General features: G+C 59.7%; 55 protein-coding genes, 1 tRNA gene and 1 pseudogene (2 of these 57 running past the window's edge). 20 read left to right on the top strand and 37 right to left on the bottom strand.

Going from position 1 to position 57,441, the window contains the following annotated elements:
* From PIB16_RS05790 to PIB16_RS05735, 12 genes are all read right to left on the bottom strand, one after another.
* Nucleotides 1–148, bottom strand: partial view of an amino acid ABC transporter ATP-binding protein gene (locus PIB16_RS05790; RefSeq protein ID WP_142845547.1) — the beginning only. 620 nt of this gene lie to the left of the window's left edge; only the first 148 of its 768 coding nucleotides appear in the window; its start codon is at nt 146–148; the stop codon falls past the left edge of the window.
* Nucleotides 145–906: an amino acid ABC transporter permease gene (locus PIB16_RS05785; protein WP_035225052.1), complete on the bottom strand. Its 762-nt coding sequence runs from the start codon at nt 904–906 to the stop codon at nt 145–147. Before PIB16_RS05785 ends, PIB16_RS05790 begins: the two co-directional genes overlap by 4 nt.
* Entirely contained in the window at nt 903–1,610 is a 708-nt protein-coding gene (locus PIB16_RS05780; RefSeq protein WP_003519671.1) for an amino acid ABC transporter permease, read from the bottom strand. The genes PIB16_RS05785 and PIB16_RS05780 overlap by 4 nt, the downstream gene beginning before the upstream one ends.
* Complete coding sequence (locus PIB16_RS05775) at nt 1,607–2,407, bottom strand: SDR family oxidoreductase (RefSeq protein WP_003519672.1); 801 nt, start codon at nt 2,405–2,407, stop codon at nt 1,607–1,609. The genes PIB16_RS05780 and PIB16_RS05775 overlap by 4 nt, the downstream gene beginning before the upstream one ends.
* 169 nt (nt 2,408–2,576) lie before the next feature.
* A complete protein-coding gene (locus PIB16_RS05770) occupies nt 2,577–3,512 on the bottom strand; it encodes a 2-hydroxyacid dehydrogenase (RefSeq protein WP_271045165.1) in 936 nt (311 codons plus the stop codon).
* Nucleotides 3,513–3,521: 9 nt separating this feature from the next.
* On the bottom strand, nt 3,522–4,277 hold the full coding sequence (locus PIB16_RS05765) for an SDR family oxidoreductase (RefSeq protein ID WP_271045164.1): 756 nt from the start codon (nt 4,275–4,277) through the stop codon (nt 3,522–3,524).
* Nucleotides 4,274–5,260, bottom strand: coding sequence for a D-erythronate dehydrogenase (denD, locus tag PIB16_RS05760; RefSeq protein WP_271045163.1), 987 nt, complete (start codon nt 5,258–5,260; stop codon nt 4,274–4,276). The genes PIB16_RS05765 and denD overlap by 4 nt, the downstream gene beginning before the upstream one ends.
* Before the next feature lie 43 nt (nt 5,261–5,303).
* Nucleotides 5,304–6,815: a tripartite tricarboxylate transporter permease gene (locus tag PIB16_RS05755; protein WP_078052147.1), complete on the bottom strand. Its 1,512-nt coding sequence runs from the start codon at nt 6,813–6,815 to the stop codon at nt 5,304–5,306.
* Nucleotides 6,812–7,264: a tripartite tricarboxylate transporter TctB family protein gene (locus PIB16_RS05750; RefSeq protein ID WP_078052148.1), complete on the bottom strand. Its 453-nt coding sequence runs from the start codon at nt 7,262–7,264 to the stop codon at nt 6,812–6,814. The genes PIB16_RS05755 and PIB16_RS05750 overlap by 4 nt, the downstream gene beginning before the upstream one ends.
* A 71-nt stretch (nt 7,265–7,335) precedes the next feature.
* Nucleotides 7,336–8,004: a 4-carboxy-4-hydroxy-2-oxoadipate aldolase/oxaloacetate decarboxylase gene (locus PIB16_RS05745; protein WP_035225065.1), complete on the bottom strand. Its 669-nt coding sequence runs from the start codon at nt 8,002–8,004 to the stop codon at nt 7,336–7,338.
* Nucleotides 8,005–8,101: 97 nt separating this feature from the next.
* Nucleotides 8,102–9,055 (bottom strand): tripartite tricarboxylate transporter substrate binding protein, encoded by a 954-nt coding sequence (locus PIB16_RS05740; RefSeq protein WP_271045162.1) that lies wholly within the window; start codon nt 9,053–9,055, stop codon nt 8,102–8,104.
* A gap of 94 nt (nt 9,056–9,149) precedes the next feature.
* Complete coding sequence (locus tag PIB16_RS05735) at nt 9,150–10,037, bottom strand: LysR family transcriptional regulator (RefSeq protein ID WP_271045161.1); 888 nt, start codon at nt 10,035–10,037, stop codon at nt 9,150–9,152.
* 198 nt (nt 10,038–10,235) lie between these two features.
* Here PIB16_RS05735 and PIB16_RS05730 point away from each other — a divergent pair, with 198 nt between their 5' ends.
* Nucleotides 10,236–11,165, top strand: a complete 930-nt coding sequence (locus tag PIB16_RS05730) for a DMT family transporter (protein WP_271045160.1) — start codon at nt 10,236–10,238, stop codon at nt 11,163–11,165.
* Here the strand turns inward: PIB16_RS05730 and PIB16_RS05725 are convergent.
* Nucleotides 11,134–12,060 carry a DMT family transporter gene (locus tag PIB16_RS05725; RefSeq protein ID WP_271045159.1) on the bottom strand — a complete coding sequence of 309 codons (927 nt, stop codon included), beginning with the start codon at nt 12,058–12,060 and terminating at the stop codon, nt 11,134–11,136. The two genes, PIB16_RS05730 and PIB16_RS05725, sit on opposite strands and share 32 nt — an antisense overlap.
* A 193-nt stretch (nt 12,061–12,253) precedes the next feature.
* On the opposite strand from PIB16_RS05725, the gene accB reads away from it, so the two are divergent.
* The 6 genes from accB to PIB16_RS05695 are packed head-to-tail and all read left to right on the top strand — an operon-like array spanning nt 12,254 to nt 17,041.
* Nucleotides 12,254–12,718: an acetyl-CoA carboxylase biotin carboxyl carrier protein gene (gene accB, locus PIB16_RS05720; RefSeq protein WP_220317627.1), complete on the top strand. Its 465-nt coding sequence runs from the start codon at nt 12,254–12,256 to the stop codon at nt 12,716–12,718.
* Nucleotides 12,715–14,106: an acetyl-CoA carboxylase biotin carboxylase subunit gene (gene accC / locus PIB16_RS05715; RefSeq protein ID WP_271045158.1), complete on the top strand. Its 1,392-nt coding sequence runs from the start codon at nt 12,715–12,717 to the stop codon at nt 14,104–14,106. The genes accB and accC overlap by 4 nt, the downstream gene beginning before the upstream one ends.
* A complete protein-coding gene (locus PIB16_RS05710; protein WP_271045157.1) occupies nt 14,103–14,543 on the top strand; it encodes an acetyl-CoA carboxylase biotin carboxyl carrier protein in 441 nt (146 codons plus the stop codon). The genes accC and PIB16_RS05710 overlap by 4 nt, the downstream gene beginning before the upstream one ends.
* Nucleotides 14,540–15,253 (top strand): 5-oxoprolinase subunit PxpB, encoded by a 714-nt coding sequence (gene pxpB, locus PIB16_RS05705; RefSeq protein ID WP_142845560.1) that lies wholly within the window; start codon nt 14,540–14,542, stop codon nt 15,251–15,253. Before PIB16_RS05710 ends, pxpB begins: the two co-directional genes overlap by 4 nt.
* The gene (locus PIB16_RS05700; protein ID WP_125145049.1) at nt 15,250–16,248 is read left to right on the top strand and encodes a biotin-dependent carboxyltransferase family protein; all 999 of its coding nucleotides are present in this window, start codon (nt 15,250–15,252) and stop codon (nt 16,246–16,248) included. Before pxpB ends, PIB16_RS05700 begins: the two co-directional genes overlap by 4 nt.
* A gap of 25 nt (nt 16,249–16,273) precedes the next feature.
* Entirely contained in the window at nt 16,274–17,041 is a 768-nt protein-coding gene (locus tag PIB16_RS05695; protein WP_080819634.1) for a 5-oxoprolinase subunit PxpA, read from the top strand.
* Nucleotides 17,042–17,190: 149 nt separating this feature from the next.
* Here PIB16_RS05695 and PIB16_RS05690 read toward each other — a convergent pair whose 3' ends face one another.
* Genes PIB16_RS05690 through PIB16_RS05675 form a run of 4 tightly spaced genes read right to left on the bottom strand, consistent with a single transcriptional unit; the run spans nt 17,191 to nt 21,120 of the window.
* Entirely contained in the window at nt 17,191–18,294 is a 1,104-nt protein-coding gene (locus PIB16_RS05690) for an ABC transporter ATP-binding protein (RefSeq protein WP_271045156.1), read from the bottom strand.
* Nucleotides 18,295–18,303: 9 nt separating this feature from the next.
* Nucleotides 18,304–19,380, bottom strand: coding sequence for an ABC transporter substrate-binding protein (locus PIB16_RS05685; protein ID WP_271045155.1), 1,077 nt, complete (start codon nt 19,378–19,380; stop codon nt 18,304–18,306).
* A gap of 25 nt (nt 19,381–19,405) precedes the next feature.
* Entirely contained in the window at nt 19,406–20,209 is an 804-nt protein-coding gene (locus tag PIB16_RS05680; protein WP_078052160.1) for an ABC transporter permease, read from the bottom strand.
* Nucleotides 20,206–21,120, bottom strand: a complete 915-nt coding sequence (locus tag PIB16_RS05675) for an ABC transporter permease (RefSeq protein ID WP_271045154.1) — start codon at nt 21,118–21,120, stop codon at nt 20,206–20,208. Before PIB16_RS05675 ends, PIB16_RS05680 begins: the two co-directional genes overlap by 4 nt.
* A 449-nt stretch (nt 21,121–21,569) precedes the next feature.
* Between PIB16_RS05675 and PIB16_RS05670 the strand changes: the two genes are divergently transcribed.
* Both PIB16_RS05670 and PIB16_RS05665 read left to right on the top strand, forming a co-directional pair.
* A complete protein-coding gene (locus PIB16_RS05670) occupies nt 21,570–22,772 on the top strand; it encodes a pyridoxal phosphate-dependent aminotransferase (protein WP_104679766.1) in 1,203 nt (400 codons plus the stop codon).
* 10 nt (nt 22,773–22,782) lie between these two features.
* Entirely contained in the window at nt 22,783–23,475 is a 693-nt protein-coding gene (locus PIB16_RS05665; protein WP_125145055.1) for an SDR family NAD(P)-dependent oxidoreductase, read from the top strand.
* Between the two features lie 63 nt (nt 23,476–23,538).
* Here the strand turns inward: PIB16_RS05665 and PIB16_RS05660 are convergent, their stop codons facing one another.
* From PIB16_RS05660 to acpP, 11 genes and pseudogenes are all read right to left on the bottom strand, one after another.
* Nucleotides 23,539–24,444, bottom strand: a complete 906-nt coding sequence (locus tag PIB16_RS05660) for a LysR substrate-binding domain-containing protein (protein ID WP_078052164.1) — start codon at nt 24,442–24,444, stop codon at nt 23,539–23,541.
* Nucleotides 24,445–24,569: 125 nt separating this feature from the next.
* Nucleotides 24,570–26,774: a methyl-accepting chemotaxis protein gene (locus PIB16_RS05655; protein ID WP_271045153.1), complete on the bottom strand. Its 2,205-nt coding sequence runs from the start codon at nt 26,772–26,774 to the stop codon at nt 24,570–24,572.
* 284 nt (nt 26,775–27,058) lie between these two features.
* The gene (locus PIB16_RS05650; RefSeq protein ID WP_271045152.1) at nt 27,059–28,558 is read right to left on the bottom strand and encodes an FGGY-family carbohydrate kinase; all 1,500 of its coding nucleotides are present in this window, start codon (nt 28,556–28,558) and stop codon (nt 27,059–27,061) included.
* Nucleotides 28,551–29,393 (bottom strand): class I fructose-bisphosphate aldolase, encoded by an 843-nt coding sequence (locus tag PIB16_RS05645; protein WP_065656704.1) that lies wholly within the window; start codon nt 29,391–29,393, stop codon nt 28,551–28,553. The genes PIB16_RS05650 and PIB16_RS05645 overlap by 8 nt, the downstream gene beginning before the upstream one ends.
* 2 nt (nt 29,394–29,395) lie before the next feature.
* On the bottom strand, nt 29,396–31,120 hold the full coding sequence (locus PIB16_RS05640) for a glycerol-3-phosphate dehydrogenase/oxidase (RefSeq protein WP_271045151.1): 1,725 nt from the start codon (nt 31,118–31,120) through the stop codon (nt 29,396–29,398).
* A gap of 120 nt (nt 31,121–31,240) precedes the next feature.
* Nucleotides 31,241–32,239: an aldo/keto reductase gene (locus PIB16_RS05635; RefSeq protein WP_271045150.1), complete on the bottom strand. Its 999-nt coding sequence runs from the start codon at nt 32,237–32,239 to the stop codon at nt 31,241–31,243.
* Nucleotides 32,236–33,210: a sugar-binding transcriptional regulator gene (locus PIB16_RS05630; protein WP_059757988.1), complete on the bottom strand. Its 975-nt coding sequence runs from the start codon at nt 33,208–33,210 to the stop codon at nt 32,236–32,238. The genes PIB16_RS05635 and PIB16_RS05630 overlap by 4 nt, the downstream gene beginning before the upstream one ends.
* Before the next feature lie 41 nt (nt 33,211–33,251).
* Complete coding sequence (locus PIB16_RS05625) at nt 33,252–34,253, bottom strand: ABC transporter permease (RefSeq protein WP_271045149.1); 1,002 nt, start codon at nt 34,251–34,253, stop codon at nt 33,252–33,254.
* 12 nt (nt 34,254–34,265) lie between these two features.
* Nucleotides 34,266–35,786: a sugar ABC transporter ATP-binding protein gene (locus PIB16_RS05620; RefSeq protein WP_271045148.1), complete on the bottom strand. Its 1,521-nt coding sequence runs from the start codon at nt 35,784–35,786 to the stop codon at nt 34,266–34,268.
* Between the two features lie 70 nt (nt 35,787–35,856).
* Complete coding sequence (locus PIB16_RS05615) at nt 35,857–36,870, bottom strand: substrate-binding domain-containing protein (protein ID WP_174040127.1); 1,014 nt, start codon at nt 36,868–36,870, stop codon at nt 35,857–35,859.
* 295 nt (nt 36,871–37,165) lie between these two features.
* A pseudogene (gene acpP / locus PIB16_RS05610) lies at nt 37,166–37,434 on the bottom strand (acyl carrier protein).
* 484 nt (nt 37,435–37,918) lie between these two features.
* Here acpP and PIB16_RS05605 point away from each other — a divergent pair.
* The 8 genes from PIB16_RS05605 (at nt 37,919) to PIB16_RS05570 (ending at nt 46,415) form a co-directional block, all read left to right on the top strand.
* A complete protein-coding gene (locus PIB16_RS05605) occupies nt 37,919–38,962 on the top strand; it encodes a LacI family DNA-binding transcriptional regulator (protein ID WP_269828843.1) in 1,044 nt (347 codons plus the stop codon).
* Nucleotides 38,963–38,978: 16 nt separating this feature from the next.
* Nucleotides 38,979–40,589 (top strand): FAD-dependent oxidoreductase, encoded by a 1,611-nt coding sequence (locus PIB16_RS05600; RefSeq protein WP_271045147.1) that lies wholly within the window; start codon nt 38,979–38,981, stop codon nt 40,587–40,589.
* Between the two features lie 29 nt (nt 40,590–40,618).
* Nucleotides 40,619–41,878, top strand: coding sequence for an ABC transporter substrate-binding protein (locus PIB16_RS05595; protein WP_271045146.1), 1,260 nt, complete (start codon nt 40,619–40,621; stop codon nt 41,876–41,878).
* A 48-nt stretch (nt 41,879–41,926) separates the two neighbouring features.
* Entirely contained in the window at nt 41,927–42,853 is a 927-nt protein-coding gene (locus PIB16_RS05590; RefSeq protein ID WP_271045145.1) for a carbohydrate ABC transporter permease, read from the top strand.
* A complete protein-coding gene (locus tag PIB16_RS05585; RefSeq protein ID WP_078052174.1) occupies nt 42,843–43,685 on the top strand; it encodes a carbohydrate ABC transporter permease in 843 nt (280 codons plus the stop codon). Before PIB16_RS05590 ends, PIB16_RS05585 begins: the two co-directional genes overlap by 11 nt.
* Before the next feature lie 15 nt (nt 43,686–43,700).
* Complete coding sequence (locus PIB16_RS05580; protein ID WP_271045144.1) at nt 43,701–44,744, top strand: ABC transporter ATP-binding protein; 1,044 nt, start codon at nt 43,701–43,703, stop codon at nt 44,742–44,744.
* Nucleotides 44,745–44,912: 168 nt separating this feature from the next.
* Nucleotides 44,913–45,317, top strand: coding sequence for a hypothetical protein (locus PIB16_RS05575; protein WP_271045143.1), 405 nt, complete (start codon nt 44,913–44,915; stop codon nt 45,315–45,317).
* A 120-nt stretch (nt 45,318–45,437) separates the two neighbouring features.
* Entirely contained in the window at nt 45,438–46,415 is a 978-nt protein-coding gene (locus PIB16_RS05570; RefSeq protein WP_271045142.1) for a SecDF P1 head subdomain-containing protein, read from the top strand.
* A gap of 88 nt (nt 46,416–46,503) precedes the next feature.
* On the opposite strand, the gene PIB16_RS05565 is transcribed toward PIB16_RS05570, so the two are convergent.
* The 7 genes from PIB16_RS05565 to cpdR all read right to left on the bottom strand — a co-directional run bounded on the left by PIB16_RS05565 (nt 46,504) and on the right by cpdR (nt 53,152).
* Nucleotides 46,504–46,812, bottom strand: a complete 309-nt coding sequence (locus PIB16_RS05565) for a LysR substrate-binding domain-containing protein (protein ID WP_271045141.1) — start codon at nt 46,810–46,812, stop codon at nt 46,504–46,506.
* Nucleotides 46,813–47,006: 194 nt separating this feature from the next.
* On the bottom strand, nt 47,007–48,617 hold the full coding sequence (locus PIB16_RS05560; protein ID WP_271045140.1) for an ABC transporter ATP-binding protein: 1,611 nt from the start codon (nt 48,615–48,617) through the stop codon (nt 47,007–47,009).
* Between the two features lies 1 nt (nt 48,618).
* The gene (locus PIB16_RS05555; RefSeq protein WP_271045139.1) at nt 48,619–49,749 is read right to left on the bottom strand and encodes an ABC transporter permease; all 1,131 of its coding nucleotides are present in this window, start codon (nt 49,747–49,749) and stop codon (nt 48,619–48,621) included.
* On the bottom strand, nt 49,742–50,665 hold the full coding sequence (gene oppB, locus PIB16_RS05550; RefSeq protein ID WP_035265000.1) for an oligopeptide ABC transporter permease OppB: 924 nt from the start codon (nt 50,663–50,665) through the stop codon (nt 49,742–49,744). The genes PIB16_RS05555 and oppB overlap by 8 nt, the downstream gene beginning before the upstream one ends.
* Before the next feature lie 54 nt (nt 50,666–50,719).
* Nucleotides 50,720–52,315: a peptide ABC transporter substrate-binding protein gene (locus PIB16_RS05545; protein ID WP_271045138.1), complete on the bottom strand. Its 1,596-nt coding sequence runs from the start codon at nt 52,313–52,315 to the stop codon at nt 50,720–50,722.
* A 318-nt stretch (nt 52,316–52,633) separates the two neighbouring features.
* Nucleotides 52,634–52,708, bottom strand: a tRNA-Val gene (locus tag PIB16_RS05540).
* A gap of 81 nt (nt 52,709–52,789) precedes the next feature.
* Nucleotides 52,790–53,152: a cell cycle two-component system response regulator CpdR gene (gene cpdR, locus PIB16_RS05535; protein ID WP_003497910.1), complete on the bottom strand. Its 363-nt coding sequence runs from the start codon at nt 53,150–53,152 to the stop codon at nt 52,790–52,792.
* Nucleotides 53,153–53,333: 181 nt separating this feature from the next.
* Between cpdR and PIB16_RS05530 the strand changes: the two genes are divergently transcribed.
* Nucleotides 53,334–54,218, top strand: a complete 885-nt coding sequence (locus tag PIB16_RS05530) for an N-formylglutamate amidohydrolase (protein ID WP_271045137.1) — start codon at nt 53,334–53,336, stop codon at nt 54,216–54,218.
* Between the two features lie 320 nt (nt 54,219–54,538).
* Complete coding sequence (hisN, locus tag PIB16_RS05525) at nt 54,539–55,315, top strand: histidinol-phosphatase (RefSeq protein ID WP_174037119.1); 777 nt, start codon at nt 54,539–54,541, stop codon at nt 55,313–55,315.
* Nucleotides 55,316–55,336: 21 nt separating this feature from the next.
* Here hisN and PIB16_RS05520 read toward each other — a convergent pair whose 3' ends face one another.
* Nucleotides 55,337–56,278: an alpha/beta fold hydrolase gene (locus PIB16_RS05520; protein ID WP_271045136.1), complete on the bottom strand. Its 942-nt coding sequence runs from the start codon at nt 56,276–56,278 to the stop codon at nt 55,337–55,339.
* Between the two features lie 380 nt (nt 56,279–56,658).
* On the opposite strand from PIB16_RS05520, the gene hspL reads away from it, so the two are divergent.
* Nucleotides 56,659–57,141 (top strand): heat shock protein HspL, encoded by a 483-nt coding sequence (hspL, locus tag PIB16_RS05515; RefSeq protein ID WP_065656653.1) that lies wholly within the window; start codon nt 56,659–56,661, stop codon nt 57,139–57,141.
* Between the two features lie 66 nt (nt 57,142–57,207).
* Here hspL and PIB16_RS05510 read toward each other — a convergent pair whose 3' ends face one another.
* On the bottom strand, nt 57,208–57,441 hold the end of the coding sequence (locus PIB16_RS05510; RefSeq protein WP_078052179.1) for a bile acid:sodium symporter family protein. Its footprint extends 786 nt past the window's final position; 234 of the gene's 1,020 nt are visible here — the last part of the coding sequence; its start codon lies off the right edge, out of view; the stop codon is at nt 57,208–57,210.

Raw genomic sequence — 57,441 nt, 5'->3', positions numbered from 1 at the left:
AGCCCGACGGCCCGCAGATGACCACGACCTCGCCACGGGTGACGTTTTCGTTGACATCCTTTAGCACCTGATAATCGCCATAGCTTTTGCAGACCTGCGAAAGCGTGATGGTGTAGGCGTCCTGAGTGGCGGAAACTGGCGCGGTCATAGCTGCTCCGTAGCGATATTGGCGGGGGCCGGTGCCGTGTCTGCGGCAAGCTTGCCGCGCGGGCCGGCCCGGCGGCGGGCGATGCGCCGCTCGAGAAGGTTGGCGACATGGGTGAGCGACCAGCAGATGATGTAATAGACCAGCGCCAGAATGAGGAAGACCTGGAAGGGCTGGGTCAGAAGCTGATTGTTCACCTGGTTCGCCGCAAAGGTCAGGTCCGGCACATTGATGACGTAACCGAGCGTCGTATCCTTGATGGTGGATACGAAGGTCGAGATCAGGCTCGGGATCATGTTGTAGAGCGCCTGCGGCAGGATGACATAGCGCATCGCGCCGAAATAACCGTGGCCGAGCGCCCGTGCCGCATCCATCTGCCCCGTGCCCAGCGATACGATTCCGGCACGGACGACTTCGCTCATGAAAGCGCCCTGATAGATGACGAGCGTGGTCAGCATGGTGACGAAGCTCGGCACGTCTGCCCCGGTCCAGAGCGGAACGAGAAAATAGCTCCAGAGAATGAGCATCAGCAGCGGCACTCCACGGGTGAAATAAACCACTGCGGTCACCGGCCAGCGCAGGGCCCGCCATTTCGACAGCCGCGCCAGCGCCATCAGAATGCTGACGGGGAAGGCAAGCGCAATGCTAAGCGCCGACAGGATGAGCGTGTTGGCAAGGCCGCCGAGCGGGCCGTTGGGATATTGGCCGATCAGGAGCAGCAGCCAGTAATCCTGGATGATTGCGATCATGTCGTGGATCATGCCCGCGCCCTCCGCAGAGGATCGGCACGCATGGAGATATAGGCTCCAAGACCCATGATCAGCAGCGAGAAGAACAGATAAAGCACGGTGGCGACCAGATAGACCTCAAACGTTCGGAAACTCAGATTTTCGACTTCCTTGACCGCATGGGTGAGTTCCGGTGCGCCGATCAGAACGCCGAGACTGCTGTTCTTGAAAAGCGAGGTACTGTGGTTGATGAGCGGCGGCAGCGCGTTGCGAACGCCCTGCGGCATGATGACGAAGCGCATGGCCGAGACATAGCTGTGGCCAAGAGCGCGCGCCGCCTCCATCTGGCCGGGATTGATGGAACGCACGCCCGAACGCAGATCCTCGCTGAAATAGGCGGCCTGACAGAGACCAAGGCCGATAATGGCGAAGATCGCTTCCGCATTATGACTGGAAAGCCAGCTGGCCAGCCCGCTCGGCAGCAGCGTGAAGACGCCGAAATACCAGAGCATCAGCTGCACGAGCGTCGGCACGTTGCGGTGATAGGACACATAGGCCGCCACCAGCGGATCGCCGAAGCGGAAGGGCGAGAGGCGGATGGCGAGAAGCACGATGGCGAGCGACATGGCGAGCAGCCACGAGCCGGCATAGATGATGAACGTCATCTGGATGCCATGCAAAAGCATCGAGACGTAGTCCGCATTGTTCAAAATTGCGCCGAGGTCAAAACCGCTCACGCGACTTTTCCTCCGGCTCCGCCCGCCGCGACCTTTTCAGCCGGCCGATTTTCAACCGTTTGGGGCTTGGCCGTCTGCAGCCCGCCCATGACCTGAAGCGTCGGGGTAATTTCCATGTGGCCGATATTCATGGCCACGGGTGCGGCGATGGCAAAGGCAATCGCATCGGCGATATCTGACGCCTGCGGCAGCTCGAAACCATCGATGAAACGTTCGCGAATGCTCGGATCATTTCCGTGCACATGGTTGAAAATATCAGTCGCGACGCGGCCGGGGCAGATTTCCGTCACCCGCACGCGTTTGCCGAAAGCATCGATACGCAGCTGGTTGGACAGCATCGCCACGCCGGCCTTGCTGGCATGATAGGTGGAATTGCCGCCGAAATTGTAATTGCCGGCAATGGAGGAGATGTTGATGACATGACCGCGATCGCGCGCCACCATGCCCGGCACCACCATGCGGCACAGATGCAGCACGGCGCGCAGGTTGACGTCGATCAGGAGATCGATATCGCTCTCATCCGCTTCCAGAAACTTCTTCGGGCGGTCGACGCCGGCATTGTTCACGAGGACATCGAACGCAACTTCGCTGGTGAGCTTTGCAAGCGCCGGCCGGTCCGTCACATCGATGGCATGTGCGAAGCAGCCCGTGCGCTTCGCCAGCTTGTTGAGAGCGTCCGCGCTTCTGGCAACCGCATGCACTTCCAGCCCTTCGCGGCAAAGGCGCTCAACGACGGCGGCGCCAATTCCGGAAGATGCGCCGGTTACGAGTGCGGTCTTGTAGTCTGAGAATGGCATGTTTGTCCCCTATCGTTGAGCAAACATTAGTGAAGCTTTCATCGCTTGCCTAAGACCGATTTTTTTTGGAGTAATAAGCAACTTGTATGGATGGCGATTGCACCACTTTAAGCGATGCGGCAATCCGGCCGGCAGGGCATATGTTCCCGGTGCCGGCCACAGGTATATTCTAGACCACCGCCGTCGGCAGGTCCTGTCCTGCGAAATGCGCATCCAGATTGGCGAGAACCAGAGCGCCCATCTGAAGCCGCGTCTCATGGGTCGCAGCGCCGATATGCGGAGCGAGAACGACATTGCGCATGCCGATCAGCACCTCAGGAACATGCGGCTCGGTCTCGAAAACATCCAGTGCCGCCCCCTTCAGCCCGCCTGCCACAAGAATATCGACCAGCGACTTTTCATCCACCAGCGATCCTCTGGCGACATTGACGAGCACGCCATCCGGCCCCAGCGCCTCCAGCACCTCGCGGTTGATCGCGTGCCTGGTCTCCGGCGTCGCCGCCGCCGCGACGATCAGGACATTGCAGGCGCTTGCGAGCGACACTGCCGTTGAATGATAATCATAGGCCACGTCCTGTTTCCGCCGGCTGAAATAGGAAATCTCCGCGTCGAAGGCTTCCAGCCGCGCCGCGATAGCGCGGCCTATGCGGCCAAGCCCGTAAATCCCGTAACGCCGCCGCGAGGCCTTGTTGCCAAGCGGCATCTCGGCTTTTTCCCACTCCCCCGAGCGGACATGGTGATCCGCGCTGACGAGCTGGCGCAGCAGCATGATGGAAAGGCCGATGGCGAGATCGGCGACATCCTCGGTCAGCACGTCCGGCGTGTTCGTGACCCTGAAGCCGCGCGCGCGGGCCTGATCGAGGTCGACCTTGTCGAAACCGACGCCGTTGATGGCGACGATTTCGAGAGCGGGCAGGCAGGCGGCGAGATCAGGGGCAAGGCCGATATGACCGCCGGTGACGACAGCCCTTATCGAAGCCGCCTCCGCCTGCAGAAACGCCTGTTTGTCGGATATTTCGTGCCAGCGATGGACCCGGAAGCGCTTTTGCAGTTCGGCTTCTATCTGTGGCTGAAGCGGGTAGGTTTGCAGAAGATCGGGCTTCATGCGCGCTCCTTAGCCGCGACCGACGAAAGGCATGCCGCTCGCCATAACCGTCATGGTCAGCACATTCGCTTCCAGCGGCAGCGAGGCCATATGCACCACGGCTTTGGCGACGATGCTGGCATCGATGGTCGGTTCGACGGCGGTGCTGCCATCCGCCTGCAACACACCGGTTGCCATGGCGCGCGTCATTTCCGTGCTGGCATTGCCGATATCGATCTGCCCGCAGGCGATGTTGAATGCCCGGCCATCCAGCGCGGCCGACTTGGTAAGGCCGGTGATCGCGTGTTTGGTCGCGGTATAGGGCGCCGAACGCGGCCGCGGCGTGGTGGCCGAAATCGAGCCATTATTGATGATGCGCCCGCCCTGCGGCGATTGCGCCTTCATCTGGCGAAATGCCGCCTGGGTGCAGAGAAAGGCGCCCGTGAGATTGGCCCCGACCACCGCGTTCCAGGTTTCGAACGGCACATCTTCGATATGGACAGCCGGCGCCGACATGCCGGCATTGTTGACCAGAACATCGAGACGGCCAAAACGTCCGGTGACCTCCGCAAACAGCCGTTCGACATCGGCCGGTACGGAAATATCGGCCGCGACGGCAAGAATACGGTCTCCATATTCGCGCCATTCGCCAACGGCGGCATCCAGAACCTCACGCCGCCGCCCGGTGATCGCGACGCTGTAACCCTCTTCCAGAAGCGCTTTGGCAATCGCCTTGCCGACTCCTGTTCCTCCGCCCGTAACGAGCGCGATCTTTCCATCACTCATGCTGCTTTCCCCTCCAGCTCATCTTCCACATGCGCCTGAATGATCTCGGCAAAGGATGTTTCCGCCCTGAAGCCAAGCGACAGCGCCAGTTGCGGATCGTAATCCTCGGCCCAGCCGTCGACGATCCGGATGATACGCTCGTCGGGAACACGCTTGATAAGCGCCACGGCCTTTTCCCCGGCAAAGGCGCGCAGGGCCTCGATTTCATCGGCCACCGTCGCCGAAAGTCCCGGCATGATGAGATTGCGGCGAACGCCGAGCCCGGAGAGATCGACGCTCGCGGCGCGCAGCAGGAAGGCGACGGCCGAGCGCGGGCTGGCGAACCAGTGGCGCACGGTATCGGCAACGGGCAACACCGCTTCCTGGCCCACCAGCGGTTCGCGCAGAATATTGGAGAAGAAGCCGGAGGCGGCCGCATTCGGCTTGCCGGGGCGGATACAGATGGTGGGCAGGCGGATGCTGACGCCATCGAAGAAACCGCGACGGCTATAATCCGCAAGCAACAGCTCCACGATCGCCTTCTGCGTGCCATAGCTGGTCAACGGCGCCGGCAGGAACTCGTCGCCAATTACCTTGGGGAAAGGCGACCCGAAAACCGCGAGCGACGAGCAGAAGACCACACGCGGGCGGTAGCCATCCTTCTGATGCTCCAGACGAATGGCTTCGAACAGCGAACGTCCGCCATCGAGATTGATGCGATAGCCCTTCTCGAAATCGGCCTCCGCCTCGCCCGAAACCACGGCGGCGAGGTTGAAGATCACATCCGGTCGCTTGGCAATCAGCTTTTCGGCGACGCCGGCATTCGACAGATCGCTGCGCTCGATGGTCAGCTTGCCGCCAAAGCCCTTCGGCGCGGCCGCCTCGAAAACATCCGTCAGCGTCATTTCCGTGATCTTCTCACCGCCAAGCGTTCCGTCAGAAGCGAGACGTTGCGTCAATTTGCGGCCGATCATTCCCGCCGCGCCGATTATCAGAATATGCATTGTTTCACCTTTGTTTGGCCGGCCGTGCCGGCTCGATTGATCGTCAGTCGTCATCACCCTGAAACACCACCTCGCGACGGCGCATGATCGCCGGCATCGCCATCATGATGACGACCATGCCGGACAAGGCGAGCAGGGTGGCGCTGATCGGATGGGTGACGAATGTCGAGAAACTGCCCTGCGAAATCAGCAGCCCAAGGCGCATGTTCTGCTCCAGAAGCGGACCGAGAACGAAGCCCAGCACCAGCGGTGCTGGCTCGCAGCCGATCTTGCGCAGGAAGAAGCCGACAATGCCGAAAACCGCGCAGAACAGAACGTCGACGACGCTGTAGGAAAGCCCGTAAGCCCCGATGGCGCAGAACATCAAAATGGCGGGGCACAAGAAGCGGTAGGGAATGCCGAGAAGGCGAACCCAGATGCCGATGAGCGGCAGGTTCAGCACCAGGAGCAGAAGATTGCCCACCCACATGCTGGCGATAAGCCCCCAGAAGAGATCGGGCCGCGACTGCATGACTTCAGGTCCCGGTGTAATGCCCTGTATCATCATCGCCCCGACCATCAGCGCCATCAGGCCGTTGGCGGGAATACCGAGCGTCAGAAGCGGGATGAAGGAGGTCTGCGCGCCGGCATTGTTGGCGCTTTCCGGCCCCGCCAGCCCTTCGATTGCGCCCTTGCCGAAACGGGATGGATCCTTGGCGATCTTGCGCTCCAGCGCGTAGCTCGCGAAAGAACTCATAATCGCACCGCCGCCGGGCAGCACGCCGAGGAAAGAGCCGAGCGCCGTGCCGCGCAGCACGGCCGGAAAGGCTTGCTTGAAATCCTGCCGGGTCGGCATCAGCGATCCGGTTTTTACCGTGTCCGCATCGCGCTCCACGCCCTGCTGCAGGTTGAAGAGGATTTCGCTGACGCCGAGAAGCCCGATGGCGAGAACGACGAAATCGATACCGTCGAACAGTTCCGCCATGCCGAAGGTGAAGCGCTGCTCACCCGATGTCGGATCGATGCCGACGAGGCTGAGTGCAATGCCGAAGGCGACCATGCCGACCGCCTTGACCGGTGATCCGCTCGACAGGAACACGGCAAACAGCAACCCGAAGATCACCAGACTGAAATAATCGGCCGGCCCGAAGGCCAGTGCCACGGCAGAAAGCGGCTTTGCGACAACGACGATCAGGATGGTCGCCACCGTGCCGGCAAAAAACGACCCGAGCGCCGCCGTGGCCAGCGCCACACCCGCCCTGCCCTGCCGGGCCATGGCATAACCATCGATGCAGGTGACGACGGACGAGGATTCGCCCGGCAGATTGACGAGGATCGCCGTTGTCGAGCCGCCATATTGCGCGCCATAAAAAATGCCCGCCAGCATGATCAGTGCGGCCGTATCCGGCATCGTATAGGTGATGGGCAGAAGCAGCGCGACGGTGGCGGAAGGGCCGATGCCCGGCAGGATGCCGATCATCGTGCCGAGCGTGACGCCAAGCAGGCAGTAGAAAAGGTTTACTGGCGTGACGGCCACACCGAACCCGAGGATGATATTAGAAAAAAGATCAGTCATGGCAGCAGCGGTATCCTCTGTCCGAGGCCGACAACAAAAATGAGGATGCAGGCAAGGATGAGCACCGCCGAAAGCAGCAGAACTTCAACCGGCCGGATCCTGCCATAGGCGATGCAGGCGAGCACGATCAGCACGAAAGCGGCGGCGATGAAGCCCAATGGCTCGATCAGCAGCGCAAAACCGACAATGCCGGCGACCGCCAGAAACGGACGCATTTTCGGCGCCACCCAGGCTTCGGACGGTGTCTTTCCCAGCAAATCCTGCAAAAGCAGCGCGATGCCGAGTGCGAACATCAAAGCCGCGATGACCGTCGGCATATAGCCGGGTCCGGGCTGGAAATTGGTGCCCATGCTCAGCGGCCGCGCGCCATAATAAAGCCCTGCGGCGGCGGCCAGAAAGAAGGCCCCGGACAGAATATTCGCGGTCAGTTTCGAGCCGTTTTCGGCCATGATTATCTCCCCTCCTCATCGGAAATACGCCGCGCCTCCCGACACGGCGTATCCGACGTTTAATCACTGGCTTAATCGGCCCAGACACATCCCTTCGAGCGCATCATGTCGTAGCGATCTTCGATATCCATCTTGCCCTGACGGTGCAGTTCCATCATGTGGTTCTCGTGATCGTCGCGCTCCCGGCAGGCCTTGACGAGTTTCGGGATATCGCTCTCGCGAACGACGACAACGCCGTCATCATCACCGCAGACGATATCGCCGGGGCTGATCAATTCGCCGCCCACCACGACCGGATGGTTGATGGTGCCAAGCGTGTCCTTGGAGGTTCCCTTCATGCAAAGGCCGAGCGAGAACACCGGGAAACCGATCTCGCGCAACCCCTTGCCATCACGCACGGCGGCGCTGACCACGAAGCCGACAATGCCCTTGCCGATACAGGCGGCAGCCAGCACATCGCCGAAGCCGCCCTGATTGGGGTTGTCGCCGCCATCGATGACCAGCACATCGCCGGGCTTTGCCAGATTGATGGCCTCGAAGATCATCAGATTATCGCCGATATGGCATTTCGCGGTGATTGCCGGGCCGCAGATTTTCAGGCCGGGCTTGATCGGCTTGATGCGATAATCGAGAGCACCGAGCTTGCCCTGCGCCTCGTGAATGGTGGCGGGGCTGAATTTGCTGATCGCCTCGATATCGGCTCTGGAAGGGCGCTGGAAATTGCGGATGACATGGGCCATGGGCCGGATTCCTTTCAACAGTGGGTCATGCCTGGGCCAAGCGCGGCCCAAGCGTCAATTTTCATTGGGGATGAGAGAAGCGGTCGGTGCCGGTCGCTTATTTTGTCCAGGGCTTGCTTTTCCAGAGCTCGGCCAGATTGGCGTTGCCCTTCTTGAGCGCCTCGGCAAATTCGGCCTGTGTCAGCGGCAGCATCGTCAGCTCGCGCTTTTTGGCATCGGCAAGATAATCCGGGTCCTTCAGCGCCTTCTGGAAAGCATCGACCAGCCTGGCCTCCACATCCGCCGGCAAGCCCTTCGGCGCGCCGAAGCCCGCCAGCAGGCTGAACTGAACATTGTAGCCGGCTTCCTTGAAGGTCGGCACATCAGGAGAAAGCGGCGAACGCTCGGCACCGGAGGTCGCGAGCACACGCAGCGCGCCGGAACGATTGTCGGCGAAGACCTCATTGAGATTCATGAAACCGAGCGTGACGTGGTTGCCGAGCATGGCAAGCCGTGCCGGCCCGCCGCCATTGAAGGGCACGAAATTGAGCTTCACGCCCGCCGCCTCTTCAAACAGCAAAGCGGTGATCTGGCTCGGATGACCGATGCCCGTCACGCCGACGACGACCGGGTTCCCCTTGGCCGCCTCCACAAATTCCTTCGCGGTCTTGATCGGCGACACCTTGTTTACCGTCAGCGCCAGATCGCCGCCGATCTGGTTTGCAAGCGGCGTGAAGGCGTCTTCCTTGTAGCTGGCATTGCCCTGCACGATCGGCGAATACATGGACGGGAAATTCAGCGCCCCGATGGTGTAACCGTCAGGCTTCGCATTGGCGATATAGGTCGCGCCGATCAACCCGCCAGCACCTTCGCGGTTTTCCACCACGACCGACGTGCCGAGATATTTTTCAAGATAGGGCACCAGCGCCCGCGACTGGATATCGGTGCCGCCGCCGGCCGGATAACCGATGACGAGCGTCACCGGCCGCTCCGGATATTCCGCCGCCGCCCCTCCCGCAGCCAGCATTCCCGCCGCCACCAGCATGCCGAACAGAGATGTCTTCAAACGCATATCTTTTCCTCCCCGATACGCTTTCACCGGGGAGGCTAGGAAGAAGCCATCAACAATACAAATACCGAGTTTTCAATTTACCCATACAGATCGTTTATGGGTTGAATGCCGGCTCACGTCTTGCGACAGCCCGCAAAAGGTCGCGGAACAGCCTGAACGTTCGCTCATCCACCTCCCTGCCCTTCAGCAGATGGATGGAGCGATAAATGACGGGCTCGGTAATGTGAGCGGCCTGAAGCTGGCCGGCATCCTGCTCCTGCTGCACCGAATTCCATGACAGGATCGTCGCACCGATACCGGCGCTGACGGCGCGTTTGATCGTATCCTGCCCGTCGATCTCCATGGTCACGTTCAGTGTTATTCCGGCACGGGCAGCGGCCTCGTCGATCGATATGCGCAGTGGATTGTCCTTCGGCGGCAGGATCAGGTTGAGCCCTGCCGCAGCCTCAAGCGGCATCGACCGGCCGATAGGCCTTGAAGAAACGGCAAACAGGCTCTCCTTGACGATAAGATCGTCGGCCTTGTCCTCCGCACCGACCAGCGCAACGGCCATATCCACCTTGCCGAGACGGATGAGCCGCAGGGATTCGTCATTGCGCGCCTCTATCAGCCGCAATGAGACCTTGGGCATCGAAGCGGCAACCTCGCTGATAATGCTCGGCGCAAAGGCGGTCGCCCAGGAGGGAATGAGGCTCAGCCGGATCACCCGCTCATCCAGATAGGCCATGGCCCGGATTTCCGCCTCCGCCTGCCGCACCTTCTCGGTAATCTCCCGCGCATGGGAAAGCAGGACTTCACCCTTTTCCGTCGCCTTCACCCCGCGCGCCAGCCGGTGCAGCACGGGAAAACCCACCAGCCGTTCCAGTTCCGTGATGTGATGGCTGAGCGCCGGCTGGGCGATCCCCAATTGCCGCGCCGCCGCCGACATGGAGCCGCAATCGGCAATCGCGACCAGATATCGCAGCCTGCGCAAATCCAACATGCCCGCTTAAACCTCCCGCCGGTTCGAGATGCGATCATGACACCAAATCACCGCAGGGGCCTAGGGGAAAAGCGCCGTCCGGTGGTCCTGCCTGTCTTCAAGAGAGTGATGGGGTAAGACAAGATTCTTATGACAGCCGGCTAAGGCTTTTCTCCGCTTCTTCCCCATGACACGGTTTGGGCTGCGATGGGGAGCGGGATGAATCCTAAGACCGGAATTTTGCTCAAGCTGACGGCCATGCTGGCATTCACAGTCATGTCCGCCTGCGTGAAGGGCCTGAACGGGGCGATCCCCGTCGGCGAAGTCGTCTTCTGCCGGGGATTTTTTGCCCTCATTCCCCTCTGTCTCTGGTTCATCGCCTCCTCGGAGCGGATAACCGTGCCGGCCAAAAAGAACATCGGCAGCCTGCTCGCGGGCAGCTCGGCCGGGCTTGGCGGCATGTTCTTCGGCTTTCTGGCGCTCGCCTATCTACCGCTGGTGAATGTGACGGTGCTGAGCTACACGACACCGCTTTTCACCATCATGCTGGCGGCGCTGCTGCTTGGCGAAAAAGTGCGGATATATCGCTGGTCCGCCGTGCTGACCGGCTTCATCGGCGTCTTCATCACGCTCTCGCCGAAACTGATCTTCGATGCCGCCTCAGGCCCCGCTCAAATCGACAGCGTCGCGATGATCGGAACCGCACTGGCGCTGACCGGTGCGCTTTGCGCCGCCTTTTCCTCCATCGCTGTCCGCCATCTGAACAGTATCGAAAAGCCGTCGCGCATCGTTCTCATCTATACGCTGACGGGTGTGGTGGCCGGCCTCGCCACGCTCGGATTTGGATGGAAGATGCCGGATTTTCACCAGTTCCTGCTGCTCGCCGGCGGCGGCCTTGCCGGCGGCATCGGCCAGATCGCCATGACGCTCAGCCTGCGCCACGCCCAGGCCTCGCTGCTGGCGCCGTTCGATTACACCACCATGATATGGGCGATCGCCCTCGGTTATCTCTTCATGGCCGAAGTGCCGACGGGTGCGACCATCATTGGCGCCTTGACTGTCATCGCCGCCGGGCTTTTTGCGATGTGGCGCGAAAACCGGTTGGCGAAACAGACTGTCAGGGAGCCGACAGCGTCAGCTGTTCCGTGACCCGCCTTTTGTGCAGCCGCCTTTCCCGCCACAGCGTGAACAAACCGGCGGCAACGACGATAGAAGCCCCCAGAATGGTCGTCAGGGCCGGGACCTGATCCATGAAGGCATAACCGATTAACAGCGCCCAGATCATTGTGGTGTAATCGAACGGCGCCAGCAGCGAGGCCTCGGCATAACGCAGGCTGAGCGTCACCAATATCTGCGCGATACCGCCAATAAGACCGGTGCCGATCAGCAGGGTCCATTGCCACGCGGTCGGCATTTTCCAGCCCATGCCGATGCTGACAAAGCCGATGACGGTGGTGAGCAGGGTGAAATAGAAGATGATCGCGCCGGTATTTTCCGTCTGCGTCAGATGCCTGATCTGGATCATCGATATGGCGGAGAAAAAAGCGGCTGCCAGACCGAACAGACCGCCGAGCATGGCGACGCCGGAACCGGAAGCGACATCCGAAACATCGAAGGAAAAATGCGGCGACAGTATCAGTACGATGCCGCACAGCCCGACGACCACCGCCGTCCAGCGGTAAATCCTGACGACTTCCTTCAAAAGCAACACCGCCAGAATGACGGTAAAGAGCGGTGTTGCGTAGCTGATGGCCGTCGCGTCGGCCAGCGGAATATAGGCGAGCGCCAGATAGCTGAAGACCATGCCGCCGGTGCCGGAAAAACTCCGCACCAGATGGCCGCCAATATGGCTGGTTGCCACCTGCCTTCGAAAACCGCCCTGCGCCGCCATCCACAGACAGAGCGGCAACATGGCCACAGCCGACCTGAAAAAGACCACCTGCCCGATGGGTATTTCGCCCCTCAGGCTGCTGATGCAGGCGCCCATCAGCACCAGAGCGAGCGCTGCGGAGATTTTGAGGAGAATGCCTTTGCGGGAATCCATGGTTCGTTCCTTCGGAGTCTTCGAACCGTTTCACCACGCGGCGGCGGGATATCAAACCGGAAAGCAATGTCCATAGGAACTTCGTCTGACCCCATCAATCCCGCCCCCATGGTAGCTATTGCTGATGGACAGGGTGCGGATTCCGCTCCGCCCGCCTGCCGCCGTGGGGACAAAAAAGACGTTGGAAACCAATATGGATCTGGAAAAGATCAAGAAACTGATCGAGTTCGTTGGCTCTTCGCGAGTATCCGAATTGACCGTGAGCCAGGAGGGAACCACGGTCCGGATCATCCGCGAAAACAATGCCGTTTCGCCGCCGGCGCCATCATCGCAGCCCCGGCCCGTTGCGGTAGCCGAAACGGCATCCGCGACACCCCGTGCCGAAGAACATGCGCCGGCATCCGCCGCAGCCGCACCGGCGTCATCCGGCATCGTCGCAGCACCCTCATTCGGCCTTTTCCATCGCGCCCCGAGCCCGGGCGCGGCGCCTTTCGCCGAAGCCGGCGACGAGGTCAGGCAAGGACAGGAACTCTTCATCATAGAGGCGATGAAAGTGTTCAACACCGTGAGGGCCGAACGAAGCGGCAGGATCGCCAGATTTATCGCCAATGACGGCGAAGACGTCGAACTTGGACAGCCGGTGCTGGAGTTCGAATGATGGACGCGACACTCCCAAAAGTGGCTGAGCCAAGAGCATTCGATAGCGTCCTGATCGCCAATCGCGGCGAGATTGCCTTGCGGGTACAGCGCGCCTGCCGTGAACTCGGCCTGAAGACCGTCATGATCTATTCGGAAGCCGATAAGGATGCCGACTATCTGAAGGCAGCCGACACCGCCATCTGCATCGGCCCGGCCTCTCCCGCCCAGAGCTACCTCAACGTGCCGGCCATATTGCTTGCGATGGAGCTGACCGGCGCTGGCGCGGTTCACCCCGGCTATGGTTTCCTGTCCGAAAGAGCATCTTTTTCGGAAGCCGTGGAGGCGGCGGGGGCGGTCTTCATCGGCCCCCGCGCCGACGCCATCCGCACCATGGGTGACAAGATCGCGGCGAAGCGGGCGATGATGGAGGCCGGCGTGCCCTGCGTTCCCGGTCCCGATTCCGCCCTGCCGGATGACATGGCCGAAGTCTCGAAAATCGCCGCCGAAATCGGCTATCCCGTCATCGTCAAGGCGGCCGGCGGCGGCGGCGGGCGCGGCATGCGTGTCGTGCACGAGGCCTCTGCTCTTCAGGATGCCGTTCTCGTCACGCGTGAGGAGGCAAGCCGGGCCTTCGGAACGCCGGAACTTTATATCGAAAAATTCCTCGAACATCCGCGCCATGTCGAAATTCAGGTTCTCTGCGATGGTCAGGGCAACGGGGTCTGGGTGGGGCTGCGCGATTGTTCCATGCAGCGCCGCCACCAGAAGGTCGTCGAAGAAGGTCCGGCCATCGGCATCCCGCCCGATGTCGCGGCTTTCGTCGGCAATCGCTGCGTCGAAGCCTGCCGCCAGATCGGTTATCGCGGCGTCGGCACCTTCGAGTTTCTTTACGAGAATGGCGAATTTTATTTCATCGAAATGAATACCCGCCTGCAGGTCGAACATCCGGTCACGGAAATGACCTCGGGCGTGGATCTGGTGCGCCAGCAGCTTCTCGTCGCTCTTGGCCATCCGCTTGAGATTTCGCAGGAGGATATCGTCTGCGAAGGCCACTCCATCGAGTGCCGCATCAATGCTGAAGACCCCTATAGCTTCATTCCCTGCCCCGGCCTTATCACGGCGCTTCACCTGCCGGGCGGTCCCGGCGTCAGGGTCGATACCCATGTGAGGGCGGGTTACAGCGTTTCGGCTCATTACGATTCCCTGATCGCCAAGCTCATCGTCCATGCGCCGACCCGCGAGCAGGCAATCCTGCGCATGCGGCGCGCACTTGGCGAAATGCGCATCGAAGGCGTTTCCACCAACCTGCCGCTGCATCGGGAAATATTACAGGACCCGGCCTTTTCCGAAGGCGGTACGGATATTCATTACCTCGAACATTGGCTTGCAGCGCGGAGTGCAAAGTGAAGCGACAGCCTGTTTCCATATCCCGCTACAGCGAGCCCGGCACGATTGCCGATCTTGCCGCTCACCTCGAGCGCAACAATGTCTCCGCCATTGAAATAGAGACGCCGGATGGATCATTGAAGATCGTTGCCATGGCAGGCGCTCAGCCCCCCGCAGCGCAGCGGCCCATCGAATCGGCCAAAGCGCCGGTAAAGGCCGGGGACATTCTTGCCCGTGCACCGATGGCCGGCATCTTCACGCTCGCGCATCCGCAGCGCCCCGACCGGGCGGTTCGGGCAGGACAATCCGTAGCGAAAGGCGAGATCGTCGCATTCGTCGCAGCCGGACCGGTGCTTGTTCCGGTCATCGCCGAAAAAGCCGGCACCGTCAGCGAAATCGTGACGGAAACGAGTGCGCTTGTCGGCTATGGCTCCACACTTCTCAAGACCGAAACATGATGGTGACGTCGATGAGCAACCTCCCGCTGAAAACGCCCCACCTCACCCCCGCCCATCTGGGCCTGCCGAAAATCTCGATGATCGGCAACAAGACGTTTCTGATCGAAGCGCCCGGCGAGCTGGACTTGCCCGCCCAGCGGCGTATCTGGGCGCTGACGCGCGCATTGAAGGACCGCCCCGAGGTGCTGGAGCTGATACCCGGCATGACCAACCTGCTGATCGTGCTACGCAGCACGCCTGAAGATGCCGGGCATCTGCAGGATGAGCTTCTCGACATCTGGCAAAGGACGGCGGAACTCGATCTTCTGGGCAAGACCATCGAAGTGCCCACGACCTATGGCGGCGAGCACGCCATAGACCTTGCGGCGATCTGCGATTATTCCGGCCTGCCGGACAGTGAAGTCGTGCGGCTGCATTTCGAGCCAACCTATACGGTTTTCGCCGTCGGCAGCGCACCGGGCTTCGGTTATCTCGGCGGCCTCGATCCGCGCATTTTCATGCCTCGCAAGAAAGTCCCGTCGCTTCGCATGTTGAAGGGCATGGTGACGATCGGCGGCATGCAGTCCGGCATCTCGGTTCTGACCGGACCGAATGGCTGGAATTCGCTGGGCTTCACCGAAATCACCATGTTCGACGCCACCGCCGAACAGCCGGCGGTGCTGGCGCCCGGCGACCGCGTTCGTTTCCTTCCCGAAAGGATCGAACTATGATCCATATTCTTGCCTGCGGGCCGCTGAACACCGTGCAGGATCTCGGCCGCGCGGGTTACCGCAATATCGGCATCACCGCCACGGGCGCGATGGACCCCATCGCGCTCAGGGTCGGCAATATTCTTGTCGGCAACGGCGAGGATGCCGCGGCGATTGAAATCCAGACCTTTCCGTTCCGCATCGAATTCGAAGAGGCGCTGACCTTCGCCGTAACCGGTGCGGATTGCGCCGCCCGGCTCAATGGTGCTGATCTGCCGCCCTACTGGTGCGCGCGGGCAGAAAAGGGTCAGATTCTCGAATTTTCGACGCCGCTGAAGAATGCGCGCGCCTATCTCTGCCTTCAGGGCGGCATAGACGTTCCCGTGGTGATGGGATCACGAAGCACCTCACTTCGCGGCTCCTTCGGCGGCCATGAGGGACGCCACCTCACCACCGGCGACAGGCTGTCCGTTCTGCCATCCGAACCAACGGCGCTGCCGGCAAGCGGCCTCGGCGTCATGCCGCTTGCCGAGGCGATGCCGGACATGTTTCCGGTATCCGAAAATGGCGAATTGCTGCTGAGAGCCATTCCCGCCGCCGAACACGATCTTTTCGGCGAAGGTGCGGAACGTTTCTGGTCCGAAGCCTGGAAAATCACCTCGCAGAGCGACCGCACCGGCTACCGGCTTGCCGGCACGCCACTTATGCTTTCGGCTCCCGTCGAGTTGCGCTCCTATGGCGTCATTCCGGGCGTGGTTCAGGTGCCGCCGGGCGGCGAGCCGATCATCCAGATGAGCGACGCCAACACGGCCGGCGGTTATCCGAAGATGGCTGGTATCATCGACAGCGATCTTTGGCGGCTCGGCCAGGCGCGCATCGGCAGTCGCATCCGTTTCGTGCAGGCAACGGTGCGCGAGGCGCTGGAGGTCGAACAGGCAATCGACGCCTATTTCGCCGATATCCGCAAGACCCTGCCGCTGGTCACCGCCGCACTCGGCACGCTCGCAAAACGATAATCCTGAAGAACACGGAGAGGGAACCATGAAGATCGATGTTAATTCCGATATGGGCGAAGGTTTCGGCGTCTATAAGGTCTGCGACGACGAGAAGCTTATGGAAGTCGTCTCTTCGGCAAATATCGCCTGCGGCTTCCATGCCGGCGATCCGGAAATGATGGCGCGCATGGTGCGTCTCGCCAAACAGAACGGCGTCGGTGTCGGCGCCCATCCAGGCCTCGCCGACCGTCTCGGCTTCGGCCGCCGCGAAATTCCCGTCGATGCGGAAGAAATGGAACAGCAGGTTCTCTACCAGCTGGGCGCGCTTTCGGCGATTGCCAGGGCACAGGAGGTCGCGCTCTCCCATATCAGCTTCCATGCCGCCATGGGCAACATGATCAACCGCGATGCCGCGCTTGCCGAACGGATCATGAAAAAAATCAAAGCGGTCGATCCCGATCTCATCGTCTTTTCAATGCCGGACATGCTGATCGAAAAGGCGGCGCTGGATTGCGGGCTGAAAGTGCTCAACCTCTTTCTTGCCGACCGCGCCTATGATGTGAAGGGCCAGCTCGTGCCGCGCAAGCTGCCCAATTCCGTCATCAAGGAAGAGGGAAAAGTGCGCGCACGCGTCCGCCAGTTTCTGGAAAAAGGCACGGTCACGACCATCGAGGGCGAGACCATTCCCGTTCGTGCCAGATCGATCCTCGTCCACAGCGATACGCCCGGCTCGCTGGAGCTTGCGCGCACGGTGCGCAGCGAAGTGGAAGCCTGCGGCGGCAGCGTCGTGCCGGCTCGCGAAGTGGTTGCCTGAAGCGGCATACGCCTCATATCCAGCACAAAAAGCACGGCACCGCATTCCATGTCAGGAGCGCGGTGCCGTAATTTCGTCGGCTATGGAATACGGCCCGGATTTCGATCCACCGCCAGCCGGGTGGCGTGAGGTGCCCGGCCGCGAAATCATCAATTCAGCTGGATCACGTGATTGCTGTCGCTCGTCCAGCTCAGTCTCACCCGGTCGCCAGCGGCGCTGACGGCATTGGTGAAACCTTCGGTCTGGGTCTGCCGGTAGGCGATCATCGGCTCGCCATTGTCCAGACGCAGGTAATAATGCAGCATGAAACCGCGATAGACGACCTGCTCCACCCGCGCCGTGGTGGAATTGCTGGCGTTTTCACCTGCGTCCACCGCAAGCGGTGACACCGAAATCGCTTCGGGGCGAACGGTGACGACGACCTTGTCGCCCTGAACCGCCCCCATATCCTTGACATCGAGCCGCACGCCGGAACCGGTGACCAGCCTTGCGGAACGACCATTGCGCTCCGCCACGCTCGCCTCGAAGAAGTTCGAGGCGCCGATGAAACCCGCGACGAAGCGGGTCAGCGGCTTCTGGTAGATTTCGCCGGCCGGTGCGATCTGCTCGAGATTGCCATCCCGCATCACGGCGATCTGGTCCGCCATGGTCAGTGCCTCGTCCTGATCGTGGGTCACCATGATCGTGGTGAGGCCAAGCCGCTGCTGCAGGCTGCGGATTTCGACCTGCATGCTTTCCCTCAGGCCCTTGTCGAGCGCGCCGAGCGGCTCGTCCAGGAGGAGCATCGAAGGCTCGATCACCAGCGCGCGCGCCAGCGCCACACGCTGCTGCTGGCCGCCGGAAAGCTGCACCGGCAGTCGGTCGCCGAAGGCGTGCAGCTGAACGAGATCGAGCGCCTGCTTCACGCGCCCCTCCCGGTCAGCCTTCGAGATGCCCCGCATCTCCAGACCGAAGGCGACGTTTTCGGCAACGGTCATATGGGGAAACAGGGCGTAGTTCTGGAAAAGCATGCCAACATTGCGGCGGTGAACCGGGGTGCGCGTGGTCGGCTTGCCGCCGACCACGATTTCACCCGAGGTGGGATCGACAAGCCCAGCAATCATGCGCAGGCAGGTCGTTTTCCCGCAGCCGCTCGGGCCGAGAAGCGCCAGGATTTCCCCTGCCTTGACGGTAAGCGAAACATCATCGACGGCAACGACCTGACCGCTGTAATGTTTGGTCAGTCTCTCCAGGCGGACTTCTACGGATTTCATCAGCGTTCCTCAGCCGTTAAAGGTCTGGTTGTATTTTTCGAGCCATTGGGCGCGGCGCGGAATGATGTATTTCCAGTCCGGCGTGAAGAGGTTGAGCGATTCCATCTTCGTTTCCGGGTAGGCAAGGAACTTCGCCGTATCTGCGCCGAACTCGATGCCCTTGACGGAGGGCGCGCTCAGCGTCACTTCCGAAAGCATCTTCTGCACACCGGGATCGAGGATGCGGTTGATATAGGCAAGCGCGAGATCGCGGTGCGGCCCGCCCTTTACCAGGGCAATGGAATTGATGCCGGTGAATGCGCCTTCCTTCGGGAAGGTCATGTCCAGCGGCACGCCCTTCTTGGTGTGCGGATAAACCGCCTTGGAATATTCGATGCCGCCGAAATCTGCCTGGCCCTGCGCCACCATCATCGTCTGCGCTTCCGCATCGTATATCGAGAGCACGTTCGGCTTCAGCTCGGCGAGTTTCGCCCAGCCGGCATCGGTATCATATTGCGCTTCCTTCAGCGGCTTGCCGGTCGCAAGGGCGGCCGCCACCATCAGCATCAGAACGCTCTGGGTGTTCTTCGGTGTGTTGAGAAGCATGCGGCGGGCATATTTCTTGTCGAACATCTGTTCGTAGCTTTCGAACGGCTTGCCCGTCGTCGGATTATAGAACAGGCCGGCAATCGAGATTGCAAAACCGACGCCGAAATTGTCTTCGAAAAGATAGCGAGAATAGACGTTCTTGAGGTTGGGGATTTCGTCCGCCGGCAATTGCTCGATCAGGCCTTCCTCCTTGGCCTGCGGCACGCCGACATCGTCCATCGACATCACGCTATATTGCGGATTTTCGCGGGTGGCGCGCAGCGTGGCGATATTGGCGAGCGTCGCGCCTTCGGTCGTCAGGACCCGGCACTTATATTCCTTTTCGAAAGCCGGGATCACTTCCTTCTTGATCAGCCCGCCCTGCGCCGAATTATAGACGCCGACATACATGGTGCGGTCCTGTGCGGAAGCCGCGGTGTAGAAATAGGGTGTGGCGAGCGCGCCTGCGGTGACTGTCAGGAAACTGCGCCGTTTCATGATGATGGTCTTGTCTGTCATTTCCGGTACCCCTCTTGTTGTTGATTTACATAGCCATTGCCCGGCGCAGACCCACCAGCCTGTCGAGGACGAGCACGACGGTCACCGCCAGAAGAATGATGATGGTGGACATGGTCGCGACCGAAGGATCGAAGACCGTGCCGATCTGGCGATAGAGAACGATGGGCACGGGCAGGTTCGCGGAATCCGCCAGCCACATCGAAACGGGATAATTGTCGAAAGAAACCATGAAGCAGAAGATCGAGCCGGAGGCGACGCCGGGCGCGATCTGCGGAAAGATCACCCGCGTGAAGGTTTTCCAGCGGGTGGCGCCAAGCGTGCGCGCCGCTTCCTCAAGGCTGACATTGACGAGCTGAAGGCTGGTCAGCACCGTGCGGATCACATAGGGCGACGTTACGACGGTGTGGGCGATGAGAAGCTTCAGCTTGGTATCCATCCAGCCGTAGCCGGAGAAAAGCTGCAGCAATGCCAGGCCGGTCACCAGCACGGGAAAGATCAGCGGCGAAAGCAGCAGTCCCTTCATCAACGAGCGGCCGATGAATTTTCCGCGGGAGAGTGCGAAGGCTGCCGGAACGCCGAGCGCCAGTGAAAGGATGGTGGTCGCCACCGCCAGCGCCGCACTGAAGGTGAGACCAGCGGTGAATTCCTCGTTCTGCATTACCGCTGCATACCAGCGGAAGGTGAAACCCTGTGGCGGGAAGGTGACGAAATAACTGTCGGAGAACGAGATGGCGACGACGAGAATGATCGGTGCCAGGATGAAGACCATCATGGCGGCGGTGATCGCGTAAAAGACGATGGCGGAAGTGCCAGTCAGCTTGTTGTTCATGACGCGCTTGCCTTGATACGACGCCCGCCGAGCAGCCGCATCGAGACGGCGTTGATCAGAATGACGATGAAAACGAGGATGGTGGCGATGGTGGCGCCGAACGGCCAGTCATAGACCGCGAGAACCTGCTGTTCGACCATGTTGCCAAGCATCTGCGAGCCGGGACCGCCGATCAGAGCGGGAATGACGTAGGATGCGGAAGCGAGCGAAAACACCAACGTGAAACCCGCTAGCAGACCGGGAAGGCTGAGCGGGAAGGTGATCCGCAGGAAAACTTTCCATGCCGGCGCGCCGAGCGTGCGGGCGGCCTGCTGCAGGTTCGGATCGATCTTGCCAAGCGCGGAGGACAGCGGCAGCACCATCATCGGGAAGAAAATGTGCAGGGAGCCGATAATGACGGCGGCATCCGAAAACAGCAGCGTCATCGGACTGTCTATGATGCCAAGATTCATCAATACGTAGTTCAGAAGGCCGGTCGGACCGTTGCCGAGAATGAGCTGCCAGCCGTAGGCGCGCACCACGACGCTGACGGCCAGCGGCGCAATCACGATTAGTGTGATGATACGGGTCGTGACGATATTGCCGCGCACGAGAACGGTCGCGACCGGATAGGCCAGTATCGCCGCAAGAATTGAGGTGATCAGGCTGATGCGGATCGTCGCCCAGAGCACCTTCTGGTAAAGATCGACCTCAAAAAACCTGACATAATGGGCAAGCGTGAAGGGGGAGCCGATCAGCCCCTGCGAATTCTGGGTCATGACGCTGAAACTCATCAGCCGAACCGCCGGCCAGAAGAAAAAGATCAGCAGAAAGATCAGCAGCGGCAGGATGAGGATGCCGGGCGAAAACAGCCGACGCTCGAGGGCCTTCCAGCCGGAAACTCCGCGGCGTGGCGGGGCATGTGGTTCCATGATCGCAATATCCGACATCTATACTCCCGTCGCGTTGAATACGGCACGAGGCATCGCTTTGAGCCGAACGAGATCGTCCAGACCCTATGACTAGAATTTGCTGGGTGTGCTCCCTGTCGAGGCATACGGTCTTTTGCCGGCGCCTGTCGCATATTTCTGCATTTTCGCGCCGGTTACCTCTCTGGGTAACATTGCCCGACGCGTCGTTCCCTTGTTGTTAAGCCGAGCTTAGGGGCTAAGCCGACGGGCTGCATAATATTTTATTCCTCTGAGGTCATCGCATACGCATATGGACTGCCCACCCCGTTTTGGCGGGCTATGCATCAAAATCCCGTATGACGTCACATCGAAGTCGTATTGGGGAAATAGCGGAAAATTCCCGTAACCTCTTTGTCATGCACTGGCGTCGCGACGATGCCTGCCTTCACCGTTACAATCGGAAATAATCCATGCCCACTATCGCCCAACGCCTTAACAACGTCACCGTGTCAGCTTCGCTCGCCATGACCCAGAAAGCGCGCGATCTCGCCGCTCAGGGCATCAAGGTCATCAGCCTGTCGTCCGGCGAGCCGGATTTCCCGACGCCTGCCCACGCGGTCGAGGCGGCGCATGCGGCGGCCCTTGCCGGCGACACGAAATATCCGCCAGCCGACGGAACCCCGGCGCTGCGGGCCGCGATCCAGCGGAAGTTCAAACGCGACAATAATCTCGACTACGATCCGAGCCAGATTCTGGTGGCGGGCGGCGGTAAGCAGATCATCTTCAACGCCATCATGGCTACCTGCGACCCGGGCGATGAAGTCGTCATTCCCGCGCCGTCCTGGATCAGCTATGCCGATATCGTGAAGTTCGCGGGCGGCGTGCCCGTGCCGGTGGTTTGCCCGGAGAATAACGGTTTCCGCCTGCGCGCCGAAGATCTCGAAGCCGCGATTACCCCGAAGACCAAGTGGCTGCTTTTCAACTTCCCCAACAACCCGACGGGCGCCGCCTGCTCCCGCGCGGAAATGACGGAAATCGCCGAGGTCATGCTGCGGCATCCGCATGTCTGGATCATGACCGACGATATGTATGAGCACCTGATCTATGACGACTTCGAATTCTGCACCATCGCCGAAGTCGAACCCCGCCTCTATGACCGGGTCCTGACCGTCAACGGCGCATCGAAAGCCTATGCCATGACCGGCTGGCGTCTCGGTTTCTGCGGCGGCCCGAAGGATCTCATCAAGGCCATCAGCAACGTCAATACCCAGAACAGCGGCGGTGTCGCGACCATCGTGCAGGCTGCCGCCGTCGCGGTTCTCGACGGCCCGCAGGATCTGCTGAAGGAGCGCGCCGATATCTACAAGACGCGCCGAGACTTCGTGCTCGGCAAGCTTTCGGAAATCGAGGGGCTTCGCTGCCACAAGCCGGAAGGCGCCTTCTATATCTTCCCGAATATTGCCGCGCTGATCGGCAAGACGACGAAGGGCGGCACGAAGATCGAGAACGATACCGATTTCGTCATGGCGCTTCTCGCCGAACATCACGTTGCGACAGTGCAGGGCGCGGCCTATGGCCTCAGCCCCTTCTTCCGGCTTTCCTATGCCACCAGCATGGAAAACCTTGCCGAAGGCTGCGCCCGCATCGCCGAATTCTGCAATGGAATGAAATAGGGAGAACAGCATGTTGGGAGGAAGTGGCCGTGTCATCATGGTTTCCGGCGCATCGCGGGGTCTCGGCCTTGCGATCGCCAAAAGGCTTCACGAAGCGGGTTTCACGGTGGCGGCGGGAGCGCGAAATCCGGCCGCCGTTGCGGTGAAGGACCGGCTTTCGGCCGATCGCTACGATGCGGAAGAGGCTGGTTCGGCGGAGGCCTGGGTTGACGCCGTTGCCGCCAGATATGGCCGGATCGACGGGCTGGTGAATTGCGCCGGCATCAACCCCAAGGTCCGGGTCATGGATGCGGGCGAAGAAAGCCTCGACCAGATGTGGCGTATCAACGTCAAGGGTCCGCTGAGGGTAACCCGCGCCGCCATTCCCCATCTCGTAAAAACCGGACAGGGCAGGGTCATCAATGTCGCTTCGCTGGCGGGACGCCGCGTGGGGTCAAATGTGGGTTATGCCATGACGAAATTCGCTGTCGTCGCCCTCACCCACGGCATCCGGCAGGAATTGTGGGACAGCGGCGTGCGCGCCACCGCGCTTTGCCCTGGCTATATCGCAACCGATATGACGGTCGGCGAAACGGAAGTCAGCCGCGAGGATATGACCCAGCCGGACGATCTCGCCGAAATGGTCGAAACCCTGCTTCGCCTGCCGAACAATCTTTCGGTGGCAGAATTGCTGGTGAACTGCCGCAAGGAAGCAATGCTTTGATCTTTTCCATGCGCGGCACCGGGAAACGTTGCTGCGCATGGCTTTAGAACCGGCCGGACCCTTTTATTTCAGGGTCTCCGCCAGTTGCAGCAATATCTCCTTCACGGCAAGCGCGGGCTCGGAGAGCGGCGTATTGTCCGATACGCAGAAGGACAGCGTTTCCTCGATCATCGGGCTGGCGATCTGCCTCACGACGATGTCCTCATTGGATTCTGCGACGATGCGGTCGGCAATGGCCTTGGGCGTTATGGTCGCGCCAAGCCCGGCATCCACGCCGCGCGCGATGGTCCGGACCGATTCCAGCTCCGCCATCACGATCAGATCCTTGCGGCTGCGGGTGAAGGCGAGATTGATGGCGCGGCGCACGAAATTATAGGTCGGCGGCAGAAGAAAGGGCAAAAACGCCAGATCGGCGACCGTGATCGGCGCATCGCCCGGTTCCACGCCGAAGCTGCGATGCACGACGAGGACGAATTCCTCACGGAACAGCGGCGTGAACTTGACACCCCGGATCGGCCCGACGCCGTGGATCAAACCCATTTCCAGACGGCCGTTCATGATCATCTGGCTATAGGGCTGGCTGACGCTTTCCGTGATGTGCAGCAGAATGCCGGGATGAAGCCGCTTGGTTTCCTCCATCAGACGCAGCGAAAGCGTGGCGGCGCTGCTGAAGGGCGCAAGGCCCACCGACACCTTGCCGGAAAGCACAGCCCCCGCTTCCAGCGCCTCCGCCTGCGCCTGCTCCATCTGCCGCAAAATGACCTGCGCATGCCTGTAGACGACCTTGCCGGCATCGGTCATCACCACGCCCTGCTGGCTTCGGGTCAGCAGTTTCTGGCGGAAATGCTCCTCGATGCTTGCCAGCTGCTGGCTGAGCGCCGGCTGGGCAATATGCAGCACATCGGCCGCTCTTGTAATGCTACCCATGTCGACAATCGTGATAAACGATTTCAGGCGCCTGATATCCATCTGCTGTTGATCATCCCATTACTTGCTTGCAGGAAATAAGATGCTCAATTTGCAGACAAAGTCCATCTTCCATTTCCTCGCCGTGTCCATCGGAGCCGATGGACACGGCCGCTCAGGGCGTCCATTCAGGCGGCCTTGAGAGACCCCCGATAAGCGTCCGCTCCCTGACCGAGTTCGAACTGGCCGAGCAGCCGGTTCAGCGCATCGACCTCCGTTGCCAGCGTGTGGCTTGCGGCGGTCATCTCCTCGACCATCGCGGCATTTTTCTGCGTCTCCTGGTCCATCTGGTTGACGGCGACGTTGATCTGCTGGAGGCCGGATGACTGCTCCTGCGCGGATTCCACGATCGCGGCGACGTGCTGGTTGATTTCCTGCACTTCGGCAACGATGACATCGAGCGCCTTGCCGGTATCGCCGACAAGATGTACGCCCTCTTCGACCTGCTGGTTCGACTTGGTGATCAGCGACTTGATTTCCTTCGCCGCAGCGGCGGAGCGTTGGGCAAGCTCCCGCACTTCCTGCGCCACCACCGCAAAACCCTTGCCCGCCTCACCGGCACGCGCCGCTTCCACCCCGGCATTCAGCGCCAGCAAATTCGTCTGGAAGGCGATCTCATCGATCACGCCGATGATGCTGGAAATTTCGTTCGACGATTTCTCGATCCGCTCCATCGCCATCACGGCCTGACGCACGACTTCACCAGACCGTTCCGCGCCGATGCGCGTGCGGGAAACCAGCCGGCCCGCCTCATGCGCACGTTTGGCGGCGTCTTTTACCGTTGTCGTAATCTCTTCAAGGGCCGCAGCGGTCTCTTCAACGGCCGCCGCCTGCTGCTCCGTTCGCCGCGCCAGATCATCGGACGCTGCCTTGATTTCATTGGCGCCGGCGTCGATGCCGGAGGCATTTTCCGATACCCGCAGAAGCGCGTCCTGCAATTTCCCGGCCGAGCCGTTGAAATCGCCACGCACCGCGTCGAGCTGCTCGACAAAGGGATTGTCGATACGGCAGGCTAGGTCGCCGTCAGCGAGCTTCGCCAGCGCATAAGCCAGGCTGTCGACGGCAAAACGGATGCTGCCCGCCTCATCGGCAGCCCTGCGTTCCCGCGCCGCACGCTCTTCTTCGCCAAGCGTGCGGTTGCTCTCGGCCTGCTGTTCCAGTGAGGCCTTCTGCCGATTGTTTTCGCGCAGAACATCGAGAGAGCGGGCAAGATCGCCGATTTCGTCCCTTGTCCCGATATCCTTCAGTGTCAGATGAAGATTTCCCTGTGCAATCTGGGCGGTCTCATCGATGATGTTTGCGATGCGCCCGATGAACCGCCGCGCGATGAACCATCCCGCCAGCGCCAGCAGGACGGTGGCCGTCACTATGGTCAAAGCGGCGTCACGCATCATGGCATGCAGCTGCGCAAACACCGTTTCTTCCGGCACCGAGATGATTGCGTACCATTTCATGTCCTGGGTAAGCATGACCGGCAAGGCGATGGCGAAGGACGCCGTTCCATCCTGTGCGGTGATCTCGCGCTCCGCACCGGGATTTGCAATCAACTGGTCCCAACCGGCGGTCTTCGCACCGCCGTCCGCGAGGCTTTTTCCCATGATCGCCGCATCCGGATGACTGATGACCTTGCCGCCGCCGCTGACCAAACTGACGAAACCCGTTCCCATGGGCCGCACCGCCGAAAGCGCCTTGCTCGTTTCATCGAGCGACAGGTCGAGGCCGGCGACCCCCTGAGGTTTGCCATCGACCATAACCGGCTTGGCGATCGAGGTAATCAGGACCTCCTTGCCGTCGATTGCATAGGAATAGGGTTCGACGACGACCGTTTTCTTCAGGGTGAAGGGCAATTGATAATAATCGCCCGGGCCTGCGGTGGCATAGTCCGTCAAAGCGGTATTGCCTATTTTGCCGCCGCTGCGCACCCAATAGGGTATGTACCGGCCGGTCGCGTCATGCCCCTCCCTGTTGGCGAATTCCGCATCCTTGCCGTCAAACGCATTTGGCTCCCATCCGGTCCAGAGGCCAAGGATGTCGGGGTTATTGGCCAGCATCTGGTGAATGATCTGATCGGCCTTACCCCGGTCGGCATCGCTTGACTGTTTCATCGATTCCAGAACCGAGACGAGGCTGTTGACGATATGGATCGTGCCGCCGATATTCTTTTCGGTCGCCAGGGCTTCGCTATGGGCGATCTGCCGCATACGCTCAAGATTGTTGGCCCTGGTATCCTCAATGGACCGATAAAACAGCACGGCCGAGGCCGCGATCGTCGCAAAGACCCCGCATGCGGCGACCGCAAAAATATTCCGACCCGTTGTCGATTTAAAAAGCATGTCCCATCCCCCAAAACTATGCTGCAACGGTGGCGAGAGTTACGGGTGCGTGCGCAACTGTTGGCGACCGGGCTGGAGGGTGAGCTTAAGAAGTTATGTTTAAAATTTACTTTCAATTCTATTTTTCAAGCGCCATATCAAAACATCAATACTTTATAAAGTTGCAATATTGAAGTATATACAAACTATTGCACGATATCTTCACCCCCTGCACAGATACTTTTGCTCTGCGCAGGGGCTCTGCTCGATGCGGACGCGCGATTGCGCTCTGCTAAAGCCGGAGACTATTGCGGTAACCGCAAAGCGCTCCAGAAGCCACGCAACTGCGCGGTCAATTCTGCATAGAGACCGTAGCGCCGCAGATAATGCGAGACTTGCGCAGCATCGGGCCGGTAAGCATTCGCAACCCGTGTCATCGCCGCAACCGCCTCCTCATAATCAGGATAAAGCCCAATCGCCACGGCCGCACCAATGGCCGCGCCGAGCGCGCCCGTCTCGCGGGCTTCCGCGACACGTAGCGGAATTTCCAGAACATCCGCCATGATCTGCGGCCAATGCTGGCTGCGGGAACCGCCGCCGGACATCACGGCGCTTTCCACCGGCAGTCCCGCTTCGCGCAGAACGCCGATATGGCGGCGATGCTCGAAACACACCCCTTCGAACAGGGCCCGCAACATATGGCCTTCGCCGTGCCATCCCGCGAGGCCGTAAAAGCCACCGCGAAATTCCGCACCCAGCCGCGAGCCGAAAATGAACGGATGGAAGAACGGATCGTCGGCGCGGGGTGAGACGGAGCCGACCAATTCGTTGCATCGCTCGAAGGCGTGGTCGCCATGATCGCCGCGAACGCGGTGCACGTACCATTCGAGGTTGGCGGCGGAGGTGGCGCTGGATTCGATATTGACATAGCGGTCACGGCCGAAGGTGGTGACCATGAAGACATCGGGACTGATGACCGGCCTGTCCGCGAAAACCTGGTTGATGCTCCAGGTGCCGGCGATGATGGAAGCTTCCCCGGCATTGATGACCCCCGACCCCATGGCGCTGGAGACCACATCGAAGAAACCGCCGATCACAGGTGTGCCTTCGGAAAGCCCCGTCACAGCCGCAGCCTCGCCCGTCACCTGGCCGACGATGTCAGCCGATTCCACGCGACGGGGGAAGAACGCGAACGCGTCCTCAAGATCGTAAAGCGACAGAAGCTCGCGGTCGAGCCGCGCTTCCGGCAAGGCAAGCAGCCCAGCGCCGCTGAGATCGGAAATATCATTGGCAAGGAACCCCGTCAGGCGGAAATTGACGAAATCCTTGCAGAACAGGACCGTGCCGGTCCGGGCATAAAGATCGGGGGCATGTCGCTTCACCCAGGCCAGAAGGCTGGGTGTTTGCGCAGGCCATGGCCGCTGCAGGCAACGGGCCTGCAATTGCGTTCCGCTTTTCCGGTCAAGCTCGGCCGCCACATCGGCAGCACGGCTGTCGAGCGACTGGATGCCGATCAGGGGCTGCCGGTCCTTGTCCAGAAGATAGAGGCCATTGCCGTGGCCGGCGCAGCCCACTGCCAGGATGCTGCGGGGATCGACGGACGATTTCACCAGAAGCTGGCGGATCGCCTCGCAGCCGTTCCGCCACAATTCCTCGAGATCGCGCTCGACATAGCCGGGCTCAGGAAATGTCGACTGTCCGTCGATGGCGTGTTGCGCAACCTGCCGGCCTTCCGTGTCGAACAGCACGGCCTTGATGACCGTGTTGCCGACATCGAGACCCAATATGTAATTTTTGTCAACCACGATTATAGATATCCCATGCTTCCTCACCGCCCGCACCCTGATGGATGATGGCCATCAAAGCCGCAACGACGGCCTTGGGATTGTCGTGCTGGTAAATATTGCGCCCATAGACCATCCCGTTCGCACCTTCGGCCACAAGAGCCGCCGATTTCGTAAGCACGTTACGCAAGTCCTCACGCCCCCCGCCCCGCACCAGCACCGGGCACCGCGCGGCTTCGATCACCTTGTGAAAATCGCGCGGATCGCTAGTCGGATCGGCCTTGATGATATCGGCTCCCATTTCCGAGGCAAGGCGCACCAGCGTGACGATCTTTTCGGCGTCGCCATCCACCTGATAACCGCCGCGCACATCATTGGGCAGCATCACCAGCGGCTCGATCATCAGCGGCATGCCGAAACGATGGCAATCTGCCCGCACACGGCTGATGTTTTCGACGCATTGACGAAACAGCTCCGGCTCATCCGGCAGCATGAACAGGTTCACGACGACGCAGGCGGCGTCCATTTCCAGCGCACCGATGATCGGATCGTGATGGTTCTGGAGCTGCGACCACATGGTTCTGTGGCGCGTGGAATTGTAAGGGTTGCCCATGTCGATACGCATGACGAGGGCCGGCTTGTCGCGCTCCGGCCTCTGCTGCAGCAGATCCGCCTGCCCATAGGCCATCTGGATGGCATCGGGACCGGCCTCGGCCAGCCTGTCCACGGTCTGCGCCATATCCTCCAGCCCAACGAGGAAGCTCGGTTCGTTGCAAACCCCGTGATCGATGGCCACATCCAGGCAACCGCCATTGCGGAACAGCCGGTTCATGCGCGCCTTTTTCGAAATCCGCATCATCATGCATTCTCCTTGCATCTGTGTTGAAGCATTGCCGGCGTGACTCCATAAAAAGTCTCCAGCTCATGGATAAGCCGCTGCCGTTCCGCCGCCGCCTGGGTGGCCGGCCAGCCAAGCTCGCGGGCCGTAACGGCGAGGATCTCGTCGATCAGATCGGCATCGATGACGCCGGTGATGGCGAGCGTCGTGCGCCGCAGGGCGAGATCGGTCAGGTGGCGCACGTGTTCGAAGCGGATCAGCCAGACCACCTCCGCGGCCGTGATCGGCGATTTTTCCGAAAGCCGCACATCATCCGCACGGCCCCGGCAAAAGCCCATCAGATCGAAGGCACGGGAGCCGTAAGCCAGAGCCAGATGCTCCGCCCGCTCTCCGGCAATCGAAAATTCCTCCGACAGCAAGGCGGGCAGGCTGCTGGCACCGGTTGGAAAATTCCTGCCGCCGCCGATCGGGCGGTCCAGGGTGCCGGTCAGCCGCCGGCGTCCAAAAAAGGCCAGAACCTCGTCGGTCACCTGTTCGCCAAAAGCCCTGAAAGTGGTCCACTTGCCGCCGATCATGCAGAGCTGCGGCGGATCGCCCGCAACGCGATGGATGAAATGGCTGCGGGAAATTCTTCCGGTAAAGGCGGCATCGCTGCGCGGCAGCGGACGTATGCCGCTGAAACTGAAAACGATGTCGGAATGGGTAATGGCAATCTGCGGAAAGACCTGCCGGATCGCGTCCAGAATATAATCCCGTTCCTCGGGCTCGCAGCGCACCCGCTCGGGGCGATCCACCTTGATATCGGTTGAGCCCGCGAGAACCCGGCCGAGATAGGGAAAGAGGATACAGACGCGATTATCGTCATTCTCGAAGAAGATCATATGGCCGTTCAGGGCCTTCAAAAGCGCCTCATTCGCAATGATCAGATGCGATCCCTTGGTTCCGGAGACGGTCGGTTTTGCTATTTCCGCCGCCGCGGGTGTAGCCAGCGTGCCAATCGTCTCGTCGATCCAGGCGCCGGTCGCATTAACAATGATCTTTGGGCGGATAGGCAGGGCTTCATCCATGCCCTCCAGCCGAAGACGATACGCGTCGCCGAGACGGACAAGCTCCGCATAGTTGAGCGCAATGCTTTGCGGCGCATCGGCATGGGTGTCGATCAGAAGCTCCAGTGCAAGCCGTTCGGGCTGGCTTATCCACGCATCGTAATAGGTAGCCGAATATCTGATTTCCGGCGTCAAATCCGGCCAATCCTGCAAAGTCCCGGACGCACCGCGAAAGGCGTGACGGGGCAGGATACGGTTTTTGCGGGTGACGAAATCATAGAGCATCAGACCCGCCTTGATGGCGAGAGCGCCACGGCTTGCGGGTTTTCCGCCGGAACCGGCAAAGGTTGCCGCCGCGTTGAACAGGCCGCTGAAAGTTGAAAAGATCGGGATTGTGGTCGGCAGCGGATGAACCATATGCGGCGCGAGCCTGAGAAGCGCATCCCGCTCCCGCAACGATTCTGCCACGAGGCCGAATTCACCGTTTTCGAGATAACGCAGGCCACCATGGATCATGCGCGACGGCGCGGCGCTGCAACCGGAGGAGAAATCGTTGCGCTCCACCAGCAGCACCCGCAGCCCCTGCAAGGCGAGATCGCGATAGGCGGCAATTCCGTTGATGCCGCCGCCGATCACGACGGCATCGAAATCACCATCGAGCCGGATGCGGCGCAGAGCGTCCTCGCGAAAATTGGGCATAGAAATACCGTTCGCTGGCGGATGACCAGCGTCCCAATGTTGTTGACCGTTTAAAGCGACGTGAGAGACGGGACGAAAATGATGCGCTGTTCGCCTGAAGTCCCGTCTCAGCCTACATAATCAGGTATCGAGCCCCACAAGATGCTCCGCGACACCGGCATTGATGAGCGCCAGCTCACTCTCCGTGAGGCGAAGATGTGCAGCCGCGGCGTTTTCAACCGCCTGGGCCGGATCGCGCGCGCCGCAGAGCGAGAATGTTATGCCCGGCTGTGCAATCGTCCAGGCGATCACCACCTGCGCGACCGAAGCCCTGTGGGCGGCCGCCACCGGTTCCAGCACGCCCATCAGCCGAGCAATCTTCTGACGGTTCGCCTGGCTGAAGCGCGGGTTGCCGTGGCGCTGGTCGTCGTCCGCAAAGACCCGTTCAGGCCCGACCTTGCCCGAGAGGAGACCGAGCGCCAGCGACGAATAGCTGAGAACCGAGACATCGTTCTTTTGGCAAAGCGGCAGCAGCGTCGTCTCGATATCGCGCTTCACCATGGAATATTCTTCCTGAATGGCATCCAGCGCGCCGGTGGCGATATAAGCCTCAAGATCGCCGGGCGAGACGTTGCTTGCGCCGATGGAGCGGATCTTCCCCTCCTCTTTCAGCCGCACCAAAGCCCCGACCGTTTCGGCAATAGGCGTCGTGGCGTCCTGCCAATGGGTCACGTAGTGATCGATATAATCGGTTCCGAGCCGTTTCAGACTTTCTTCGACCTCGAAACGGATAGAGGCAGGACCGAGATAACGATGAACGGGCTTGCCATCCTGATGGAAGAAATAAGCACCCTCATTCACATGCCAGACCAGCCCGCATTTGGTAACCAGCACCACCTCCTCGCGCCTGCCGGCAATTGCCTTGCCAACGATGGTTTCCGCAAGCCCCATGCCATAGGCCGGTGCGGTGTCGATCAGGGAAATACCCGCATCGATGGAGGCCTGGATGGCGGCGATGGATTGCCGCTCGTCGGTGCCGCCCCACATCCAGCCGCCGATGGCCCAGGTGCCGAGCCCCACGGCGGATGCGCCGATGCCGCTTCTGCCGATCGTCCGGGTCAATATTGCATTGTCCGTCACGCGGTTTCCCCTCCTTCGTGATCCAGTAAATAGCCGGCTATCGCCTCGTCCACGACGAGCGAGGTTAGATAGCGGCCGGCAAGCGTGGCCGCCACCGGTCCGGCCTTGATGGCGCCTGCCGCCACACCGATGATATTCGGGCACCGGGCAAGCTGCCCGGGGTCCAGCGCCACCACGCGCGAGTTGAGATCGATGCGCGCCAGCTGCCCGTCCGCCATGGTAAGATGGGCGAGAAACTCGCCGGCAATGCCCGCATCCACCAGCGCCTGCCCGCCACGGGCCGCATCCGGCAGAAGATCGTAATAGCCGGAGCCAGGAGCCTCCACGGAGCCGATGCCGACCAGCGCCACCTGCGCCTGCCGGGCCAGATCGAAGACCTCACGGATCGATGCGACATTCATCAGCAGATCGCGCTGTTCCTCATCCTCGGCAAACAGCGGCGCATGAACGAGCGATGCGCTGCCGCCGAGCTTCTCCGCCAGTTGCGTGGCGAGATGATTGACATCCGTATAGTGCTTGCCCTGCACGCCGCCGGTCAGCGGCACCACCCGCACATCGAAACGACGCTCCGCCTCAAGATTGTCGACAACGGCACTCACCGCCTTGCCGCCGGTAATCGCGATCACATCGCCGTCACGAATGGTCTCCAGCAAATGGTTGGCGGCCACCCGACCCACCATCTGCAAGGCGGTTTCCGGATTATCGGAGACCGTCGGCGTCACCACCGACTGCCTGAGGCCGAAACGGCGGGTAATCTCGTTTTCGAGGTCCACCAGCCTCTGATAGGGGCTGGCGATGGTGATCTTCACCATGCCCGCCTTGCGGCCGGCCGCAATCATGCGGTTCACCTTGGTGTGGGAAAGATTGAGCCGCTCGGCGATTTCCGACTGCTTCACACCCTCGATGAAATGCAGCACCAGGACGGAATACATCTGCCTCTGTTGATCGAAATCGTCCTTGATATCCAGCATGGTCGTCTTTCTCCAGTTACCCTCGGGCGAGCGAAGGGCGCTCAACGGCGGCGCCTGACCAGATAGTGGTCGAACAGGACCGCAGTGAGCAATATGCTGCCCCTGATGATGTCCTGCCAGTAGACAGACACATTGAGCAAGGCAAGCGAACTGGAAACCACCGAAAGAAGGATTGCCCCAAGGATCGCGCCGAGAATGGTGCCAGAGCCGCCCGAAAGGCTCGCGCCGCCGATGACCGCAGCCGCAATCACGTTAAGTTCCATGCCGACGCCGAAGCTTGGCTGGGCAGAGCCGAAACGGGCCATATAGATAACGCCTGCAACGCCGCACAACATCGAACAAAGCGTGGTTGTGGCAAACACTACCCGGCCGACGCGGATACCGGAATAGGCCGCCGCTTTCGGATTGCTGCCGGTATAGAACACCTTGCGGAAGGCGCTCGTGCGTCGCAGCAGCAGATCGAAAACGACAACCACCACCGCGAAGATAATCAGCACCAGCGGAATGCCGCCAAGCGCGCCCTGACCGATGAACTTGAATTCCGGCGGCAGGGAATAGAGCCCAAGCGGCCGCCCGCCCGTCGCCAGCAGGCACACACCGCGCGCAATCACCATGACACCCAGCGACACGATGAAATGATGCAGCCCGATCACCGTCGTCAGGAATCCCATGGCCATGCCGATCAAGGTCGTAAGGCAGATCGCCAGCCCCGCCGCCACCCATGGGTCGACGCCATTGAGGAAGAGCCAGCCAGCCGCCACCATCGCAAGTGCGGTGACGGAGCCGACCGAAAGGTCGATACCGCCAGAGATCAGCAGGATCGTCATGCCCACCACGACGATGCTTTCGATGGCGAAGACCATGGCCATGGCCCGCAGATTGTCCACGGTCAGGAAATACGGAGATATGAAGGACATCACCGCAAAAAGCGCGAGGATGATGACGATCAGCCCGGTTTCCCGCGCCTTGAGCGCCGGCTCCCACCAGGTGGTGCGGCGAACCGCCGTCTCAGCTATGCCCGAAGGTGTTTCCGATGTTGCCATTTTCCCGCTCCCTCAGGCCCTTTCCGGGCTATGCACAATATTGATCGATGCGAGCTGCATGATCTTTGCCTCCGTCATGTCGTCGCCCTCGACCTCACCCGTAATCCGACCCTCGCGCACGACCAGCACGCGGTCGCTGACGCCGATAAGTTCCGGCAGTTCCGAAGAGATGACGACCACACCGACCCCCTCACGCGCCAGTTCCCGGATCTGGCGATGGATTTCCGCCTTCGCGCCCACATCCACCCCGCGTGTCGGCTCATCCAGAAAGATGACCTCCGGCTCCACCGAGAGCATCTTCGCCAGCGCCACCTTCTGCTGGTTGCCGCCGCTCAGGGTCGATACCGCATCGCCGATGCTGTTCGCCCGCAATTTCAGCCGGCGTCCCAGCTCATCGGCACGCTTCATTTCCTTGCGCCGTTCGATGAAGCCCATGCCGTTCGATACCCTGCCGATATCGAGCGCAGAGACATTTGAGGCGATGGACATGTTGAGGAAAAGCCCGTCCCCCTTGCGATCCTCGGACAGATAGACCAGCCCCTCGCGGATGCTGTCACGATAATCCTTGAGCCTCAGCGGCCGGCCGCGCAGCACAACCTCGCCTCTCGGCTTCCCCTCCAGCCGGCAGACCGCCCGGGCGATCTCGCTTCTCCCCGCGCCGATCAGCCCGGCAAGCCCCAGGATTTCGCCGCGGCGCAGATCGAAATCGACATCGAAAACCCGCTTTCCTTCGTTCAGGCCCCGCACAGAGAGAATGACGTCATCCGATTTTTCATCCTCCGAAAGCTTTGGCGGGTAGAGCTTGTCGAGCACCCGTCCCACCATGCTGTTGACGACTTCCTCGGGGGAAATATCGGCAATATTCTCCGTCCTGATATGGCAGCCGTCGCGCATCACGGTGATGCGGTCGCAATGTTCGAAAATCTCCGCCATACGATGCGAGATATAAACGATGGCAATGCCCCGTTCCGCCAGCCGGTGCATGATCCTGAAAAGCGTCTGGGCTTCGGTTTCGGTCAGCGCCGCCGTCGGCTCGTCGAGGATCAGGATGCGGCAATCGAGTGTCAGCGCCTTGGCGATTTCGACGATCTGCTGTTGCGAAATCGACAGGTCTCCGGCCCGGCGGGCGGGATCGATATCACCGATTTCCCGCAGCACAATTGCCGCCCGCTTTTCGAGATCGCGATAGTTCATGAACCAGGAGCGGCTCTGCCCCGTCTGCGACATAAACATGTTCTCGGCGACGGAAATCTCCGGGCAGAGCGCGATCTCCTGATGCACGAAACCGATGCCAAGCCGGTTCGCCGCATTGGGCGAGGATATCTTGACCGGTTTGCCATCCAGCACGATTTCCCCGCCATCCGGCTGCAGAATGCCGTCGATGATATGCATCAGCGTCGACTTGCCGGCGCCGTTTTCACCGGCCAGCGCATGGATTTCGCCGCGCCGCAACTCGAGTGCCGCATTGCGCAGCGCCCGCACGGGGCCGAACGCCTTGTGAATATTCGTCATGCTGAGGATGACCTCACCCATAACGCCCTCCCGAACCTGCTTCCCCTTGTGGCCGGCGAGGTGCAAACCCCGCCGGGTCCAGAGCGACGCGTCAGCGGCCCTTCATATAGTCGTTGAGATCGAAGGAAGCGGCATTCGCCTTGGTGATGACAGCGAAACCATTGTCCATCGAAGGAACCTGCATCGGGTTGAAGCCGGAAACCTTGTAGTCGTTGAAGGGGTCGATCAGGTCCGAATGGGCGCCCAGAAACGTGTTCATGAAACCCATGAAGCCCTGCACACCCTGATTGGGATTGATGGACATGTAGATATTGCCCTGCTTGATATGTTCCAGCGTGGCCGGGGTGATATCCGCATGCAGGATCAGGACCTTCTTCTTCGCCTCAAGGACCGCAGCAGTCGCGCCTTCGGCCGAACCGGCTTCGGGAATCCACAGGGCACCCAGATTGGGATTGGCCTGCAACAATGCGCCAACGGCCTGGTAGGCAAGGTTCGAATCCTGATTGGTCGCCTGGCGACCGACCAGCTTCATCTGCGGATAGGTGCGCCCCATATAGTCGATGAGAGCGGTGACGCGCAGATCGTGATTGCTCTGTCCCGGATTTTCCAGAACGGCATATTCGCCTTTCTCACCAAGTTTCTTGACGATTTCATCGGCCGCGAATTTCGCCTCGGCAACATTGTCCGAAGTGATATAGGCGGTGCGCTTCGACTTCGGAGAATCCGCCGCAAAAGTCGTCACTGAAACGCCGGAGCCGATCGCCTTGTTGATCGGTTCGATAAAGGGATCGGCCTGCATCGGATGCAGCAGAATGCCCTTCGGCTTCTTCACCAGTTCCTGCTCGAAAGATGCGATCTGCTTGGTGATGTCATATTCCGGGGTGCCGGTGAAAACGGCCTCGCAGCCGAGCGCCTTTGCGGCCTGCTTGAACCCCTCGAAGACCGGCACCCAATAGGGGTGGCTGGAAACCATCACGTTCATCACATAGGTTTCACCCGGCTCGCAGGCAAATTTGCCCGCGGCGGCGGCCTGCGAACCGGCCCCACCGGCAATCGCCACGGCTAAAACACCCGCGGCAGCGGTCGATTTCAGAAAAGCCAACATATTCCCCTCCCAAGGACAATGACTTAGTCCGCAATAAATTTTATTCGATGTAATTTATTGCATGGGAATTGGGATAGCCGGAAACCGAGCGGCCGTCAATGCCGTTTGAATTTTATTTTATGAAGTGAAATTTATTTCAGTTCAGCCGCAAGGCACGGAAGCGATGGCCGGCGCCTAATCGGCGCCGAGCAAATAGAGGATGAATTTGTAGAGGACATAGGCGCCGACAACGGCGGGAAGAAAGTGCATGAATGGATTGATTATCGCCATATCAAACGCGCTCTTTCCAGATCAACTAAGTGGTTGCCAACTGAATGAAGCGAATGGCATCACCGACAGTGGAAAGACTGTCTGCGGCAGCATCGGGAATTTCGATGCCAAATTCCTCTTGATCTCCATGACGATCTGAACGACCTCAAGCGAATCGGCATTCAGATCTTCGGAAAAATCAGCTGTATCGACGATTTTATCATCAGCTATTCCGAGCTGCTCGCCGATGATTTTCGCCACCCGGTTTCTTATCTCGGATACTGCGGTATCTGTGGGGACCCAAAAACTCACCATCTCGATTCCGACTTCCTGTTCTCCGTGCCGATGTCATCCGACATCCATCGATAGAAGGCGAAAATGCTTATCGCGAAGACAAAAAGGGATATGAGGCTACCCAGGTTCGACATTGCTCTCTCATTTCTCCCCCCGATAAAATCTAAGCTTCGGAATGAGTGACCTGCAATGAAGATTTTGTAATTTATTGTTGCCCGTAACCGGCTTTTAGACCGCTCTCTGTCTCTGAACTTTTCCGGCTTTCATGAATTGCATCCGGCTCGCAGGCGCACTCCGGTGACATGGATAGTCATGTTTCAGGTGGCCCTAAGCGAAATATCCCGGAAAGACTGTCTAATGGTGACGGGCCGCGCGGAAGCTGGAGTGAATGTGCCGGAACCACCACATCCTCCGGAGTACCTCACTATTGACATCCCCTCGCAAACACTGTTTATACGCATAAGCAGCTAATACGAATTAGCAGCCAGAAGGAAACGAGGTTTCGATGGTTAGGCGCTTGACGCAACGGGACATTGCGATCTTCGCGGGGGTCAGCCAGGCGACGGTTTCGCTTGTGCTCAACGAGGCGAAATCCGCTGAGGGCCGTATCCCGCCTGAAACGCGGGAGCGTGTGCTGAAGGCCATTCGGGACACGGGTTATGTGGCGGACCCCATCGCGCGCAGCATGGTCAAGGGCGCCAATCGGATTCTGGGTGTTTTTACCTATCAGCCGGCTTTCCCGATTGCGCAGGCGGATTTCTACACGCCTTTTCTGATGGGGATAGAGGAGGAAGCGGAGAGGTTGGGCTACGACCTTCTGCTGATGACGGCTGCGGCGCGCGACGACAACGGGCGCAAGCGTATCTTCGGGGAAACGGGGCGGCTTCGACTTGCAGACGGATGCCTGATTCTGGGCAGTCAGTTCGACCGCGATGAACTGGCCCAGCTGGTTGCCGGTGACTACCCCTATGTTGCAGTCGGTCGTCGTGACGATGCCGGCGGGCCGGTGCGTTATGTTGGCGCGGACTATGTGACAGCCACGCATGCTCTTGTCCGAGAGGCGCTTGTCGCCGGGCATCGCCGCTTCGCCTTTATCGGTGCGACGGGCCCGGCGGAATCCATCAGCGACCGCTGGCGTGGTTTTCTCGCCGCAATCGAGGGCGCGGCGGAGTTGGTCTATTCCCACGAAAGCGAAAATGGCGATCCGGCCGAGCAACTGGCTGCCGTTCGCGCCAGCGGAGCGAGCGTCGTTTTTTTTGCCGAAGTGGCCGAAGCGGTGGTCTTCGACAATCAGGCCCGCGCCCAGGGGGTGAGCGTCCCCGGCGATCTTTCCATCGTGGTGCTGGGCAGCGGCACACGCACGTATACGCTCCGGTCGCAACGCGTCTTCACCTCCTATGCCATCCCCCGCGAAGAGATGGGCAGGCAGGCGACCTCCATGCTGGTCGAAACCCTTACCAGCCCCCCCGGCCCTGTACGACAGATACTGCTGGGCTGCGACATCGTGGCGGGCGAAACGCTCGGCTCCCCAAATCAAGGCCCAACTTAAGGAAAGAGAACCTGACGTGAGAGAATACAATGCAGATATTCTTGTGGTTGGCGGCGGGCTTGGCGGCGTGGCCGCGGCGCTTGGGGCCCTGCGCAACGGCCGCAGCGTTATCCTGACAGAAGCATTCGACTGGATTGGCGGCCAGCTGACCAGTCAGGCCGTGCCGCCCGACGAGCACAGCTGGGTCGAGCAGTTCGGGATCACAGCCAGCTATCGCGCCTTGCGCACGGGCGTGCGGCAATATTACCGCGACCACTATCCGCTGACGGACACCGCCCGGGCGGATCTGACACTCAACCCCGGTGACGGCAACGTATCTCGCCTGTGCCACGAACCACGCGTTTCGCTGGCGGTGATGGAGGCAATGCTTGCCCCTTACGCGGCCGGCGGCAAGCTGACCATCCTCAAGCCCTATGAGCCGATCGCCGCAGACGTCGACGGCGACACCGTGCGGGCCGTGACGCTGCGCCATTGCAATACGGGCGATCTCATTTCCTGCTCGGCCCGCTACATTATCGACGCGACCGAATTGGGCGATCTGCTGCCGCTGACCGCAACCGACTATGTCACGGGTTTCGAAGCCCAATCCGAAACCGGCGAGCCGAGCGCACCGGCGGAGGCGCAACCCCACAATCAGCAGGCCGTCTCGATCTGCTTTGCCGTCGATCAGGTTGACGGCAATCATGTCATCGACAAACCTGCCCGGTACGAGCACTGGCGTCAGGTTGCCCCCGAATTTTGGGGCGGCCCGCTATTGAGCTGGCACTCGCCCAATCCGCGCACACTGGAGCGCAGTCGCCGGTTCTTCGATCCCAACCCAGCCGACAACGCAACACGCGACGTTGCAGACCAGCGTCACAGCGCCGGCGATATGAGCCTTTGGATATTCCGCCGTATTGCCGCCCGCCATACATTTCGACCCGGTGCCTATGCCAGCGATATCTGCCTCGTGAACTGGCCGATGATCGATTATTTCGAGGCACCGATCATTGATGTTACCCCAGAACAATATGCCGAGCGGCTGGCCGATGCGGCTAGTCTGTCCTATTCCATGTTCTACTGGATGCAGACCGAGGCGCCTCGCCCGGATGGCGGTCAGGGCTTTCCGGGCCTGCGTCTGCGCGGCGACATTACCGGCACGGAACATGGCCTGGCCATGGCGCCCTATATCCGTGAAAGCCGTCGCATTCGTGCCCTGACCACGGTGGTCGAGCAGGATCTGTCGCTTGCGGTGCGCGGCGATCGCGGCGCGGTGCATTATCCGGACAGCATCGGTATCGGCATGTACCGCATCGACCTGCACCCCTCGACGGGCGGCGATAACTATATCGATGTCGGCGCCTGCCCATTCGAGATTCCGCTGGGTGCCCTTATTCCCCGCCACAAAACGAACCTGCTGGCGGCATCCAAGAATATCGGCACGACGCATATCACCAATGGCTGCTACAGGCTGCATCCAGTCGAGTGGAACATCGGCGAAGTGGCCGGCATGCTGGCGGCCTATTGCCTCGACAAGGGCGAGACCCCGCATGGCGTGCATGCCGATGAAAAGCGGCTGGCGGAGTTTCATACCCACATTGAACGCCAAGGGGTGGAGCGCCATTGGCCCGATATTCGCGGCTACTAGCTAATACGTATAATTTGGGAGGATTGTTCATGCGCAGGAGTATAGTGAAAATTGCAGTGGCCGGTTTTCTGGTCACATCCGGGCTGGTTTCGCCAGCTTTGTCGCAGGAATTGCGGATGGCCATCTGGAGCGCCAACGAAGCCCATCTGGCCCTGTTCAACGAGATCGCCGATGAGTTCGAGGCGAGCCATCCCGGCGTCAAGATCACCTACGATTCGCTTGCCTACGAAGGCTATGCCACCGCTCTGACCACCCAGATCGCCGGCGGCAATCCCCCCGATCTGGCCTGGCTGTTCGACACGACCGCGCCCGACTTCATGGCGGCAGGGGCGCTTTATCCCCTCACCGAAACCTTTGCCAATACCGAAGGTTACGACATGGGCGACTTCCCCCCGGCAACGCTCACCGCCTGGTCGTATGAAGGGGTACAATATCTCTATCCATTCTCGACATCTCCCTTCGGCGTCTTCGTCAACAACGACATGATCCGGGCGGCAGGTGCAAAGACGCCCGCCGAGATGATCGCTGCCGGCGAATGGAACTGGGACAATGCCATTGCGACGGCGGCAAAAGTCGCGACGACCGGCAAACAGGGATTGATCATTCGTGATTTTGAATACAAGGCGTGGGAGAATCTTGCCGAGGTCTATACCGGCTGGAATGCCTATCCCTGGTCGAAAGACACCAAGTCCTGCGCTTTTGCCAGCCCGGAGATGGTTGACGCCATGCGCTTCATCCACGATGCGATCTTCGTGAAGAAAGCCATGCCGGGGCCAGGCGTTTCGGCCGATTTCTTTGCCGGGGATGCGGCGATGACGACCACCCAGATCAGCCGCGCATCGCTGCTGCCGAAAGGCGACAAGGCCTTCGACTGGGATCTCGTGCCGTTGCCCACGGGGCCTGCCGGCGATTATGCCGTTACAGGTCGAGCAGGCATTGGCGTCATGGCCAGCGGCAAAAATCCCAAGCTCGCAGCGGAATTCCTGGCGTTTTTCTCCTCGAAGCCTAATGTAGCCAAGCTCGCGCGGTTTTTCCCGCCAGCACGGAAGAGCCTGCTGACCGCCGATGTGCTTGCGGCCGCCAACCCATTGCTGTCGCGCGAGCAGATAGAGGCCGTGGTCATTCGCGGCGTCGCCACCGGTCAATCGACGCAGCAGGTTCTCAATTTTGCCCGGCTGCAACAGACCGTTCGCGCTGGCCTCGATGGTCTCTGGCGACCAGATGCCGATGTCGCGGCTGTCCTGCAAGCGCTTTGCAGCCGTCTTGACCCATTGCTGGCGGCCAATTGACGCTTCGCAGTCATCCGGTGGATGCGAAAGGCAGAAGGAAGAAGAGCCATGACGCTTGCCCTCCAAACAGCGCAAACACAGGCCCGGCGCGGTTTCTGGACCATGGCGCGGCGTGACGCCGCCACCGGTTATCTGTTCATCGCGCCGCAACTCATCGGTATCGTTGTCTTCGTGCTCGTGCCGCTGGTGCTGGTCTTCTGGTATTCGCTGCATGAGTGGAACGTGCTGGCGGGATCGTTCCGGTTCACCGGCGTCGCCAATTACCAGAAGCTGCTCAGCGACCCGGCCATAGGCGAAGTACTGGCCGTGACCGCCGTGTTCTCGGCCGGACTTGCCCTGCTCAATATGAGCCTGGCGCTGGGGCTTGCGTTGCTCTTAAACCAGAAGCTGGCCTTCATGACCGTGTTCCGCACACTGTTCTTTTCGCCGGTGGTGGTGTCGCTGGTCGCCTGGACAATCGTCTGGAGTTTCCTGTTGCAGAACAATGGCGGTATCAACGGCCTCCTGCAAATGATCGGCGTCGAGGGTCCCAACTGGCTGCGCCACCCAACGACCGCGATGATCTCGGTCATCGTCGTGCAGGCGCTCAAGAATCTCGGCCTCAACATGATCCTGTTTCTCGCAGCACTGCAGGGCGTGCCGCGGGAACTGTTCGAAGCCGCACGCGTCGACGGTGTGCCGCGCTTCAAGCAGTTCTATCGCATTACCCTCCCGATGATCAGCCCGACGATCCTGCTCGCCTCCATCGTCACCATCGTCGGCGCGTTGCAGGTCTTTTCGCAGATCATGATCCTCACGCAGGGCGGGCCGGGCTTTTCCACGACGGTTCTCGTTTATTACCTCTATCAGCAGGCCTTCCAGTTCTACCTCTTCGGTTACGGTTCGACACTCTCCATCATTCTGCTGGTCATTGTCGGCGCTCTCACCTTCATCCAATGGCACCTGCGCAGAAAGTTCGTATTCTATGAAAACTGAACTCAGCCCACGCGCGCAGGCGCTGATCTATTTCATACTCTGCGTGCTGCTTGTCCCCTTCGTCTTCCCGACCTGGTGGATGGTCACGTCGTCGGTCAAACCCGTCAGCCAGATATTTGCCTTTCCGCCGGATATCTGGCCGCGCGCCTTCGATTTTTCCTCCTATTCCGACGTCTTCAGAATACAGCCCTTCGCGCTGCAATACTGGAACTCCGCCTATATCGCGGCGATCGTCACCATCGGCACCATGGCAGTGGCGTCGATGGCCGGATATGCCTTTGCGCGTATCAGGTTCCCCTTTGCCAACGCCATCTTCATGGTGGTTCTGGTGGGGTTGCTGATCCCATCCGAAGTGACGCTGGTTCCGTTGTTCCGGATGTTTCTCAAATGGGGCATGATCAACACGCATTGGCCGCTGATCCTGGTGCCGATCTTCGGTGCGCCGGCGGTCTTCGCCACCTTCATCATGCGCCAGTTCTTCATCTCCCTGCCCGTGGAACTGGAAGAAGCCGCACGGGTCGATGGCCTCGGCCGGCTAAAGATATTCTGGACCATCGCCCTGCCGCTTGCCCGTCCGGCGCTGGCCGCCGTTGCAATCTTCACATTTCTCGGCAGCTGGAACCTTTATCTCGAACCCATCGTCTTTCTTTCCAGCCCCGACAAGTTCACCCTGCCCCAGGCGCTGACACAATTTACCGACGCCTACGGCGGACCGATGTGGAACATCCAGCTTGCCGCCGCGACGATGACCGCCATCCCCGTACTCATCGTCTTCATCGTTGCGCAGAAACAATTCGTCGAAGGCCTCGCCCATACCGGGCTTAAAGGCTAATCGAAAGGCTGACCCATGGCACCCGTTACCCTTAGATCCGTCAAGAAAAGCTATGGCGCATTCGCCACCATCCACGGCGTCGATATCGATATTGCCGATGGCGAATTCGTTGTCCTCGTCGGCCCTTCGGGCTGCGGCAAATCCACCCTGCTGCGGATGATCGCAGGCCTTGAAACCGTTACCAGCGGCGATATCTCTATCAGCAGCCGTATCGTCAACGAGATCGAGCCGAAAGACCGCGACATCGCCATGGTCTTCCAGAACTACGCGCTTTATCCGCACATGAACGTAGCGAAAAACATGGCTTTTTCGCTTGAACATCGCGGCGGCAGCAAGGCCGAGATCGCCGAGCGGGTGAGCTGGGCAGCGGAGATATTGGGGCTGACGCCGTTGCTCGAACGCTTCCCCCGCCAGCTTTCCGGCGGGCAACGGCAGCGTGTCGCCATGGGCCGCGCAATCGTCCGCAATCCTCAGGTTTTTCTGTTCGACGAACCGCTCAGCAATCTCGATGCCAAGCTGCGTGTGGTGATGCGCGGTGAAATCAAGGCGTTGCATCAGCGTCTCGGGGTCACGACCGTTTATGTCACGCATGATCAGGTGGAAGCCATGACCATGGCCGACAAGATCGTGGTGATGAATGCCGGACGGGTCGAGCAATGCGGAGCGCCGCTCGAGCTTTATGACCGGCCCGCCAATCCCTTCGTCGCCGGTTTCATCGGTTCCCCGGCAATGAATTTCATCAATGGGCGATTGACCGCCGATGGTTTCGAGGCTGACGGCGTCGTCCTGCCCCTCCCTCCCAGCCATGCCACAGGCGAAGCGATCTACGGCATCCGCCCGGAACATTTCGAACTGGTCAACCATGGCCTCGCCGCAACCGTTTTATTGGTGGAGCCGATGGGGTCGGAAACGCAGGTCACGATGATGATCGGCGATCACCAGGTCATCGGTGTCTTCCGCGAGCGCGTACAAGCGCAACCGGGCGCGACCATCCAGGTTCAGCCGGATCTGGCATCGATCCACCTGTTCGATGCCAGAACCAGTCAACGCCTCAACTAGCGTCGATGAAAACCGGAAGCGTGCGTATAGAACCGTCGCGGAAATCGCGGCGCAGGGCAGAATTTAATGATTAAAAATCACTGCCCACAGAAGCCGCTTGGTGTTGAAACTGGGATAGACAGTCCGAAATCGGCATGTCAGGTGTTGGAAAAGCTGCAACCGGAGGGCATGCAAATTCGCACGACCACAACGCGCCGCAATATCGGCCTGATCCGCCTCCTCTTTCTCACTGCCGGTCTGACATTCCCTGCAACGATAGCGGTCGGCCCCGCACAGGCGGCGGAGAGCGTGACCGTGCCGCCTTATGCGCCTGCCGTCGGCACTGAGCTTCATTATCGGGTTCAAAAAACGACCGAAACCGATATGTCGCTTTGGTTCGACAAGCCGGAAGCCTCGTCCGTTGTCATGCGCGGGGACTTCCGTCAATCGGCAACGGTTCTGTCGCGGAACGACGAGGGGATGCGGATGAAATGGAGACTTTCCGCAGACATTCCCCCGGATGCGACGGGTGCTGCGGATTCCTATGCGATGAACGCCATGTTCCGCAATTCGCTCGCCGCTTATGGTGTCTAGGAACTGGAATTCGACGCGGATCCGAGCGGTGCTCCGGCGGCGCTTGTCGGCGCCGATCAGATCATTGCCAATTTGGAAAGGCTCCTGTCCACGTCCTCGTCGGATAACACGGCCTCCCGCATGCTCCAGACCGTTAAAGGTAATCCTCTTGTCGTGATCAACGTGCTTGCGCCGGAAAGCATGATCCTTGCGCTCGGGCAGTCCTCCGAAGCTTTCACGACAGATATCGGGCAGGAATGGACGGTTGCGGGAAGCGAAGAACTGAAGGGGGTACTCGTTCCGACAAGCACCGTCTGGAAACTTGAAGCCGCCGACAAGGCCCGGCAAACAGCCACATTCAGCGCCACGGTCACCTACGATCCGGCTGCCCTGCTGCAATCCCAGCAATCTTCGATCGATGGCATGATCGCAAGCTTCGCAGACCGGGCGAAACAACTGACCGATGCGCAATTGGCGCAGGCCAGAAGCGCCGGCAAGTCGCGGACTGTGACCTATGTGAATTCAACACGCGACGGATCGACAATCGAAGTGCTGGAAAACACGGTCGCAAGTGTTGGCGGCATGAAGGTCACCGTGGGTGTGCATATCTGGCGAGAGGATCAGCCACCGGTCCTGCCTTCACCGCATGCCTGGACCGCCGAGACCCTGTCTGGCCAACGCGTTGAGCCGCTACCTCAAAACAATACGCAGGCTTCGATCGATCTGGACCAATACCGCCCGAAGGCCGACGCCGATACCGCTTCCTCTCCCAACGAGAATGACGGTGGCAAACCCCCCGCCGACAGCGGCGGGGACATTGCACCGATTTCGCTCAAGGTCGCAAAGGTGAAAACCTCGATCAATCCCACTGCCGGACCTGCGGTGGAAATTGCGCTGACACCGGAAAGCGCCAAGGCCTTCGAGGATTTCACACGCGCGGCTCTCGGGCAGAAGACCCAGCTGCTGGTTGACGGAGACGTCATCTTCGAACCGGTCGTGAGAGAACCGATTATGGGCGGCAGCGTCACCATCAGTGGCCTTGATTCAGCGCAAGCTTTGGCCGTCGAACGGAAATTGTCGTCTTCCGAGGCCAAGATCATTGTGCGGTTGGCGCCATAATCCTGCAAAAAGGGAAATGGCGATCGCCGCAAAGGGCTCGAGCGAGGCAATAACCGGGAACGATCCGTATCTTTTCCTGCGGCGCCCATCATTTGGCGGATGCGCGTCGTGGTACACTTCTATCTTCGGTTCGAATGGTATCGCCACCACTTCGGCACCCGGCAGAACGCAGGCTGGTATGATCCACGATGCCAACGCCCATGCCCGCCGATGCAAAGTGGCAGCAGTTCAGCATTGACGTTTCCATCGTGCTTATCGGCTGGTGATCTTCGATTGAGAAGGCGCGGTCGAGTGCCAGCCTGAGCGGGGAATTGCGGCCGGGAATGAGCATTCGTTCATCGAGAAGGTCATTCGGCGTGACGACCCGGCGGGATGCCAGTCGATGATCTGCCGTCATTGCGGCAACGGCACAGGAAGCTGTGCAGAGGTGTGGCGTTTGTCCGCCGCACGCATGTCTCAAAGGCCATCTCGATCCTCAACCTCACACCGGCATTTCCTTTATCGGAAGAAGTTCTGTCTTTGTGCGATCTGTTGCCGCTCTTTTTCAAGTGGTTCAGGGCCAGAGAAGGCCTGCCACGGCCGTGCGATAATCTATGGTGCCGCCTCCACTGAAAAAGCAGATTTGATGAGTGTTTCGGTATATTCAGCGGTCGGATTGTTGAATATCACATCCGTTTCTCCTTCCTCCACAATCTTCCCGTTTCTCATGACGATGACGTGATCCGAAATCGCCTTGATGACAGAAAGGTCGTGGCTGATGAAGATGTAAGAAAGGCCATGCGTCTTCTGCAAATCACGCAGCAGATCGATAACTTGTCCCTGAACGGATCGGTCCAGTGCGGATGTGGGTTCGTCGAGAATGACGACATCCGGTTTGAGGATGATTGCGCGGGCGATTGCGATACGCTGACGTTGTCCGCCCGAGAACTCGTGAGGGTAACGGTTGCGAGCGGCGGGATCGAGACCGACTTCTTTCAGTGCTTCTATTGCCCGCTTGTCCCGTTCCGCTCTGCTCAGCCGTTGCTCATGCACAAACAGGCCTTCCGTGATGATCTCTCCGACCGTCTGTCTTGGCGAAAGCGAGCCATAGGGGTCCTGGAACACAAGCTGCAAACGCCGCCGCAATGGCCGCATTGCCTTCCGATCAAGTCCGGTAATTTCCCTCCCGTCGAAGAAAATACGGCCATCTGCCACAATTAGACGCAGAAGCGCACGACCGAGCGTGGACTTGCCTGATCCGGATTCACCGACGATGCCTATGGTCTGTCCCTGGTGAAGGTTGACATTGACGCCGTCTACGGCTCGGAACCTGCGAGACTTCGACAAGAAGCCACCAGGAATTGTATAATCGATCGTCACGCCCTGGCCGGAGAGCACGACCGGCGCCTCTGTACTAATTGCCGGTTTGTGTCCCTTGGGTTCGGCGTCGAGAAGCATCCTGGTGTAATCCGCCTGCGGGCGATCGAAGATATCTTCCGTCGTACCGGACTCGACAATCTCGCCACGGCGCATGACAGCCACACGATTGGCAAAATGGCGGACCACGCCAAGATCGTGCGTGATCAGGACGATGGCCATGCCGAAGCGTTGTTGCAACGACTTCAGGAGGTCGAGGATTTGCGCCTGGATCGTCACGTCCAGCGCAGTGGTCGGCTCATCCGCAATCAGAATATCCGGTTCATTCGCGAGAGCCATGGCGATCATGACGCGCTGGCGCTGGCCACCGGAAAGTTCATGGGGATAGCTGTCTATGCGCCGCTCCGGCTCGGGAATTCCCACGAGCTTCAGCAGTTCGAGAACGCGGGCGCGCGCCTCTTTTTTACTGCCGCCCCTGTGGTGCAGGATAGGTTCGGCGATTTGCGCGCCGATCCGGTAGAGAGGATCGAGCGAGGTCATCGGCTCCTGGAAAATCATGGTGATTTTCGCACCCCGGATATCGTTCAGCTCGCCGACCGGCAGACCGATCAGCTCGCGTCCACGATATTTCGCCGAGCCTTCAATAACGCCGTTGGATGCCAGCAGCCCCATGATGGCCATCATGGTCTGGCTTTTGCCGGAACCGGATTCTCCGACAACGGCAAGCGTTTCACCCTGCTTGACGTCAAGATCGATGCCCTTGACGGCTTTCACCGTGCCGTCCGGCGTCGTGAAATCGACCTTGAGATTACGGACGGTCAGAATGGTTTCAGATGTCGTATTCATGTCAACGATCCTTGGGATCGAGTGCATCACGCAACCCGTCACCCACGAAATTCAGCGAAAACAGGGTCAGTACGAAGAAGATCGCCGGAAATATCAGTAGCCATGGGGCCGATTGGATATTGTTGGCACCTTCGGAAATCAGCGCACCCCAGCTCGTCAGCGGCGCCTGCACGCCAAGACCGAGGAAGGAGAGGAAGCTTTCCAGAAGAATGACCTTGGGTACGACGACCGTAACGAACACGACGACGGGCCCGATCGTATTCGGGATGATGTGACGGCGGATGATCTGCCAGTCGCTCAAACCCAAGGCCTGTGCGGCGCCCACAAATTCCCGCCGTTTCAGGGCAAGCGTCTGACCGCGGACGATACGCGCCATGTCCAGCCATTCCACCGCACCGATGACCAGGAAGATCAGGATGAAGCTGCGGCCGAAAAACACCACCAGCACGACCACCAGAAAGACGAAGGGCAGCGAATAGAGAATTTCGACGAAACGCATCATCACATTGTCGACACGCCCACCGATATATCCCGCGGTTGCGCCGTAAAGAACGCCGATTCCGAGCGAAACGAGGCTGGCGAGAACGCCGACGGCGATCGAGATTTGCCCACCCAGCATCACGCGCGCCAGCATGTCGCGACCGTTGGAATCCGTGCCGAAGAAGAAGTATTCGCGGTTGACGTCGCCTTCCAGCTTCAGCGTTCGCCCCTCATCTTCGGTGGCGACGACCTTCGTATTTTCGAATTCGTTGGCGCGGTCGAAATAGCGTGTGGTGCGCGGGTCAATCGGGCTGCTGGAGGTGACGGTTGCCGTGAAGGCCTGCCCTTCGACGGAGAATTCCTTCAGCTCGACGCGCGCCCGGCTGGCAACGCCCTCCATCACGTCTTGCAGGTTGTTCACATCCGGGCGTGGCTCAAGGCTCGGTGGGACGGAGACATAGGACGAGAACACCTGATCGTAGGTGTGCGTGAGGAAATGCGGGCCGATGAACGAGAAAAGCGTGATCAGCAGCAGCATGACGGAACCTGCCATGGCGGCCTTGTTTCGTTTGAAACGCAGGGCTGCCAGCTGGAACAGGCTTCGGCTTTTCACCGATGGTTGAGGGGCAATATTGCCGGGGATATCAGTCATGTCTGACCCTCGGATCCAGCAGGCCGTAGAGAATATCGACCACGAGATTGAAAAGGATGACAAAAATGGCGACGAGAACGACGGTTCCCATCACCAAGGTATAGTCACGATTGATCGCACCAAGAACGAAGTAGCGGCCCACACCCGGAATAGTGAAGATCGTCTCGATGACGGCCGAACCCGTCAGCAGTGCTGCGGCGCACGGAGCCAGATAGGAAACGACCGGAAGCATCGCCGCGCGCATGGCGTGGAATACCACCACGTTGCGCGCTGGAAGGCCGTAAGCCTTGGCGGTGCGGATGTGGTCCATTCGCAAAGCCTCGATCATTGCGCCGCGTGTCAGACGCGCGATGACCGCAAGCTGCGGCAAAGCGAGCGCGATCATCGGAAGGATGAGATATCGCAGCGATCCGTCGCCCCAGCTGCCGGCGGGCAGAAGCCCGAGTATGACGGCAAAGACAAGCGTGAGAACGGGTGCGACAACGAAGTTCGGCACAGTAACGCCGACCGTCGAAATCGACATGATCGAGAAATCGAAGGCACTGTTCTGCCTGAGCGCGGCGAGAGTGCCGGCAAGAACGCCGCCGACCAGCGCCAGCAAAAGAGCATAGCTGCCGAGTTCCAGGGAGTAGGGCAGACCCTTGCCGATCAACTGCGCGACGGTATTGTCCTTGTAGACGTAGCTCGGACCGAAATCGCCGGTGACGGCATTGCCGAGATAGATGAGATACTGGCGCCACAATGGTTCATCCAGATGATAGGTTCTCATCAGGTTTTCCATCGTCTGCGGCGGCAGGGGACGTTCAAGATTGAACGGACCGCCCGGTGCGAAACGCATCAGGAAAAACGAAATCGTGACGACGATAAACAACGTCGGCACCGCACTCGCCAAACGGCGCAGGATAAACGAGATCATGCTTTTTCGGGCTCCGGCATGGCACGGTGGTGTGAGCCACCGTGCCGACGCTGCTTATTCGGAAACGCTCAGGAAGCGGCTGAGGTGTGCGTTGGCAGCGTTGTCGACCCAACCCTTGACGCGGTTGGAAACCAGCCAGAGATCGGCCTGCGTCAGAAGCGGAACAACCGGCTGTTCCTTCATGAGGATGGTTTCTGCCTCATGCAGCAGCTTGGAGCGAGCGGCAGGATCCTTCTCGTCGTAGGACTTCTGCATCAGCGCGTCATATTCGGCGTTGTTGAACTTGGAATAGTTGAAGGTCTTGTTGGAAGATACCGAAAGCGCGAGGAAGTTTTCGGCATCCGCATAGTCGGCAACCCAACCGGCACGCGCCACGTTGAATTTGCCGCCTTCCTGAAGGTAACCATAGTGCGAGGCGACGTCGAGGTTCACCAGCGACACCTTCGCGCCGAAAGTGTTCTTCCACATATCAGCGATAGCCGTCGCGACGCGTTCATGGTTCGGGTTGGTGTTGTAACGGATTTCGATGGAAAGCGGCTTGCCGCCCTCACCGTAACCAGCGTCCTTCATGAGCTTGAGGGCTTCGTCTTCACGATCAAGCTGAGACAGCGTGGCAAAGTCGGCCTTTGCCGGCTCTTTGTAAGAATCCATGCCCGGAGGAACCATGGAATAGGCCGGAATCTGAGAACCGCTATAGATTTCCTTGGCGAGGAAATCGCGGTCCACTGCCATGGAGAGCGCCTGGCGGACACGGACATCGTTATAAGGCGCTTCGCGGGTATCAAAGGTGTAGTAATAGGTGGCAAGCGTCGGCGAAACGTGAACCTGTCCGCCATAGGCCTTGCGCAGACGGTCGATCTGATCTGCGGAAAAGTTGTAGGCGAGGTCCATTTCCTTTGCTTCGAAACGACGAACGGATGCGGCCTGATCGTCGATCGGGTAGAAGATGACCTTGTCGATCTTGGTGTTGGATGCATCCCAGAAACTGGTGTTCTTGACGACCGTCAAGCTGTCATTGGGAACATGCGCTTCGAGTTTATAGGCGCCGTTCGAGACCATGACGCCGGGCTTTACGAAGTCGGTGCCATTCTTTTCGTAGCTTGCCTTGGAGATTGGCAGAGCCGCCTGGTGAGAAAGGAGTTCAAGGAAGAAAGGTGTCGGGCGCTCGAGTGTGATCTCAAGCGTCTTGTCATCCACCGCCTTGACGCCAAGCTGGTCAACCGGAACATCGCCCTTGTTGATCTTTTCGGCGTTCGTGATCGGGTAAAGGATATTTGCATATTTTGCGGCGGTCTTTGGGTCTTCGACGCGCTGGTAGGAGAACACAAAATCTCCGGCCGTTACCGGTGTGCCATCCGACCACTTCGCATCTGCACGCAGTTTGAACGTGTAGACGGTGCCATCCTCAGACAGTGTCCAGCTTTCCGCCGTACCGGGAACGATCTTGCCGGCGGCATCGTAAATGGTGAGACCTTCATAAAGGTCTTTCAGGATAAAGGCTTCGATGTTGATGGAGGTCTGCGCCTGATCGAGCGTCTGCGGTTCCCCGGCATTGCCGCGGTGTAGAACTGTTTCCGCAAGTGCAGAACTCGCCCCAATCAGAAGCGATCCTACCAGCAGAGTGGCGCGAGTTGTTGTTTTTATGGACATCGTTTTCTCTCCCCGTGAAGATTTTGAGTCTACAAACAAGGCGATATTGCTCCGAAGCGCAACAACAATAAATTGTGAGTTGATGGGAAGCCTTGACCTCGTCGGTGCTCTTTCAATGCGAGGACTGTGGACAACTGTTCTGAATACCCGAGGCGCGAAAATCGCAACCCGGGGGGTTGCTTTGTCGTGAAAGACCTGCGCGATACGAACCGCGTGGCATCGAAGACGGTAAGGCAGACGCCCGTGTCACTCGCTGGGGGCCACTATGCAAAAAGGCCCTGCGATCTCTCGCAAGGCCTTGATACTTAATAATTCGGATGGTGGGCGTGACAGGGATTGAACCTGTGACCCCTACGATGTCAACGTAGTGCTCTCCCGCTGAGCTACACGCCCTCCGTGGCGGCGGATAGACCACAAAACCGGTTCATGCGTCAACTGCTTTTTTTCGGTTTTGTGAAGGTTTTTTGAGAGGCCTTACGCCACAAGGAGTTTGTTGACCTCATCCACCAGATCGCGCAGATGGAACGGCTTGGAAAGCACCTTGGCGTCCTTCGGAGCCTTCGAATCGGCATTCAGCGCAACGGCTGCAAAGCCGGTAATGAACATGACTTTCAGGTCCGGGTCGAGTTCGGTCGCGCGCCGCGCAAGCTCGATGCCGTCCATTTCGGGCATGACGATATCGGTCAGCAGAAGCGAAAAGGGCTCTTCGCGAAGCCGGTCATAGGCGCTGGCGCCATTGTCGAAGGAAGAAACCTTGTAACCGGCTTTTTCCAGCGCCTTGACGAGGAAGCGGCGCATATCGTTGTCGTCTTCAGCGAGAAGAATTTTCTGATTCATCATAAGTGACCGTAACTACTCAATGTTTGGAATACCCTAGCCCGATTATAGGATTTTCACGGTAAATATCCTGTGAACGCGTGAATCGGTATAGCGCTGATTGGGCGATAGTATGGACTTGCCGCGCCGTAACTGGCAACATGAACATCCTGATAGTTTGCGACATGGTAAATGACCCTGAATGGACTGGATAACGGGTGAATATGAGCTGTTTGAAGTAACGGAACCTGCCGTTCAAACCCTGCCATTCGTCTATAATTCCCCCCATAGCGGCCGCTGCTACCCCATCTCCTTCCTGGAATCGGCAAGGCTCGATTCGCATGAGATCCGCCGCTCCGAAGATCATTTCGTCGATGAGCTGTTCGCGGCGGCACCGGAGATCGGCGCGCCGCTTCTCAAAGCGAATTTCCCGCGCGCCTATCTGGACGTCAATCGCGAGCCCTACGAGCTCGATCCCCGCATGTTCGAAGGCACGCTTCCGCCTTATGCCAATATCGGCTCCATGCGGGTCGCAGGTGGCCTGGGAACGGTGCCACGCATAGTCGCCGAGAATATGGATATCTATGCCCACCGCCTGCCGGTCGACGAGGCGCTTTCGCGGATCGAGACGATCTACAAGCCCTATCATGCCTGCCTGCGCCGCCTGCTGTCTCGCACCCACGCCAATTTCGGAATGGCGGTACTGATCGACTGCCATTCCATGCCGGGCAATATCCGCGTTGCCGGCTCGAATCTGAAGCCGGATGTAATCATCGGCGATCGCTACGGCACCAGCGCATCCCAGGAAGTCTCCCGCGCCGCGCTGCATTTCCTTGAGGAACTGGGTTTCGTCGCGGTCTGCAACAAACCTTATGCCGGCGGCTTCATCACCGAACATTATGGCCGGCCCATCCGCTCTCTCCATGCGCTGCAGATCGAAGTCAACCGGGCGCTTTACGTGGACGAAAAGACGCTTTTGAAAAAAGCCGATTTTCCTGCCATTCAGGCGTCGCTTGAAATCTTCATGCGCCAGCTCGGCGCTTTCGTTTCCGAATACGCGATAGAAACGTCGCTCGCTGCCGAATAGCAGCTCGAATCATCCGCTATTTCAGTCTTTTATCCCGGATCGTCTGGCAGCCCGCCGGACAAAAAAAACCGCGCCTTGGCGCGGTCAAGTCTAGGGAGGAAACACCCAAGGAGGGTATTTACAGTCAAAGACTGTAGGATCACGCTACGCAGTAATTGCACAATTGTCAATCATTTTATTTTATGCATATTTTTTGGGCTTGTGCTGAAAATATGGAAACACCGGCGCCGTCATTCGTATGAGTGGACGGCGGATGCGATTCCGGTCTATGCATTGCCGCAATAGAATTCAGACCCAATATTCAGGCAATGAGGTTTCGCATGCTGCCCGACCGGGATTTCTTCTTCAAACTTGCCGATGCCGCCAGCGCTGAAACGCTTCCCCGCTTCCGCACGGGCATTGCCGTCGCCAACAAAGAGGATGGCGGCTACGATCCGGTGACGGAAGGCGATCAGGCCGCAGAAACAGCCATTCGCGCCCTGATCGAGGCCCGGTTTCCACAGCATGGCATTCTGGGCGAAGAACACGGCAATATCGGTCTCGACCGCGAGCATATCTGGGTCATCGACCCGATCGATGGCACCCGCGCCTTCATTTCCGGCGTGCCGGTCTGGGGCACGCTGATCGGCTTCCAGTCAGCCGGCCGCGCCTCCATGGGCATCATGGACCAGCCTTTCACGAAAGAGCGCTATTTCGCCGATGGCGAGACAGCCTGGTATTTCGGGCCCGACGGCGAAAAGAAAATCCGGACGCGTGATTGCGCGTCTTTGTCGGATGCGGTGCTGTTCACCACTACCCCGCATATCTTCACTGCGGAAGAAAAGCCCTTCTATGAAAAGGTACAGGATCAGGTCCGCCTTTTCCGCTACGGCGTGGATTGTTACGCCTATTGCCTGCTTGCAGCCGGCCACGTCGATCTGGTGATCGAATCCGGCCTGAAGCCCTATGATGTCGGCGCGCTGATCCCTGTCATCGAACAGGCCGGCGGCATCATGACGACCTGGGATGGCGGACGTCCGGAAAATGGCGGCCGCATTCTCGCCGCCGGCTCAAAGGCGGTGCACGAACAGGCGCTCGCCATTCTCTCAAAACTCTGAGGCACCCCGCTTAAGCGGCCATCATTCCGGCGCGAAAAACGCGTCGATGGCCGCCAGCGCCTGTTTGCGGAAAACGTCACGCTCATGCAGCAGTTCGTGGCGCGCACCGGTGATCGGAAGAAGCTGCGCTGCCCGGAAATTGCGTGAGAGTTCCTCCTGCGCCCTATAGGGCGTGATGGTATCCAGCATCGGCGCCAGAATAAGGGTCGGAATGGTGATATTCGTCAGATGGTCCTGACGGACCACCCGTCCCATGGTCTTCAGCGCCTCATAGACCCAGCGCGCCGTCGGCGCACCGATGAAAAGTTCCGGAAACTGCCTGTGCAGCGAAAGATTTCTTCTAAAACGTCTGGCGTCCGAGGTGAGCGGATTACCGTCGAAATCTCGCTCCCGCTGATCCTTGCCGAGCTGAACCCGTCCAAGACCAACGAGACTTAGAACCGTCGCCACCACCCGAATGACGGATGAGGGGACGGATTGCTGGCTGTCCAGCTCGATGAAAGGCGAACAAAGCGCCAGACGGTCGATCCGGTTCGACAGGCCGGGTGCGGCGGCAAGCGCTGCAAGCGCGCCGGTGGAATGCGCGATCATGAAGAATGGCAGCCGCGTATCCGGCAACACCACCTGTTCGAGAAAAAGGCCGATATCACGCTGATAGTCGGAGAACCGCCGCACATGCCCGGCACCCGGTTTTTTCAGCAATCTTTCTGAACCGCCCTGCCCGCGCGTATCGAAGGTCGCAACCCAGAAACCCATGGCGGTGAGATCGCCGACCGTTTCGAAATATTTCTCGATACATTCGTTCCTGCCATGCAGCAGAACCACGGTTCCGCGAGCCACCTGGCGGCTGGCGCGAAAGATCGCATAGCGAAGCTGTTTGCCGCGATCGCCGGTAAAATAACCGACGGTATGGTTGCCGGGAACCGGGTTGTCTTCGCTGGCGCGCAATGTGGCTTCGATCATCGGTCTTTTCCGGCTTTTCTGCCTTTTCGGGATAGGTCGGCGGCGCGGGAAGGTCAAAGAAAAAATTGCCGGAACCGTCGGTTAAAGCAGTCGCGGTTCCGGCGAATAAGACAGAAGAAGAAGGGACGTTATTGCTTCTGTCCACGGAGAATGTCTCCGATGACCGATGTTTTATGGCTCTCAAACTGAACGATGCCGGAACCTGACGTTCAGCCATGGTTCATGTTTCTTTCGCCTTTTCACGCCCCCCTTGACGCAGCGGCAGGCCATTCCCATCTCATTCATGCGGTCGCCAGAACGGGACCGCGCCACATGTCCGGCCGTTGCCAGAACGGGACGCCGGGCTTAACCGCAAACAGTCGCTTCTTAAGGAGGACACCATGCGTCACGTTGATTTTTCCCCCCTCTATCGTTCCACCGTCGGCTTCGACCGTCTTTTTTCGATGCTTGACGGCCTCGGCCAGCCTGAACAGGCCCAGTCCTATCCGCCCTACAATATCGAGCGGACCGGCGAAAACACCTATCGCATCACCATGGCCGTTGCCGGTTTCGATGAAACTGAACTCAGCATCGAATCCCGCGCGAATACGCTGACGGTGAAGGCCGAGAAGGCCGCAGATGAGAAGTCATCCGAAGGTGAGTTCCTGTATCGCGGCATTGCCACACGCGCTTTCGAACGCCGCTTCCAGCTTGCCGACCATGTCGAGGTCCAGACCGCTTCCCTGAAGAACGGCCTGCTCCACATCGATCTCGTCCGCAATATTCCGGAAGCCATGAAACCGCGCCGCATTGCGATCTCGTCCGACAGCGCCGATGCGCCGAAGACCATCGAAGCCCAGATTTCGCCGGCTCAGGTCAACTAAACCGATCCGGACCTCAAACGAACGGCCCCGTAAAGGGGCCGTTTTTGTTTGATGAAAATTCGCTCTTCAGCGGGTGGAGACTACCGCACCTTCTGCGGCAGCGGCTTCCGATATGGCCGCTTTTTCATGGGCCTTTCTGGCATAACGTTGGGCCAGCACCGCGCAGACCATCAGCTGGATCTGGTGGAAAAGCATGATCGGCAGGACGATTGCACCAATGCTTTGGCCGGCGAAAATCGCGCCCGCCATGGGCACGCCACTGGCGAGGCTCTTTTTCGAGCCGCAGAAGGTGATGGTGAT

Origin of the sequence: Agrobacterium sp. ST15.13.015 (genome assembly GCF_027871645.1) — a bacterium.
GTDB lineage: Bacteria > Pseudomonadota > Alphaproteobacteria > Rhizobiales > Rhizobiaceae > Agrobacterium > Agrobacterium leguminum.
Note: the sequence above shows the minus strand (reverse complement) of the source record. Positions and strands in the feature narration are given on the sequence as shown.

Coding starts and splice junctions, on each gene's coding strand:
- hisN (WP_174037119.1), top strand. CDS start 54,539: ATGCTGCCCGACCGGGATTTCTTCTTCAAACTTGCCGATGCCGCCAGC.
- PIB16_RS05620 (WP_271045148.1), bottom strand. CDS start 35,786: ATGGGTGAGGTCATCCTCAGCATGACGAATATTCACAAGGCGTTCGGC.
- PIB16_RS05625 (WP_271045149.1), bottom strand. CDS start 34,253: ATGGCAACATCGGAAACACCTTCGGGCATAGCTGAGACGGCGGTTCGC.
- PIB16_RS05575 (WP_271045143.1), top strand. CDS start 44,913: ATGCAAATTCGCACGACCACAACGCGCCGCAATATCGGCCTGATCCGC.
- oppB (WP_035265000.1), bottom strand. CDS start 50,665: ATGATCTCGTTTATCCTGCGCCGTTTGGCGAGTGCGGTGCCGACGTTG.
- PIB16_RS05730 (WP_271045160.1), top strand. CDS start 10,236: ATGAATCCTAAGACCGGAATTTTGCTCAAGCTGACGGCCATGCTGGCA.
- PIB16_RS05615 (WP_174040127.1), bottom strand. CDS start 36,870: ATGTTGGCTTTTCTGAAATCGACCGCTGCCGCGGGTGTTTTAGCCGTG.
- PIB16_RS05565 (WP_271045141.1), bottom strand. CDS start 46,812: ATGACGGCAGATCATCGACTGGCATCCCGCCGGGTCGTCACGCCGAAT.
- PIB16_RS05755 (WP_078052147.1), bottom strand. CDS start 6,815: ATGACTGATCTTTTTTCTAATATCATCCTCGGGTTCGGTGTGGCCGTC.
- PIB16_RS05725 (WP_271045159.1), bottom strand. CDS start 12,060: ATGGATTCCCGCAAAGGCATTCTCCTCAAAATCTCCGCAGCGCTCGCT.
- PIB16_RS05685 (WP_271045155.1), bottom strand. CDS start 19,380: ATGACAGACAAGACCATCATCATGAAACGGCGCAGTTTCCTGACAGTC.
- PIB16_RS05680 (WP_078052160.1), bottom strand. CDS start 20,209: ATGAACAACAAGCTGACTGGCACTTCCGCCATCGTCTTTTACGCGATC.
- PIB16_RS05655 (WP_271045153.1), bottom strand. CDS start 26,774: ATGCTTTTTAAATCGACAACGGGTCGGAATATTTTTGCGGTCGCCGCA.
- PIB16_RS05520 (WP_271045136.1), bottom strand. CDS start 56,278: ATGATCGAAGCCACATTGCGCGCCAGCGAAGACAACCCGGTTCCCGGC.
- PIB16_RS05750 (WP_078052148.1), bottom strand. CDS start 7,264: ATGGCCGAAAACGGCTCGAAACTGACCGCGAATATTCTGTCCGGGGCC.
- PIB16_RS05590 (WP_271045145.1), top strand. CDS start 41,927: ATGACGCTTGCCCTCCAAACAGCGCAAACACAGGCCCGGCGCGGTTTC.
- PIB16_RS05775 (WP_003519672.1), bottom strand. CDS start 2,407: ATGCCATTCTCAGACTACAAGACCGCACTCGTAACCGGCGCATCTTCC.
- PIB16_RS05645 (WP_065656704.1), bottom strand. CDS start 29,393: ATGCGGATTTCGAAAAAGGCGCGCATGAACCGGCTGTTCCGCAATGGC.
- hspL (WP_065656653.1), top strand. CDS start 56,659: ATGCGTCACGTTGATTTTTCCCCCCTCTATCGTTCCACCGTCGGCTTC.
- PIB16_RS05570 (WP_271045142.1), top strand. CDS start 45,438: ATGCTCCAGACCGTTAAAGGTAATCCTCTTGTCGTGATCAACGTGCTT.
- PIB16_RS05670 (WP_104679766.1), top strand. CDS start 21,570: ATGCCCACTATCGCCCAACGCCTTAACAACGTCACCGTGTCAGCTTCG.
- PIB16_RS05700 (WP_125145049.1), top strand. CDS start 15,250: ATGATCCATATTCTTGCCTGCGGGCCGCTGAACACCGTGCAGGATCTC.
- PIB16_RS05530 (WP_271045137.1), top strand. CDS start 53,334: ATGGACTGGATAACGGGTGAATATGAGCTGTTTGAAGTAACGGAACCT.
- PIB16_RS05595 (WP_271045146.1), top strand. CDS start 40,619: ATGCGCAGGAGTATAGTGAAAATTGCAGTGGCCGGTTTTCTGGTCACA.
- PIB16_RS05665 (WP_125145055.1), top strand. CDS start 22,783: ATGTTGGGAGGAAGTGGCCGTGTCATCATGGTTTCCGGCGCATCGCGG.
- PIB16_RS05745 (WP_035225065.1), bottom strand. CDS start 8,004: ATGGCCCATGTCATCCGCAATTTCCAGCGCCCTTCCAGAGCCGATATC.
- PIB16_RS05770 (WP_271045165.1), bottom strand. CDS start 3,512: ATGAAGCCCGATCTTCTGCAAACCTACCCGCTTCAGCCACAGATAGAA.
- PIB16_RS05545 (WP_271045138.1), bottom strand. CDS start 52,315: ATGTCCATAAAAACAACAACTCGCGCCACTCTGCTGGTAGGATCGCTT.
- cpdR (WP_003497910.1), bottom strand. CDS start 53,152: ATGAATCAGAAAATTCTTCTCGCTGAAGACGACAACGATATGCGCCGC.
- PIB16_RS05690 (WP_271045156.1), bottom strand. CDS start 18,294: ATGAAATCCGTAGAAGTCCGCCTGGAGAGACTGACCAAACATTACAGC.
- PIB16_RS05740 (WP_271045162.1), bottom strand. CDS start 9,055: ATGCGTTTGAAGACATCTCTGTTCGGCATGCTGGTGGCGGCGGGAATG.
- PIB16_RS05695 (WP_080819634.1), top strand. CDS start 16,274: ATGAAGATCGATGTTAATTCCGATATGGGCGAAGGTTTCGGCGTCTAT.
- PIB16_RS05675 (WP_271045154.1), bottom strand. CDS start 21,120: ATGGAACCACATGCCCCGCCACGCCGCGGAGTTTCCGGCTGGAAGGCC.
- PIB16_RS05735 (WP_271045161.1), bottom strand. CDS start 10,037: ATGTTGGATTTGCGCAGGCTGCGATATCTGGTCGCGATTGCCGATTGC.
- PIB16_RS05555 (WP_271045139.1), bottom strand. CDS start 49,749: ATGACTGATATCCCCGGCAATATTGCCCCTCAACCATCGGTGAAAAGC.
- PIB16_RS05560 (WP_271045140.1), bottom strand. CDS start 48,617: ATGAATACGACATCTGAAACCATTCTGACCGTCCGTAATCTCAAGGTC.
- PIB16_RS05605 (WP_269828843.1), top strand. CDS start 37,919: ATGGTTAGGCGCTTGACGCAACGGGACATTGCGATCTTCGCGGGGGTC.
- pxpB (WP_142845560.1), top strand. CDS start 14,540: ATGATGGTGACGTCGATGAGCAACCTCCCGCTGAAAACGCCCCACCTC.
- PIB16_RS05630 (WP_059757988.1), bottom strand. CDS start 33,210: ATGCTGGATATCAAGGACGATTTCGATCAACAGAGGCAGATGTATTCC.
- accB (WP_220317627.1), top strand. CDS start 12,254: ATGGATCTGGAAAAGATCAAGAAACTGATCGAGTTCGTTGGCTCTTCG.
- PIB16_RS05640 (WP_271045151.1), bottom strand. CDS start 31,120: ATGCCCAATTTTCGCGAGGACGCTCTGCGCCGCATCCGGCTCGATGGT.
- denD (WP_271045163.1), bottom strand. CDS start 5,260: ATGCATATTCTGATAATCGGCGCGGCGGGAATGATCGGCCGCAAATTG.
- PIB16_RS05660 (WP_078052164.1), bottom strand. CDS start 24,444: ATGGATATCAGGCGCCTGAAATCGTTTATCACGATTGTCGACATGGGT.
- PIB16_RS05580 (WP_271045144.1), top strand. CDS start 43,701: ATGGCACCCGTTACCCTTAGATCCGTCAAGAAAAGCTATGGCGCATTC.
- PIB16_RS05765 (WP_271045164.1), bottom strand. CDS start 4,277: ATGAGTGATGGAAAGATCGCGCTCGTTACGGGCGGAGGAACAGGAGTC.
- PIB16_RS05585 (WP_078052174.1), top strand. CDS start 42,843: ATGAAAACTGAACTCAGCCCACGCGCGCAGGCGCTGATCTATTTCATA.
- PIB16_RS05785 (WP_035225052.1), bottom strand. CDS start 906: ATGATCCACGACATGATCGCAATCATCCAGGATTACTGGCTGCTGCTC.
- accC (WP_271045158.1), top strand. CDS start 12,715: ATGATGGACGCGACACTCCCAAAAGTGGCTGAGCCAAGAGCATTCGAT.